We start from the raw sequence: 46,911 nt of genomic DNA, 5'->3' as shown, positions 1-46,911 counted from the left end.
TTCCCACGCAGTCTCTCCCGTCGCACGTGGGAAAGGCTGCGTGGGAGCGGGCTTGCCCCGCGATAGCGTCAGTAGTGACACGGCCTTTATCAGGCCTTGCCGGAAATCCCATACTTGCGCAGCCGCTGGGCAATCGCGGTATGCGAAGTCTGCAAGCGCCCAGCCAACTGCCGGGTCGAGGGGTAGCTGGCATACAGGCGCTGCAACAGCTCGCGCTCAAATTCCCCCACCGCCTGCTCCAGGCTGCCGACCTCAGCCTCTTGCCCGCGCGCCACTGAAGTCCCGGCGATATCCAGATCGCCAATATCCACCAGATCGCTTTCGCAAATCGCCGCCGCGCGAAAAATCACGTTCTGCAACTGGCGCACATTGCCTGGCCAAGGATTGGCCAGCAGGGCGGCATGGGTGCCCGGTGTCAGCCTGCAAGGCGGGCGCTGGATCTGGGTGCAGGCCTGCTGCATGAAGTAGTGCGCCAGCAGCAGGATATCCTGACCGCGTTCCCGCAGCGGCGGCACCTGCAGGTTGAGTACATTGAGGCGGTAGAACAGGTCTTCGCGAAAGCTGCCCTCGGCGACCATCCGTTCCAGATCGCGATGGGTGGCGCTGATGATGCGCACGTCGACCTTGACCTCGCGATCGCCACCTACTCGGCGGAAGCTGCCATCGCTGAGAAAGCGCAATAGCTTGGCTTGCAGATAGGGCGACATCTCGCCAATCTCGTCGAGAAACACCGTGCCTTGGTTGGCCAGTTCCATCAGCCCTGGCTTGCCACCACGCTGGGCGCCGGTAAACGCGCCGGGGGCGTAGCCGAATAGCTCGCTCTCGGCCAGGCTCTCGGGCAGTGCCGCGCAGTTCAGCGCCAGGAAGGGCGCGGCATGGCGGCTGCTCAGGGCATGGCTGGCGCGGGCTACCAGCTCCTTGCCGGTGCCGGTTTCGCCGTGCACCAGCAACGGCGCATCGAGCACTGCTACGCGCAGCGCGCGAGCCTTGAGGGTGCGGATGGCCGGGGAGTCGCCGAGCAGTGCGTCAAAGCCTTCGGCGTGATCGTGGTGCAGCGCTGACAAGCGTTCGCCCATGCGGTTGGGCGGATACAAGGTGAGCAGGCCACCGGCGTTGGTAATTGGCGTGGCATCGAGCAGCAGGCTCTGGCCGTCGAGCTGCATCTCGCGCATCGGCAGGTGGAAGTTGTTGTCCAGCAGCGCCTGGAGCAGGTCGGGGTCTTTGAACAATTCACCGACCGAACGCCCAGCCGACTCCCGCCCGCAGAGGGCGATCAGGGCCGGGTTGGCCAGCAGCACCTTGCCGGCGCTGTCCACCGCCAGCACTGGGTCGCTCATGGCCGCGAGCAGGGCATCGAGCTGCAAATGGCGACGCTGGCCGGGGAGGATGTCGACCACTTCCACCGATTGCACTCCGTGCACTTCGAACAGGGCGTCGTGGAGCTCTTCGAGCACTGCGGGGCTGAGGGTCGGGGCGTCGATGTAGACGTTCGGCGGGACCATCTCCACGGCGTCCAGGTTGAGGTTACGGGCACCGAGCAGGGCCAGGACTTCCTGGGTGATGCCGACGCGGTCGATGAAGCTGACGTGGATGCGCATGGGGGCAACGGAGGTAAGGGAGAGGGCGTCAGTATGCCATTGCGAAGGGGCTCAGGCCCAATCGCGGGGCAAGCCCGTTCCAACAGGGGCCGCGCCGCCGTCGGAATCGGCGCCGTGTCTGTAGAAGCGTGCTTGCCCCGCGATGGCGGTGTCAGGCGTTGCCCAGATGCTCAGGCTTGATCGGATCGCCAGACTTCACATCCAGTTGCTGACGGATGTCTTCGAACATCAGGTCGTAGATCTTGTGCGTCGATCCCAGCGACTCGAATTTCTTCGGCGCTGGCAGGTAGCTCTGGGCCTTGCGCGTGGCCAGGCTGAGAAAACTCGGCAAGACCTGGTCCTTGGCGAGAAAGAACTTCTCGTCCACCGGCTTGCCCTCGATGCTGCCATGCATGTGGAACTGGATACCGCGCCCTTCCCTGGGGTCCTGGGCTACCTCGTAGTTGATGTTCAGATCGTAGCTGTGATCATTGGTGTTGAGCGCGGTACGTTCGATGTGTACATGACCAGGTTGGAACTGAGCCACAGTGCAATCCTCCGGAAGGTTGAAACAGCGGGTGCCGAGCACCCGCCTACTGCATTCAACGGTAGCTGATACCTGGCTGGGCCGTGGAAACACGGGTGCCGGCAGTGCCTTTGACGATGTCCTCGATGTTTTCCAGCGAGCTGATCACCGCGACCTTGCCGGTTTTACGGGCAAAGTCACTGGCGGCCTGCACCTTCGGCCCCATGGAACCGGCGGCGAAGCCTAGGCGCTCGAGTTCGTCGGGGTGCGCCTGGGCAATGGCTTTCTGCGTCGGCTTGCCCCAGTCAATATAGGCCGCATCCACGTCGGTGGCGATGATCAAAAGGTCGGCCTCCAGCTGTTCGGCGAGCAGCGCCGAACACAGGTCTTTGTCGATCACCGCTTCGATGCCCTTGAGCTTGCGATTTTCGTCGTACATGGTCGGAATGCCGCCGCCGCCGGCACAGATGACAATGCTGCTTTTTTCCAGCAGCCACTTGATCGGGCGGATTTCGAAAATGCGCTTGGGCTTGGGGCTGGCGACCACTCGCCGGTACTTGTCGCCGTCGGCCTTGACCACCCAGCCTTTTTCCTTGGCCAGGCGCTCGGCTTCTTCCTTGGAGTAGACCGGGCCAATGAACTTGGTCGGGTCTTTGAAGGCCGGGTCATTGGCGTCGACTTCGACCTGGGTCAGCAGGGTGGCGAACGGCACTTCGAAGGCCAGCAGGTTGCCCAGTTCCTGTTCGATCATGTAGCCGATCATGCCTTCGGTTTCAGCGCCGAGCACATCCAGCGGGTAGGCTTCGTCGGGTTTGTAGGACAGCGCCTGAAGCGACAGCAGGCCGACCTGCGGGCCGTTCCCGTGAGCGATGACCAGTTCATTACCAGGGTGGATCTTGGCGATTTGCTCGGTAGCGGTGCGGATATTGGCGCGCTGGTTGTCAGCGGTCATCGGCTCGCCGCGGCGTAGCAGGGCGTTGCCGCCCAATGCAACAACGATACGCATGATGAAGTGTCCTTCAGAGAGAATGTGGGGCGGGCCCGTGGGAGCGGGCTTGCCCCGCGATGGCGTCGTTGCGGCTGGCGCAATCGCGGGGCAAGCCCGCTCCCACAAAAGCCCCTGCTCGGGGGTTACAGGTCAGCCAGGGTCGAGACCAGAATCGCCTTGATCGTATGCATGCGGTTTTCCGCCTGCTCGAAGGCGATACACGCTGGCGACTCGAACACGTCATCGGTCACTTCGATGCCGTTCTTCAGGTTCGGATACTGCTCGGCGATCTGTTTGCCGACCTTGGTGTCGGAGTTGTGGAACGCCGGCAGGCAGTGCATGAACTTGGCCCGTGGGTTGCCGGTGGCTTTCATCAACTCGGCGTTGACCTGGTAGGGCAGCAGTTGCTGGATACGTTCGCCCCAGGCTTCGACCGGCTCACCCATCGATACCCAAACGTCGGTATGCACGAAGTCCACGCCTTTGACCGCTGCTTTCGGGTCTTCGGTGAGGGTGATGCGCGCACCGCTTTCTTCTGCGTACTTCTTGCAGCGCTCGACCAGGTCATCATGTGGCCACAATGCCTTGGGCGCGGCGATACGCACGTCCATGCCGAGCTTGGCGCCGATCAGCAGCAGCGAGTTGCCCATGTTGTTACGGGCGTCGCCCAGGTAGGCGTAGCTGATGTCGTGGATCGGCTTGTCGCTGTTTTCGCGCATGGTCAGCACGTCGGCGATCATTTGGGTCGGGTGATATTCATCGGTCAGGCCGTTGAAGACGGGTACGCCGGCGAACTTGGCCAGCTCCTCGACGATTTCCTGCTTGAAGCCACGGTACTCGATCGCGTCGTACATGCGCCCGAGCACCCGGGCGGTGTCCTTCATGCTCTCTTTGTGGCCAATCTGCGAGGAATTGGGGTCGATGTAGGTAACGTTGGCGCCCTGGTCGTAAGCGGCGACTTCGAATGCACAGCGGGTGCGGGTCGAGGTCTTTTCGAAGATCAGGGCGATGTTGTTGCCCTTCAGGTGTTGCTGCTCGGTGCCGGTGTACTTGGCGCGTTTCAGATCGCGGGACAGGTCGAGCAGGTAACGCAACTCGCGCGTGGTGTGGTGTTCCAGGCTGAGCAAGTTACGGTTATGAATGTTGAACGCCATGATGATTCTCCTTGAGTTCGGTAATCGGCCCGGCCGGCGCTTTGTAAGCGCGGCCGGGTTGATGGTCGTTTAGTAGTCGATTGGGTCGCGAATGATTGGGCAGGTCATGCAGTGGCCACCGCCACGGCCGCGGCCCAGCTCACCGGCGCTGATGGTGATGACTTCCACCCCGGCCTTGCGCAGCAGGGTGTTGGTGTAGGTGTTGCGGTCGTAGCCGATGACCACGCCAGGCTCCACGGCCACTACGTTGTTACCGTCATCCCACTGTTCGCGTTCGGCGGCGAAGCTGTTGCCGCCGGTTTCGACCACGCGCAGTTGCTTGAGGTTGAGCGATTCGGCCACCACCTCGATGAACGATTTGTTCTCGCGACGCACATCCATGCCATACGGCTTGCTGCTGTCTGGGCGGATGACGAACGGCACGATCTCTTTGACCACTTCTGGGAAGATCGTGACCAGGTCGCGGTCGCAGAAGCTGAACACCGTGTCCAGGTGCATCGCAGCGCGAGATTTCGGCAAGCCGGCGACCACCACTTTTTCCACTGCGCCCTTGGCGAACAGCGATTGGGCCAGTTGGCCGATGGCTTGGCGCGAGGTGCGCTCACCCATGCCGATCAACACCACGCCATTGCCGATCGGCATGACGTCGCCGCCTTCCAGGGTGGCCTTGCCGTGGTCTTTGTCCGGGTCGCCGTACCAGACTTCGAAGTCGGCGCCGGTGAACTCGGGGTGGAACTTGTAGATCGCGCTGGTCAGCAGGGTTTCCTGACGTCGCGCTGGCCAGTACATCGGGTTCAGGGTCACGCCACCGTAGATCCAGCAGGTGGTGTCACGGGTGAACTGGGTGTTGGGCAGCGGGTCGAGGAGGAAGCTGGAGTGGCCCAGGTAGTCGCGGTACATCTTGATCACGCTGGCGCCTTCGCTGTCGGGCAGGTCTTCACCGGCCACGCCGCCGATCAGGAACTCGGCCAGCTTGCGTGGCTCCAGCCCTTCGAGCCAGCTGCGCACTTCGTTGGTCAGGCCAACGCCAACGGTGTCTGGGGTGATCTTGCGATCGAGGATCCATTTCAGCGCTTCAGGATTCTGGATGGTCTCGGTCAGCAGGTTGTGCATTTCCAGCACTTCGATGCCGCGCTCACGCATTTTGGTGACGAAGTCGAAGTGGTCGCGCTTGGCCTGGTTGACCCAGATGACGTCATCGAACAACAGGTCGTCGCAGTTGCTCGGGGTCAGGCGCTGGTGGGCAAGGCCCGGGGAGCAAACCATCACTTTGCGCAGTTTGCCGGCTTCGGAATGGACGCCGTACTTAACTTTATCGGTGGACATGGTTCATTGCCTCCATCATGCAAATTCAGTGATTACAGAGTCAGGAATCCGTCGTACAGGCCATAGGCCGCGACCAGCGCGCCCACGACTACGGCGGCGAAGATCAGCTTCTCCACGTTGGTGAAAATCGGTTGGCCCAGTTCGCGCTTGGCCTTGGCGAACAGGATCGCGCCAGGGGCATACAGCAGGGCCGACAGCAGCAGGTACTTGACCCCGCCGGCATACAGCAGCCAGACCGCATAGAGCAGGGCGATGGCGCCGATGATCAGGTCTTTGTTGCGCTCGCCGGGGGCTTGTTCATAGGTCTCGCCGCGCAAGGCCATGAGGAAGCCATAGGCCGCCGACCACAGGTAAGGCACCAGGATCATCGAGGTGGCGAGGTAGATCAGCGACAGATAGGTACTGGCCGAGAACAGGGTGATGACCAGGAAGATCTGCACCATGGCGTTGGTCAGCCACAGGGCATTGGCCGGCACATGGTTGGCGTTCTCGCGGCGCAGGAACTCCGGCATGGTGTGGTCTTTGGCGGCGGCGAACATGATCTCCGCACACAGCAGTACCCACGACAGCAGGGCACCCAGCAGCGAGATGATCAGGCCGACGCTGATCAGCACCGCACCCCAGTGGCCGACCACGTGCTCAAGCACGGCCGCCATCGACGGGTTCTGCAGCTTGGCCAGCTCAGGTTGAGTCATCACGCCCATCGACAGCACGTTGACCAGCACCAGGAACAGCAGCACGGTGATGAAGCCGATGACCGTGGCTTTACCCACGTCCGAGCGTTTTTCTGCCCGTGAGGAGAAGATGCTCGCGCCCTCGATGCCGATGAACACCCAGACGGTGACCAGCATCATGTTGCGCACCTGGTTCATCACGCTGCCCAGATCTGGCGAGCCCAGGCCCCAGATGTCGGCGGTGAACACGTCGAGCTTGAAGGCGAACAGGCAGATCAGGGCGAACAGCGCCAGCGGCACGACCTTGGCCACGGTGGTGACCAGGTTGATGAACGCCGCTTCCTTGATCCCGCGCAGTACCAGAAAGTGCACTGCCCAGAGCAGGATCGACGCGCCGATCACCGCCGCCGGGGTATTGCCCTCACCGAAGATCGGGAAGAAGTAGCCCAGGGTACTGAACAGCAGGACGAAGTAACCGACGTTGCCCAACCAGGCGCTGATCCAGTAACCCCATGCTGAAGAGAAGCCCATGTAGTCGCCAAAACCGGCCTTGGCGTAGGCATACACCCCGCCATCGAGGTCAGGCTTACGGTTGGCCAGGGTCTGGAACACGAAGGCCAAGGTGAGCATGCCCACCGCGGTGATGGCCCAGCCGATCAGCACGGCACCGACACCAGCGCTGGCGGCCATGTTTTGCGGCAAGGAGAAGATCCCGCCGCCAATCATCGAGCCGACGACAAGTGCAACAAGTGCACCGAGTTTTAGTTTTTCGGGAGAATCAGACATTTAACAACTCCGTACCAGGAGAAAGTTGACGACAGAATAAAACTGACGCCGGGGTCATTCGCTGATGTAGATCAGTTCATGACGACGTAAAGTGAGAAAAATCCTTCACGCGTCTCCTGGAGAGTGCCGACAGCTCTGCCGCAGGCCTTGTGCGCTGGCACCTCCATGTACATCTAGAGCAAACGCTCTGTTTCGCCTGCGAACTTTGAAGCTAGTCGCTTTTGAGTAAGAAGCAAATTTTTCAGGAAAAAGACGGTGGTATCCTGAATGGCATGGATATATCCACATGTCCGGCAGGGTTAGTTGCCAGCTGCATAGACGGGCTAGTTATGAGCCCGGCAGATTTCATCACGTGGTCTAATATAAAAGCGCCGCCGCTATATATGAATGCAAGGGGTGTTACATGGGTATGACACTGCGCCGCCGGGGCCGCTGGGCGGGCCTTTTTCTGGGTACTGATCGGGAGGCGCCATGAGCGAGCCGGGACAAAAACTGCGGCTCGGCGCGTTGATCGCCTTGGTGGTCGGCTCGATGATCGGCGGTGGGATTTTCTCGTTGCCGCAGAACATGGCAGCGCGCGCCGATGTCGGCGCCGTGCTGATCGGCTGGGGCATTACCGCCGTGGGCATGCTGGCCTTGGCCTTCGTGTTCCAGACGCTGGCCAATCGCAAGCCGGAGCTGGATTCGGGGGTGTATGCCTACGCCAAGGCTGGGTTTGGCGAGTACATGGGCTTTTCGTCAGCGTGGGGCTACTGGATCAGCGCCTGGTTGGGCAACGTCGGTTACTTCGTCCTGCTGTTCAGTACCTTGGGTTTTTACTTTCCGGTATTCGGCGAGGGCAACACGCCGATCGCCATCGCTTGCGCCTCGTTGCTGCTGTGGGCGGTGCACTTTTTGGTCCTGCGCGGGATCAAGGAAGCGGCGTTCATCAACCAGGTGACCACCGTGGCCAAGGTGTTGCCACTGCTGATGTTCATCGTGATTGCTGCCTTTGCCTTTCGCGCCGATATCTTCACCCGCGATATCTGGGGCCTGAGCAACCCCCAGTTCGGCAGCGTCATGGAGCAGGTGCGCAACATGATGCTGGTGACGGTGTTCGTGTTCATCGGCATCGAGGGCGCCAGCGTTTATTCGGGGCGAGCGCAGCGCCGCTCGGACGTGGGCAAGGCGACGGTGATCGGTTTTCTTGGGGTGTTGGCCTTGCTGGTGCTGGTCAACGTGCTGTCGCTGGGGGTCATGACCCAGCCTGAGCTGGCCGGGTTGCAGAATCCATCGTTGGCCTCGGTGCTCGAACACATCGTCGGCCCATGGGGGGCCTTGCTGATCAGCATCGGCCTGGCGGTGTCGCTGCTCGGTGCGCTGCTGTCGTGGGCGCTGCTGTGCGCGGAGATCCTCTTCGCCACCGCCCGCGACAAGACCATGCCACGCTTTCTGACTCGGGAGAATGCCAACCAGGTACCGGCCAATGCCTTGTGGCTGACCAACTGCATGATCCAGGGATTCTTGCTGATCACGCTGTTTTCAGCAGGGACTTACACCAGCCTGATTTACCTGGCCTCGTCGATGATCCTGGTGCCGTACCTGTGGTCGGCGGCCTATGCGGTGCTGCTGGCGGTGCGCGGGGAGGGCTATGAAGGCCAGGCCAATCTGCGGCGCAAGGATTTGTTGATTGCAGGGGTGGCGCTGATTTACGCCATCTGGCTGCTGTATGCCGGGGGGCTGAAGTACCTGCTGTTGTCGGCCTTGCTCTATGCGCCGGGGGTGATTCTGTTCGCCCGGGCCAAGCATGAGCAGGGGCAGGCCCTGTTTACTAGCTGGGAGAAGTTGATTTTTGCCGCGGTGCTGGTGGGCGCGGGGTTGGCGGCCTATGCGCTGTATTCAGGGTTGCTGAGTCTTTGAGTCGATAGGGTGCTGCAGCTATCGCATCGCGGGGCAAGCCCGCTCAGGTACAGTGCAAGCCTCAATTGCGGCGCTGACCTTGTAGCGGGCTTACAACGCGATGCGCTGTAGAGGTCACCAGTGTGGTGCCGCAGATCCCAGCTCGCAGGCGCCGAAATCCCAACGCAAAACGGCATCGCCCACCGTCAACGGCCCCTTGAGCCGCTGCGCCAGTCCCCACGGCGTTTGCTCCAGGTGCAGATCCAGGTCATCCACCGTCTGCGCCGCCAATGGCAAGTCATCCCCCACTGTCCCATGCTCGACCAGCAGTTTCGCCGTACGCGCCAGCGACAAACGTGCGCGGCTCCCTGCGCCGGTGCGCAGGCGCTCTTCCAGGGCACGGATCGCCTCGGCCGCCATCAGGTAGCCAGTGGCATGGTCCAGCGCCTGTACCGGCAGCGGCACAGGCTGGTTCGCCTGCTGCCAGCGCATGCCTTCGCGGGCAATCCCCGTGCTCATCTGCACCAGGCTGTCGAAGCCGCGCCGCTCCTTCCAGGGGCCGCTCCAGCCATAGGCGTTGAGGCTGACATCGATCAGCCCGGGGTTGAGCTGGCGCCGTCGTTCATGGCCAAGGCCCAGTCGCTCGAGTGCATCTGCGCGATAGCCGTGAACGAGGATGTCGGCATCGCCCAACAGCCGCTCGAACACCAGGCGATCGGCTCGATCGCGCAAATCCAGGCGTGCGCAGCGCTTGCCCAGGGTGACTTCGGCAACCACTGCCGGCTCTTCCCAGCCCGGGGGATCGATACGCAGTACCTGTGCGCCAAAGCCGGCCAGCAGGCGAGTGGCGATGGGGCCGGCGAGGATGCGCGTAAGGTCGAGTACCTTGATCCCCGCCAATGGCCGTTGGGTAGTGCCGCGCCATTTCAGCGGGGTATCGCTGGCGAAGGTTTCGCGCAGGATCAGCGGCTGCGCATTGACCGCCTGGCCTTGAGGATGCGCGCACCAGTCAAGCCAGCTGCGCATCCGCGCCGCACAACCGCCAGCAGCGACTAGCGCAGACTCCAGCTGGTCGGCGCTCCAGCTCGCTACCTTGCTGGCTACCTCGTTGCGATTGGCGCAGCTGCCCAGTACCCGCTCGACGGCGGCGCGGTGATGTGGGGCATTGGTATGCAGGCGGATCCAGCCGTCGGCGCAGGCGTAGTCCCCGGCGATCGCATCCCACAGCCCTGGCGGCTGCCAGCCTTGTGGGCGCAGGCTGCTGGCGAACCAGAACGAGGCCAGGCGTCGGTCGACGCGCACCAATGGGCAATTGTCGGTTTGTTGTTCAAGCAAGCGCGCCAAGGCCAGGCCGGCGGCGCCGATGCTGGCGGCGGCAAGCTCGCTGACAGCGTAGGTCGAGGGCAAGCTGCCGACGCCCTGCCAGCGCAAAGAGGCGGGGTTAAGGGTCAGTGCTTGGCTGATGGTGTCGAGCAACGGCTGCATGCAGGATCCTCCTTGATCGATCCCATTGCAGTACATCCGGCGCCCAGACGCAAATCTCAGCGGGCGTTGCAGCTCGTTGCAGGTGGCGTTGCTCGCTCAGGCCGCGACCAGATCCACAGGTTGCCCAGGGTCATGCCGGTGATCGCCAGGAACACCGGCCAATGGTGTTCAAGGAAGGTCAGCATCACCCCGGCGCACAGCAGCATGCTGATCGTCGCGCTGATCTTGGCCCGACGCTGGATGACCTTGCCGTTGCGCCAGTTGTACAGGATCGGCCCGAACAGCCGGTGATTCTCCAGCCAAGCACTCAAGCGCGGCGAGCTGCGAGTTGCCGCCCAGGCTGCGAGGAGAATGAACTCGGTGGTCGGCAGGCCAGGAATGACGATAGCGACCAGGCCGATCCCCAGGCTCACGTAGGCCAGGATTCCATACAGCAGGCGGGCAAGTTTCGAGCGGGCAGGTCGGGTCATGGTCTCACTGCAAAAACGGCCGGCCACAAGATCTGTGGCCGGGTAAAGCGTATCAGGCCAGCGCCGCGTCTGCAGCGTAGGCGTGCTTGAGTAGCTGAGTGAAGCGCTCGAAGGCGGCGACTGCGCCACGCTCGGCAGCAGCTTCTTCTTCGGCCGACAGCTCCAGGCCATCGAGAATGCGGGTGAACTGCTTCCAGCCCTCGGCGCGACCGCCGGCGGGCTCGCCCAGGTGCCGCGCGCCAAAGCTGTCCGACAGCTGCAGGGCCACCGCGCGTTTGATCAGGAACGCGGCGCCCAGTTTGGAGCCTTCAGAGACGAAGATCCAGCCCATCGCCTCGCCCAGGCTCGGTTTGCTCAGGGCACCGGCTACCGGCGCTGGGACTTCGGTGTTGAGGTCAGCCAGGTCCAGGCGGGCTTGCTCGGCGCGGCAGCGCTCGGCCAGGTCAGGGACGATGGCGATCAGCTGCGGGTCGGTGTACAGCGCCTGCAATTCGGATTGGAACAGGTACTGGGCGACCACGAAGCGCGCGAAGCTCTCGCGGCTGTCGAACGGCGCGTGGGATTTGACCAGCACGTCCAGCTCGCTGTGGGGCGCGTGGGTAATCTGGTTCAGGCGTTGCGAGCGCAGGCTCGGGCGCTCGGCGGTGGTGGCGGTGGTCATGGTCGATCCTTGGGAAATAGGGTGTCTAATGACAAGACGAACAAGAAGACGCAGAACAGTAAAAAAACCTCACCTGCGTTATGTCGGTAGTGGCCTCAGCGCGGGGCGATCCCGCGCCCACCAGAAGCGCGAAGAAGGTGGGGGCGGGTGTGACGCGCGATGAGCCGCTGCTGGGGTGGGTCAGATATCCCAGACCACGTTGATGGCGAAGTTGCGCCCGGGCATGGTCAGGCGGTCCAGATTGGCTGGCTGGGTCGCGCCGGCTTCACCCTGGCCGTCATAGCCGCGTACCGAATCCCACTGCCAGTATTTCTTGTCGGTCAGGTTGTACAGTCCGGCATTGACGGTGATGTCGTCGGTCACTTTGTAGAAACCGCTCAGGTCCAGCACGCCATAGCCGGGAGTGCGGAACTGCTTGCTGGTGCCGTCGGGTGCGAAGAAGGCACTGTCGTCGACTCGGCTCTTGCGCTTGACCAGCGTCCAGCTCAGCAGGCCGCCATAGTTGGCTTGCTCATAACCCAGGCCGAACACACCGGTCAGCGGGTTGACGCTGTTCAGCGGCTGGCCATTGTCATCGTTGCGACCGTGGGCGTAGGCGATCGAGGTTTGGGTGTAGAGACCCTGCGGTGCGCCAAAGTGATCGAGGTTCAGGCGGCCTTTGAACTCGGCGCCCTTGATGGTCGCGTGCTTGATATTGCCAGCGCTGAAGGTCGGGCCGAGGTCGGCGGCCTGCACCGCATCCTCGTCGATGAAATCGCGGTACTTGTTGTAGAACACCGCCACGTCGAAGTTGCCGGCATCGAAGTTGCCCCGCAGACCAGTCTCGTAGCTTTTGCTTTTTTCGGGCTCAAGGTTGGGGTTGCCTTCTACGCGATAACCCAGGGTCGGGTTGTCGAAGCGGCCGTACATCGACTTGGCGGTCGGTGTGCGGAAGCCTTCGGCGTACTGGCCGTACCAGGTGTAGTGGTCGTTGAAGGCGTAGGTCACCCCCAACTTGGGCGATACGCGGTGCCATTTCTTCGGCGAGTCGTCGATGCTGGCGGGCGCGCCTGAGTTGTCGCTGTCCAGGCCGGCGAGGAATGCCTGGGTGATCTTCGGCTCCATGCGCGTGTAGTCGTAACGGGCGGCGGGCAGGAAGGTCCAGTTGTTCCAACGGATCTCGTCCTGGGCGAACACGCTGTAGGTCTTGACGGTCGGGTCGGGGAAGTCGCTGACGTTCAGTCGATCGTCCGGGCTGTCTGCGCCAACGCCGGCGCAGTTGCGGCCAAAGGCCAGGCAAGTGCCGTAGCCTGTGCGCATGCCGGTGACTTGCTCGCGCTTGAAGGTGGCGCCGTAGGTCAGCAGATGCTCAGTGGCGCCGATGCTGAAGGCTTTGTCCAGCTGGGCATCGACTACCCATTGGCGATCTTTGTAAGTGGTTTCGCGGGTACGCAGCACGCGCCGCACGAAGGGTGCATAGATTTCTTCGGTCTGCTGGTCGGTCTTGGCGATCTGGTAGTTGAGGCTCCACTTCATGTGATCGGCCAGCAGCGAATCCAAGCCGAACTCGTGGTTGATGCCGAAACGTTCACGGGTGACGGTGTCATTGCCCAGGCGGCTTTCGTACATGCCGATGCCAACGCCGTTGCCGAAGGGGCCGCCGACTGCGCTGAGGACATTCTGGTCGCGATCATCCTTGTAACGCTCGTAGGTGAACCCCAACCGGGCATCTTCGGCGTAATTCCAGCCGAGCTTGGCCAGTACGTTGGTGGTACGTACGTCTTCAGGGTTGGCCTCGGTACGCGACAGGCCGCTGCCGCCATGCTCGCCGTAGGATTCGGTCTCGTGGCCATTGCGCTGGCTCAGGTGCAGCAGGCCATCGAAGTCGCCGTGCCGGCCCGCGACGGTGGCGGAGGTCAGCCAGCTCTCGTCGGCCGAGCTGTAGCCGGTCTTGAGGCGAGCGCCGACGTCCTTGCCGGGCTTGATGATGTCTTGTGGGTCGAGGGTGAAGTAGCTGACTGCACCGCCGATGGCATTGCTGCCGTACAGCACCGAGGCCGGACCGCGCAGGATCTCGACGCGTTTGACGATCTCCGGGTCGACGTAGTTGCGTTGGGTCTGGGCGTAGGGGCCGTAGAAGAAGCTGTCGGGGATCGACACGCCGTCGACCTGGGTCAGGACGCGCTCGCCATCGATACCGCGAATGTTGTAGCCGTTCAGGCCACTGCGTTGACCGGTGCCACCGACTGAAACGCCGGGCTCGTAGCGGACCAGTTGCTGGATGTCATTGACGTTCTGCCGGTCCAGTTGCTCACGGGTCTGCACGCTGACGGTGCTTGGCACCTGGCTGACGTCCTGGGCGCTGCGGGTGGCACTGACGGTCAGTTGCTGCAGGGCGATAGCGTTACCGGTCGACTGGCGCTCGAGCACCACATTGCCGTTGCTGATCTTGCGATAGCTCAGACCGGTGCCGTGCAGCAGGCGCTTGAGGGCGGCTTCGGGTGGCAGCGAGCCCTGAACGCCAGGCGAGGATACGCCCTCGGCGACTTCGGCAGTGAAGCCGACCTGCCAGCCGGTGACTTCGCTGAAGGCATTGATCGCGGCAACCAGCGGTTGCTGGGTGATGGCGAAGCGGTAGTCGCCCATGCGTGGGGTGCTGGCCTGGGTGGGTTCTGCGGCCAGGGCTGGCAGGCTGCAGGTGCCGCTGGCGAGCAGGGCCAAGCTGAGCAGGGACAGTTGCCCCATACGGCGGGAAGATGGAGATGGGCGAGTTGGACCTGTGGACATCGGAGGCGCTCCCTGACGCGCGGGCTGTTATAGGTGCTGGCTGGTTCTGGGTAAAAACAAGAATCAGTTGCATTGGCTATAACGAGACGGGCGTTGAGGGGGGATCGCGTAAAAATAATTTTGGGGTTTGTTGTGGTGGGTTTTGAGGTGGGGTGTGTATATCCATTTGCGATGGAGACGCTGAATCACCTTTCCGCCTTTACGGCGGGTCACTTTTTGGCAAACGCCCCAAAAAGTAACCAAAAAAGGCTGCGCTCCACCATCCGGCCCTACGCTGCGCTTCGGGTCCCTTCGCGCCGGCGCCTTCCGGGCCCGCGCGGCCTACGATTTGCTACGCAAATCTACATCTCGCGCCTTCGGCTACGCCGAAGGGTGCTGGCGCACCTGGCCCTACAGGCACCTCTGCTCAGCCTCCTGAAGTCGCGAATCGGCGTCGTCTGAACTTGCGCGCAGGAAGATCAAGAGCAGGCGAATCGCTACGCTCTCGCCAATGCCAAAGCCAAATTTTGATTTTCTGTTTTGTGTTGTTTGTTCTGGCCTCTTCGCGGGCAAGCCCGCTCCCACAGGTACCGCGCAGATTTCAGTCCAGCGTTGAGCCAGCACTGACACCACGCAGATACTGCGAACCCCACGAAGCCTGTGGGAGCGGGCTTGCCCGCGAAGAGGCCAGAGCATTCACTACACCTGCCACTATCGCCAGATAACGCCAGTCCAGTCGCCGCCACTAACTTCGCGACTTCAGGAGGCCGAGCGTAGGTGTCTGTAGGGCCAGGTGCGCAGCACCCTTCGGCGTAGCCGAAGGCGCGAGATGTAGATTTGCGTAGCAAATCGTAGGCCGCGCGGGCCCGAAAGGCACCGAAGCGAGGGGATCCCGCCACGGGCGGGACTGATGGTGGAGCGCACGGCTTTTGGTTACTTTTGGCCACGACCAAAAGTGACCCGCCGTAAGGGCGGAAAGGTGATTCAGCGCCACCCTCGCCAATGGATATGCTCAAACCTCTAAAAGCCCAAGCCCAAGCCCAAGCCCAAACCCAAACCCAAACCCAACCTCAGTTCAAAATCACCACCGCCGGATACTCATGCAACTGCGCCGAAGTCATATGAGCCAACGCCCGCAGCGTCTCCAGCGGCTGATCCAGCCGATAATTCCCGGTCACCGCCACATGATCCAGTTGATCATTGCGATTGATGATCCACCCAGGATAGTACCGCCGGACCTCGGCAAGCACCTGGCTCAACGGACAGTTCTCGAACACCAGCCGCCCATCGACCCAGGCCAGATCCTTGTGCATGTCAGGCCGCAACCGTTCACCGAAGCCCTGCGGACCAACGCTGATGCTGTCACCGGCCGTGAGCCGGATACGCTGGTCACTCGCCGCCTGCAGATCGACATCCCCCCGCTGCACACGAACCTGCGCCTCGCCATCCAGGTAACGCACCGCAAAATCAGTGTCGCGCACCTGCGCCCGCAGCGGTCCGGCTTGCACTTCAAGAGGCAATTGACTGCCACCGCTCACCTGAAAATATGCCTCGCCCTGCAGCAACCGGGCGACCGGTCGGCCATCGCGCAGATCGCTGGCAAACGCCGAGTTAGTGTTGAGCAACACCTTGGCCCCCTCATCCAGCTGCAAGCGCTGGCGTTCGCCAACCACGGTCAAGTGATCGGCCTGCAAACGCACCGGCAGGTTGCCAAAGGTGAACAGCCCGACCAGCAGCACGGCCGCCGTCGCCAGCGGTTTCCAGTGGCGGCGAACACGTGCGCTCAAGGCGTTGCGGCGGCTTTGATGAATCTGCACGGCGGCCTGGCGCAGGGGCGCGCCATTCCACAAGGCCTCAGCCTCGACGTAGGCCTCGGCATTCTCCGGCGCGGCACTGAGCCAGGTCTCGAACTCATGGGTGTCTGCTTCGCTGGCGCATTGCAGGCGCACCAGCCAGTCCAGCGCCTCGTCCATGGCACGGGCGCGGGCATCGGGCCCGGCGGGTGATGGGCGGGGGGCATGGCTGTCAGTCACGGGTGATCCTTGCGATGAGCGTTTTTTGCAAATGATCATGGCTGCGCCGGGGCAAGGCAAGCGCTTTGCCAAACCCAGGCGGCGAGCGGTCGACTCACTTGAGTCGATCGGCTACACCCATGCAGATGGCCATGATCAGTTTCAGTTCCTTCTGAACCGTGCTGGCCGAGACGTTCAACTGCTCGGCGATTTCCATGTAGCTGGCGCCATGCAGGCGGCTGAGGATAAAAATTTGCTGCTGGCGCGAGGTCAGCTGGCTGAGGCTCACACTCAGGTGCTTGAGCAGTTGCTCGGCGTGGGCGGCGTCCTCGCTGCTGCTGGCCGGTGCGGCAACGTTGTGCAGCACTTGCTCGGGCACGTCGTCGACCAATGTCCGCGCCTGCACCCGGCGGGCGCGCAAGTGATCGAGGGCGAGGTTGCGCGCCGTCTGGAAGACGAACGGCTCCAGATGCTCGATTGGCCGCTCGCCCAAGGCCCGAGTGACCCGCAGGTAAGTCTCCTGCAGCAGGTCTTCCGCTGTGCTGGGGTTGCCCACCATGCCCTGTAGCGTACGCAGCAGGCTGAGACGCTGGGAGAGGAAAACGGTGTTGAAGCGAGACTGACTCACGGGGAAACCTGACCGATGCGGATGAATGATAATGCTTATCATCCATGCTGTTGGTCAAGCCTTGGACAGGTAAAGAATTGGTAAGGTGATGTTTGCAGGGGTGGGTTCGGGCAGGTGGGTGAGAAGAGGCTCGCCCGCGATAGCGCTGGATCGGACAGCGCTATCGCGGGGCAAGCCCGCTCCCACGTGGCTCCCACGTACCCTGGCTTGCGCCTAGCGTGCGCTACACAGCGCCAGGCAGTTATCCAGCATGCGGTTGGAGAAGCCCCATTCGTTGTCGTACCAGGCCAATACCTTGAGCATGCGGCCATTGGCGCGGGTGTGGTTGGCGTCGAAAATCGACGACAGCGGGTTGTGGTTGAAGTCGCACGACACCAGTGGCAGGGCGTTGTAGCCCAGTACACGGGAGTGGCGGCTGGCTTCGAGGAACAGCTGGTTGACCTCTTCGGCGCTGGCCTCGCGCTTGAGGTTCACGGTCAGGTCGACCAACGACACGTTGATCACCGGCACCCGCACGGCCATGCCGGTGAGCTTGCCGGCCAACTCCGGCAGGACCAAGCCGACCGCCTCGGCGGCGCCGGTCTTGCTGGGGATCATCGACTGGGTGGCCGAGCGCGCGCGGAACGGGTCGCTGTGGTAGACGTCAGTCAGTACCTGGTCATTGGTGTAGGCATGGATGGTGGTCATCAGGCCTTGCTCGATGCCGAACTCACGGTGCAGCACCTGGGCAATCGGCGCCAAGCAGTTGGTGGTACAGGAGGCGCTGGAGATGATCTGGTGCGAGGCGCGCAGCACGTCATGGTTGACGCCGTACACCACGGTGGCATCGACGCCCTTGCCCGGCGCCGAGATGATCACTTTGCCCGCGCCGGCACTCAGGTGAGCAGCGGCCTTGGCCCGCTCGGTGAACAGCCCGGTACATTCGAACACCACATCGATCGCCTCGGCCTTCCACGGCAGTTCGGCCGGATTGCGGATGGCGCTGACGGCGATGCGGTCGCCATTGACGGTCAGGCTCTCGTGATCGGCCTCGACCTGGGCGTCGAAGATGCCGTGCACGCTGTCGTACTTGAGCAGGTGGGCGTTCATCGCGCTGTCACCCAAGTCGTTGATTGCGACGACCTGCAGGTCCTGGCGGTAGCCTTGGGTATAGAGTGCGCGCAGGACGTTGCGTCCGATGCGGCCGAATCCGTTGATGGCGATGCGAAGGGTCATGGCAATACCTCTGGCAGTCGGGTGAAGGCTGTGGCAAAAGGACTGTAGCCAAAAAAAGCATCTTCACTGAAACGGTTTTGTTATTGGAATTACAAGATTATGCGTTGCGGGATAGAAAACAAGCCCTTTTGATGGCAGTATTTTGTTTAAACATACAACGAGTGGTCGGGCGAGCTGTTTCCGCGTTGCACCAGGCACTTTTACCTTGAGCCTAGGTCGCAATCGTTTGGAGGGGAAATGCCGCTTCAGACCACCCTTACAGTCAGCCTGGAGTCCAGTACATGCACCCGCGCATCCTTGAGGTCACCCAACGGCTGACCGAACGCAGCCGTCCCACCCGTGAGCGCTACCTGCAACTGATTCGTGGCGCGGCCAGTGATGGCCCCATGCGCGCCAGTCTGCAGTGCGCCAACTTCGCCCATGGTGTGGCCGGTTGCGGTGCCGAGGACAAGCACAGCTTGCGCATGATGAACGCGGCCAACGTGGCGATCGTCTCGGCCTATAACGACATGCTCTCGGCGCACCAGCCGTACCTGCATTTCCCCGAACAGATCAAACAGGCGCTGCGCGAGATCGGCTCGGTCGGCCAGTTCGCTGGCGGCGTGCCGGCCATGTGCGATGGCGTGACCCAGGGCGAGCCGGGCATGGAGCTGGCCATCGCCAGCCGCGAAGTGATCGCCATGTCCACCGCGATTGCCTTGTCGCACAACATGTTCGATGCCGCGTTGATGCTCGGCATCTGCGACAAGATCGTCCCGGGCCTGATGATGGGCGCGCTGCGCTTCGGCCATCTGCCGACCATTTTCGTCCCCGGCGGGCCGATGCCTTCGGGCATTTCCAACAAGCAGAAGGCCGACGTGCGCCAGCGCTATGCCGAGGGCAAGGCCAGCCGCGAGGAGCTGCTGGAGTCGGAGATGAAGTCCTATCACAGCCCCGGCACCTGCACCTTCTACGGCACCGCCAACACCAACCAGTTGGTGATGGAAGTGATGGGCCTGCACCTGCCCGGCGCCTCGTTCGTCAACCCCTACACGCCACTGCGCGACGCCCTGACGGCCGAGGCGGCGCAGCAAGTGACGCGGATGACCAAGGCCAGCGGCAGCTTCATGCCGTTGGGCGAGATCGTCGACGAGAAGGCGTTGGTCAACTCGATCGTCGCCCTGCACGCCACTGGCGGCTCGACCAACCACACCCTGCACATCCCGGCTATCGCTCAGGCAGCAGGCATCCAGCTGACCTGGCAGGACATGGCCGACCTCTCCGAGGTGGTGCCGACGCTGTCGCATGTCTATCCGAACGGCAAGGCCGACATCAACCATTTCCAGGCGGCAGGCGGTATGTCGTTCCTGATTCGCGAGCTGCTCGATGCCGGGCTGCTGCATGAAGACGTCAACACCGTGGCAGGCCACGGCCTGCGCCGCTACACCCAGGAGCCGTTCCTCGAGGATGGCCGCTTGGTCTGGCGCGAAGGCCCGTTGCAGAGCCTGGATGAAAACATCCTGCGCCCGGTGTCTCGGCCATTCTCCGCTGAGGGCGGGCTGCGGGTCATGGAGGGCAACCTGGGCCGTGGGGTGATGAAAGTCTCTGCCGTGGCGCCTGAGCACCAGGTAGTCGAGGCGCCCGCGCGGGTGTTCCATGACCAGCAGTCGCTGGCCGATGCCTTCAAGGCTGGCGAGCTGGAGCGCGACTTCGTCGCCGTGGTGCGCTTCCAGGGGCCGCGCTGCAATGGCATGCCTGAGTTGCACAAGCTCACGCCGTTCCTCGGGGTGTTGCAGGATCGCGGTTACAAGGTGGCACTGGTGACCGATGGACGCATGTCCGGCGCATCGGGCAAGATCCCGGCAGCCATTCACGTTTGCCCGGAAGCCTATGATGGTGGCCCGCTGGCGCGCGTGCGTGATGGTGATATCGTGCGGGTCGATGGTGTCGAAGGCACCTTGCAGCTGATGGTCTCGGCCGACGAACTGGCCAGCCGCGAGCTGCCAGCCGCACCGCTGGGCAATGACCTGGGCTGTGGTCGCGAGCTGTTCGGCTTCATGCGTGTGGCGTTCAGCCCGGCCGAGCAGGGCGCCAGCGCCTTTACCTCTGGCTTGGAGAACCTCAAGTGAAAGACCTGCTGGTTGGCGACATTGGCGGTACCAACGCACGTTTTGCCCTGTGGCGCGACAACCAGCTGCACGCCGTGCAGGTGCTGGCCACCGCCGACTACACCAGCCCCGAGCAGGCAATCGAGGCCTATCTGGGTGAGCAAGGCCTAGCCCGTGGCGGCCTGGCCGCGGTGTGCCTGGCGGTGGCTGGACCGGTGGATGGCGATGAGTTTCGCTTCACCAACAACCACTGGCGGCTGAGCCGCAAGGCGTTCTGCCAGACCCTGCACGTCGAGCATCTGCAACTGATCAATGATTTTTCCGCGATGGCCCTGGGCATGACCCGCCTGCGCGATGGCGAGTTTCGCCAGGTGTGCGGCGGCGCTGCCGACCCGAGCCGTCCGGCGCTGGTGATCGGGCCTGGCACCGGCCTTGGCGTGGGCAGTTTGCTGCGCTTGGGTGAGCAGCGCTGGCTGGCGTTGCCAGGGGAGGGCGGCCATGTCGACCTGCCGGTGGGCAACGCGCGCGAGGCGGCCATTCACCAGGAGATTCATCGGCAGATCGGCCATGTCAGTGCCGAGACCGTGCTCAGTGGTGGTGGGTTGGTGCGCTTGTATCAGGCGATCTGTGCCTTGGATGGCGACGTCCAGCGGCACAAGACCCCGGCTGAGATTACCGATGCGGCTTTGTCTGGTGAGCCACGGGCGTTGGCGGTGGTCGAGCAGTTTTGCCGGTTCCTTGGACGGGTAGCGGGGAACAATGTCCTGACCCTGGGCGCGCGAGGTGGGGTTTATATCGTTGGTGGCGTGATTCCGCGCTTTGCCGAGTTGTTTTTGCGCAGTGGTTTTGCCGCGAGTTTTGCCGACAAGGGGTGCATGAGTGGGTATTTCAGCGGTGTGCCGGTATGGTTGGTGACGGCTGAGTTTTCCGGCTTGCTGGGGGCCGGTGTCGCTCTGCAGCAAACGTTGGAACATTGATATCTTGGGTCCGCTTTGCGGCCCTTCGCGGTCACACAACAACAGCGGGCATTCAGACCCGCGCTGAGCAGGGGAAGGGATTTTTGTGAGCACTGCCGCCCGATCGATCCTGATGGTCGATGACGACCAGGAAATCCGCGAACTGTTACAAACCTACCTCAGCCGCTCGGGCTTTCAGGTCCGTGCCGAAGCCGATGGCCAAGGCTTTCGTCAAGCCCTCGACAGCGCACCCTGCGACCTGGTGATCCTCGATGTCATGCTCCCCGACGAAGACGGCTTCAGCCTGTGCCGTTGGGTCCGCCAGCATCCGCGCTTGTCGCGGGTGCCGATCATCATGCTCACCGCCAGCTCCGACGAAGCCGACCGCGTCATCGGCCTGGAACTGGGCGCTGACGATTACCTCGGCAAACCGTTCAGCCCACGCGAGTTGCAGGCCCGCATCAAGGCCCTGCTGCGCCGCGCTGAATTTGGCCAGGCTGCACCGAGCAGTGCGGTGCTGGCTTTTGACGACTGGCGTCTGGATACCGTCAGCCACCGCTTGTTCCACCGCGACGGCGAAGAGGTGATCCTCTCCGGCGCCGACTTTGCCTTGCTCAAGCTGTTTCTCGACAACCCGCAGCAGATCCTCGACCGCGACACCATCGGCAATGCCACCCGTGGGCGCGAGCCGATGCCGCTGGACCGCATCGTCGACATGGCGGTCAGCCGCTTGCGCTCGCGTCTGCGCGATACCGACAAGCCGCCGCGCTTGATCCGTACCGTGCGTGGCAGCGGCTACCTGTTGGCGGCACATGTCTGCCCCGCTAACTGAGCGCCGTTGGCGCCTGCTGCCGCGCTCGTTGCTCGGAAGGATGCTGCTGCTGACGTTGTTGGTGGTGCTGCTCGCCCAGGGTTTGTCGAGCCTGATCTGGGTCGCGCAACTGCGCGCCAGCCAGCTGCAGGGGCTACGGGCCAGTGCCAGTAGCCTGGCCCATTCGATGAGTGCCAGCGTCAGTTACTTTCGTTCGCTGCCCGTGGCCTACCGGCCGATGGTGCTCGACCAATTGCGCAGCATGGGTGGCACGCGGTTTTTCGTTTCGCTCAACGATAAGCCGCTGGACATGGCCGTGCTGCCGATCACCCCACGCAAGCAGGCCGTGATCGAGGTGTTCCAACAGGTGCTGCATGAGCGGCTCGGCCAGCAGATCGAAGTGTCCGTCGAGTTCGTCAGCCCCGATGAGCTGCGCATCTTCAACAGCGGGCTCAAGCTCGATGAACTGCCGCGCTCGTGGGCGCATTATTCGCTGACCCTCGAGCCGCTCAATCCGCCGGTGTTGGTGACGCAGATTCGCCTGGGCCAGGGCGAGTGGCTGTATATCGCCTCGCTGCTGCCCGAGCCCTATACCAGCCTTGAGGCCGAACGGCTGCCCCGTCAGCAGATGGGTTTCATCGCCCTGACCACCGCCCTGCTGTTGCTGTTCATCGGCCTGCTGGTGCATTGGCAAAGCCGGCCCTTGAAGCGCCTGGCGCGGGCGGCGCGAGAGTTGTCGCTGGGCGCCGATGTAGCGCCGGTGGTCGAAGGTGGCGGCAGCGAAGTGGTCGAAGTGGGGCGCGCGTTCAACAGCATGCGTGAACGCATCAGTCGCTACCTGACGGAGCGCAGCCAGCTGTTCAGTGCCATTTCCCATGACCTTCGTACACCGATCACCCGCCTGCGGCTGAGGGTCGAGTTGCTCGAGGACGAGCGCCAGCAAGCCAAGTTCAGCCGTGATCTGGATGAGCTGGAGCTGCTGGTCAAAGGTGCCTTGCAGTGCGTGAAGGACACCGACATTCACGAGAACATCGAGCCGATCGACCTCAATCAAATGCTGGAGATCCTGGCTGAGCCGTATCTGGGTGATGGCCGCATTACCCTGGAGGGCAGTGCCCAGGCGCCTTATCCAGGCAAGGCCCTGGCGCTGCGCCGGTGCATTGGCAACCTGATCGATAACGCCATCAAGTACGGCGAGCGCGCGCATTTGCGCATCATCGATGGCGCCGAAGGGTTTGTCTTGCAGGTGGATGATCAGGGCCCGGGCGTGCCGCAGCAGCAGATGGAGCAGGTGTTCGAGCCGCACTTTCGCCTGGCGGGCAAGCAACAGGGTTATGGCTTGGGGTTAGGGATCGCACGCAACATTGCCCACAGTCATGGGGGCGAAGTGAGCCTGTTGAATTTGCGTGAGGGTGGGCTGCGGGTGACCTTGTGTCTGCCACGTACGCCTGAGTGACCTGACACTACAAAGCCCAGAAATGTCACCACCAGGTGACATTCGCACAAGCCTTCGTGACATGGCAGCCACCGAGCGCTGGCTAGAATCTCGCTTCACGACAGGCATCTGGCCTGTCCTCGACAAGGACGAAGCAGATCGATGAGCACCGATCAATTTCCGCTCACCCGTTCGCTCGATTCACCCGCGCATCTCACCTGGTTGCTGGCTGAAGGGCAACGGTTGGTCTCATTCGCCAAGGCTTCGCGACTTGCCGAAGGCTTCGCCGGCCTCGATGCACAAGGACGTTTGCCCAACGAGGCCATCGCCGAAACCATCATCACTGCGCGTATGACCCACTGCTTCGCCATGGCCCATGTGCAAGGCATTCCAGGCTGTTTGGCCCTGGTCGAACATGGTGTGGCGGCCCTCAGCGGCCCACTCTGCGACGCCCGCTTCGGCGGTTGGTACGCTAAGCCCGCTCGCTATGGCGATACCGGCAAGGCGGCCTACCTGCATGCCTTCGTCGCCCTGGCGGCCAGCTCTGCAGTAATCGCCGGCAGCACCGCTGCGCCGCAGCTGTTACAGGCGGCAAGCGAGATCATCGAAAGGCATTTCTGGAGCGACGAGGAGGGCGCCCTGCGTGAAAGTTTCAGCCGCGACTGGCAGCAGGAGGAAGCCTACCGCGGTGCTAACAGCAACATGCACGCGACCGAGGCGTTCCTCGCCCTGGCCGATGTCACCGGCGACAGCGTCTGGTTGGATCGCGCGCTTAGGATCGTCGAACGCATCATCCATGGCCAGGCGCGGGCCAACGGTTACCAGGTCATCGAGCATTTCGACCCGCGCTGGCAAGCACTGGCGCAGTACAACGCGGCGAACCCTGCCGATGGCTTTCGTCCCTATGGCATCACCCCCGGGCACGGCTTCGAATGGTCACGCTTGCTCTTGCACCTGGAGGCCGCGCGCCAGTTGGCCAGCCTGGCCACGCCTGACTGGCTGCTGCCCGCCGCCCGTGGCCTGTTCGACAGCGCCTGTGAACACGGTTGGCACGCCGACGGTGCCCCAGGCATCGTCTACACCCTGGATTGGGATAAGCGCCCGGTAGTGCGCCAGCGCCTGCACTGGACCCACGCCGAAGCCAGCGCTGCCGCCGCAGCGTTATGGCGGCGCACCGGCGAGGCCCATTACCAGGGCTGGTACCACTGTTTCTGGACGTTCATCGATAGCCACTTGATCGACCGCGCCGCTGGCAGTTGGCACCACGAGTTGGACCCAGATAATCGCCCCAGCGCCAGCATCTGGGGCGGCAAACCCGACCTCTACCATGCCTACCAGGCCGTGCTGCTACCTGCTTTGCCGCTGGCGCCCAGCCTGGCTACTGCACTCGCCCGGGCCAATGTAACCAAGTGATGACATTCGCACAGCGCTTCGTTACCTGGCGCCATCCAAGGCGTTATTACACTGCTCTGCAACGCAAGCGACAGTCTTGCACTGCATAACAACAAGAAAGGTACTCCGATGAATTCGACTCTCCGCCTCGCCGCCGCGATCTCTCTTGCCTCGTTATTCCCCCTCAGCGCCCTGGCCGCCGATTCCAAAGGCAGCGTGGAAGTGGTGCATTGGTGGACTTCGGGCGGCGAGAAAGCCGCGGTCGACGTACTCAAAGCCCAGGTCGAGAAAGATGGGTTCACCTGGAAAGATGGCGCAGTCGCAGGCGGTGGCGGTGCAACGGCCATGACGGTGCTCAAAAGCCGTGCAGTCGCCGGCAACCCGCCAGGCGTCGCCCAGATCAAGGGGCCGGATATCCAGGACTGGGCCTCCACCGGGCTGCTCGACAGCGACGTACTCAAGGATGTAGCCAAGGCCGAGAACTGGGACGCTCTGCTGGAGAAGAAGGTCGCCGACACCGTCAAGTTCGACGGCGACTACGTGGCGGTGCCGGTGAACATTCACCGGGTCAACTGGTTGTGGATCAACCCTGAAGTGTTCAAGAAGGCGGGTATCGACAAGCTGCCGACCACCCTCGAAGAATTTTATGCCGCTGGTGACAAGCTCAAGGCCGCAGGCTTCATCGCGCTCGCCCATGGTGGCCAGCCGTGGCAGGACAGCACCGTATTCGAAGCGGTAGTGCTGTCGGTGATGGGGGCGGACGGCTACAAGAAAGCCTTCGTCGACCTCGATAACGCCACCCTGACCGGTCCGGACATGGTCAAGTCGCTGACCGAGCTCAAGCGAGTCGCAACCTACATGGATGTCGACGGCAAAGGCCAGGACTGGAACCTGGAGGCGGCCAAGGTCATCAATGGCAAGGCCGGCATGCAGGTCATGGGCGACTGGGCCAAGAGCGAATGGACCTTGGCCAAGAAGGTCGCCGGCCAGGATTACCAGTGCGTGCCGTTCCCCGGCACCGACAAGGCCTTCACCTACAACATCGACTCGTTGGTGGTGTTCAAGCAGAAGGATGCCGGTACTTCCGCCGGACAGCAGGACATCGCCAAGGTGGTCATGGGCGAGCACTTCCAGAAACTGTTCAGCACCAACAAAGGCTCGATCCCGGTGCGCAAGGACCTGCTCGCCGACATGGCCAAGCATGGCTTCGATGCCTGCGCGCAAACCTCGGCCAAGGACTTCCTTGCCGACGCCCAGAACGGCGGCCTGCAACCGAGCATGGCGCACAACATGGCGACCAACCTGGCGGTGCAGGGCGCGTTCTTCGATGTGGTGACCAACTACATCAATGACCCCAAGGCCGATCCTGCGGATGCTGCGAAGAAGCTGGGTGCAGCGATCAAGGCGGCGCAATAGCACGCCTCTGAAGCCATCGCCGCTGCAACTTGCCCTTGCTATCCACTGAGGGGGGACGGGCCGGCCTCTTCGCGGGCCGGCCCGCTCCCACAGGGATCGTGCTGCCTAGGCAATAGGCGCGCTTGCTGTGGCATCACTGACTGACAGGTATCGCAATCATGACTACCTTGACCGCCCAACTGCGGGCCTCACCCCTGGACGCCTTGCAGCGTTGGCTACCAAAACTGGTGCTGGCGCCGAGCATGTTCATCATCCTGGTGGGCTTCTACGGCTACATCCTGTGGACGTTCGTTCTCTCGTTCACCACCTCGACCTTCCTACCCACCTACAAGTGGGCCGGTCTTGCCCAATATGCCCGGTTGTTCGATAACGACCGCTGGTGGGTGGCGAGCAAGAACCTGCTGGTGTTCGGCGGCTTGTTCATCGGCATCAGCCTGGCGATCGGCGTGTTGCTGGCGGTGTTGCTCGACCAGCGCATCCGCCGCGAAGGCTTCATCCGCACCATCTACCTGTACCCGATGGCGCTGTCGATGATCGTCACCGGGACCGCCTGGAAATGGCTGCTCAACCCCGGCATGGGCCTGGACAAGCTGCTGCGCGACTGGGGCTGGGAGGGCTTTCGCCTGGACTGGCTGATCGACCCCGACCGGGTGGTGTACTGCCTGGTGATTGCGGCGGTCTGGCAGGCTTCGGGGTTCATCATGGCGATGTTCCTGGCCGGTTTGCGTGGGGTCGATCAGTCGATCATCCGCGCTGCGCAGATCGACGGCGCAAGCCTGCCGCGGATTTACTGGCAAGTGGTGCTGCCGAGCTTGCGGCCGGTGTTCTTCAGTTCGCTGATGATCCTCGCGCACATCGCCATCAAGAGCTTCGACCTGGTCGCGGCAATGACCGCAGGTGGCCCGGGCTACTCCTCCGACCTGCCGGCCATGTTCATGTATTCCTTCACCTTCAGCCGGGGCCAGATGGGCATGGGCTCGGCCAGTGCGATCCTCATGCTCGGCGCGATTCTGGCGATCCTGGTGCCGTACCTGTACTCGGAATTGAGGACCAAGCGCCATGACTAACCGCCTCGACAAACCGGCGCTGAGCCTGAGCCGCATCGCTATTCACGCGGTGTTGCTGAGCGCTGTACTGCTGTACCTGGTGCCGCTGGTGGTGATGCTGCTGACCAGTTTCAAAACCCCGGAAGACATCGGTTCGGGCAACCTGCTGAGCTGGCCGACGGTGGTCACCGGCATTGGCTGGGTCAAGGCCTGGGCCACGGTCAGCGGGTACTTCTGGAACTCGATCATGATCACCGTGCCTGCGGTGCTGATCTCCACCACCATCGGGGCGCTCAACGGCTATGTGCTGTCGATGTGGCGCTTTCGCGGCTCGCAGCTGTTCTTCGGCCTGCTGCTGTTCGGTTGCTTCCTGCCGTTCCAGACCGTGCTGCTGCCGGCCTCGTTCACCTTGGGCAAGCTGGGCCTGGCCAGCACCACTAGCGGCCTGGTGTTGGTGCATGTGGTCTACGGCCTGGCCTTCACCACGCTGTTCTTCCGCAATTACTACGTGAGCATTCCCGATGCTCTGGTCAAGGCGGCGCGCCTCGATGGCGCCGGGTTCTTCACCATCTTTGGGCGGATCATCCTGCCGATGTCGACGCCGATCATCATGGTCTGCCTGATCTGGCAGTTCACCCAGATCTGGAACGATTTCCTGTTCGGGGTGGTGTTCTCCAGCGGCGATTCGCAGCCGATCACCGTGGCCCTGAACAACCTGGTCAACACCAGCACCGGGGCCAAGGAATACAACGTCGACATGGCTGCGGCGATGATCGCCGGGCTGCCAACCCTGCTGGTCTACGTAGTGGCGGGCAAGTATTTCGTGCGCGGGCTGACCGCCGGCGCGGTCAAGGGGTAAGTCATGGCAACGCTCGAACTTCGCAATGTAAACAAGACCTACGGCACCGGCGTTCCGGACACGCTCAAGGACATCCAGCTGTCGATCAAGGATGGCGAGTTCCTGATCCTGGTCGGCCCCTCCGGCTGCGGCAAGTCGACCTTGATGAACTGCATCGCGGGCCTTGAGAGCATCAGTGGCGGGGCGATCCTGATCGACGAGCAGGACGTCAGCGGCATGAGCCCCAAGGATCGCGACATCGCCATGGTGTTCCAGTCCTACGCGCTGTACCCGACCATGAACGTGCGCGACAACATCGCCTTCGGCCTGAAGATTCGCAAGCTGCCCCAGGCGGCGATCGACGAGGAGGTGGCGCGGGTGGCCAAGCTGTTGCAGATCGAGCATCTGCTGACGCGCAAGCCGGGCCAGTTGTCCGGTGGCCAGCAGCAACGGGTGGCGATGGGCCGGGCGCTGGCGCGGCGGCCGAAGATCTACCTGTTCGACGAGCCGCTGTCGAACCTCGACGCCAAGCTGCGGGTCGAGATGCGCACCGAGATCAAGCTGATGCACCAGCGCCTGAAGACCACCACGGTGTACGTCACCCATGACCAGATCGAGGCCATGACCTTGGGCGACAAGGTGGCAGTGATGAAGGACGGCATCATCCAGCAGTTCGGGACACCGCAACAGATCTATAACGATCCGGCCAACCAGTTTGTCGCAAGCTTCATCGGCTCGCCGCCGATGAACTTCATCCCGGTGCGCCTGACCCGCCAAGACGGCCGCCTGCTGGCTTTGCTCGACAGTGGCCAGGCGCGCTGTGAGCTGCCACTGGGCGCGGCCACCGACGCATTCGAGGGGCGTGAGGTGATTCTCGGCGTGCGCCCCGAGCAGATCAGCCTGGGTACCGGCGAGGGCAACGGCCTGCCGGCAGTGCGCGCCGAGGTGCAGGTGACCGAGCCTACCGGGCCTGACCTGCTGGTGTTCGTCACCCTCAACCAGACCAAGGTCTGCTGCCGCCTGGCTCCGGATGTCGCCTGCCAGATTGGCGACAGCCTCAACCTGCAGTTCGATCCGGCGCGGGTGTTGCTGTTCGACGCGCAAAGCGGTGAGCGCCTGGACTTGTCCAGTGCCGCTGCGCCGCACAAGGACAATGTGGCTCGCTTCAAGGGCCGATAGATCGTCTACTTAAAAAACAAGAAAAGAGGACGCAAAGGGATGGAACATCGCAAACGCATCAAGACCTTGGGTTCGCTGGCCTTGCTGGCTGTGGTCGGCAGCAACGGCGCGCAGGCCGCCGAGGCCTTTTCCAGCGAATCGAAATGGATGACCGGCGACTGGGGCGGCACCCGTACCGAGCTGCTGGAAAAGGGCTACGACTTCACCCTCGACTATGTCGGCGAAGTGGCTGGCAACCTCAATGGCGGCTACAACGACGACAAGACCGCGCGCTACAGCGACCAGTTCGCCTTGGGCATGCACCTGGACCTGGAGAAGATCCTCGGCTGGGGCGATACCGAGTTCAAGCTGGCGATCACCGAGCGCAGCGGGCGCAACCTGTCCAATGACCGCATCAGCGACCCCCGTGCCGGGCAGTTCAGCTCGGTGCAAGAAGTGTGGGGGCGTGGCCAGACCTGGCGGCTGACCCAGATGTGGATCAAGCAGAAATACTTCGATGGCGCGCTGGATGTGAAATTCGGCCGCTTCGGTGAGGGCGAAGATTTCAACAGCTTCCCTTGCGACTTCCAGAACCTGGCGTTCTGTGGCTCGCAGGTCGGTAACTGGGTGGGGGGCATCTGGTACAACTGGCCGGTCAGCCAGTGGGCGCTGCGGGTCAAGTACAACATCACCCCGGAGTTCTTCGTTCAGGTCGGCGCATTCGAACAGAACCCCTCAAACCTTGAGACCGGTAATGGCTTCAAGCTCAGCGGCAGCGGCACCAAGGGCGCGATCCTGCCGGTGGAAATGGTCTGGTCGCCCAAGGTCAATGGCCTGCCGGGCGAGTACCGGCTGGGCTACTACTACAGCACGGCCAAGGCTGACGACGTCTATGAGGATGTCAACGGCAACCCGCAGGGCATCACTGGCGAGGGCTTCAAGTCGCACTCCAGTAAGCACGGCTGGTGGGTGGTGGCGCAGCAGCAGGTCACTGCCCACGGCGGCGACGTCAATCGCGGGCTGAGTGTGTTCGCCAACTTCACCGTGCATGACAAGGCCACCAACGTGGTCGACAACTACCAGCAAGTCGGCCTGGTCTATAAAGGCGCCTTCGATGCCCGGCCCAAGGATGACATCGGTTTCGGTATCGCCCGGATTCACGTCAACGACGACGTCAAGAAGCGCGCCGAGCAGCTCAATGCCGGCAGCGGCATCAATGACTACGACAATCCAGGCTTCGTCCCGCTGCAGCGCACCGAGTACAACGCCGAGCTGTACTACGGCTTCCATGTCACCAATTGGCTGACCGTGCGGCCCAACCTGCAATACATCAAAAGCCCCGGCGGGGTCGATGAAGTGGATAACGCGCTGGTCGCAGGCCTGAAGATTCAGTCGTCATTCTGAGGAAAATTGTTGTAAATTTACGCCATCCATTCTTGGCTATCCCGCTACCACTGGTCTTCAGTGGTAGCGCGGCTTGGGTCGAGACAGCGCTATCTCAAACAACAAGAGCTTTGGAACCATGCCTGAACATCCGCTACATCGCTTCTTTTCCACGCAACGGCCCAGGCCGACGTTCGAGTGGGAGCGTTACCAACAGCGCGATGTGCTGATCATAGATCACCCCCGTTGCCAGGCCGTTTTCAGCCGCCAGGGCGCCCAACTGCTGCACTTCCAACCGGCCGGCGAGCGACCCTGGTTGTGGTGTGCCGAGCGGTGGCCGCAGGTCGGGGCGATTCGTGGCGGGGTGCCGGTGTGCTGGCCCTGGTATGGCCGCCATCCCAGCGAAGACCTGTGGCCGGCCCATGGCTGGGCACGCTTGCTCGACTGGAAGCTGGTAGATAGCCGCGAGGATGAGGAGGGCGTGACCCTCACGTGGCGGCTGGACCTGTGCGATTGGCAGGTCGACCTGCACGCCCGGCTTGGCAATCGCATGGAGCTGAGCTTGAGCACCGAGCATCAGGACAGCGAACCTTGCCAGCTGAGCCATGCGCTGCTGGCCTATTGGCGTATCAGCAACGTTGCCGAGATAGCGCTATCTGGGCTGGAAGATATCGACGGCTACGACCGCTTGAATCGCCAGGCCTGCCGTGAGAACGGCGCGTTGAAGGTCAAGGGTGGGTGTCAGAAGGTCTATCCGGGCACGCCGCGGGTCCAGCTGCATGACCCGGCCTGGCAGCGCGAGCTGTGCATCGATACCGGCGACAGCGACGACACGGTGGTTTGGCACCCCGGCAATCGCCCGCTGATGGGCGTCAGCGGGCGCGAGAGCCGGGGATTTGTCTGCGTCGAAGCGGCGAGCGGCAGTGGCGAGGGCCTGAGTTTGGCGCCGGGGCAGCGCGCGCACCTGCGCTTGCAGGCGCACCGGCTCAATTGAGCTCGTCGTCCTCGATCGGATAGCGGCTAGCGTTGAGGCTTTCCTTGATCTTGCGCAGGTGCGGCTGGAAGTCGACGCCGCGGCGCAGGGTCATGCCGGTGGCGAGCACGTCGAGCACGGTCAGCTGGATGATCCGCGAGGTCATCGGCATGTAGATGTCGGTGTCCTCCGGCAGTGGGATGTGCAGGCTCAGGCTGCAGGCGTTGGCCAGCGGCGAGCCGGCAGCCGTCAGGCCGAGCACCGAGGCGCCGTTTTCGCGGGCCAGGCGCGCCACTTCGACCAGCTCGCGGGTACGCCCGGTGTAGGAAATGATCACGAACAGGTCGCCAGTATGGGCAACCGAGGCCAGCATGCGCTGCATCAGCACATCGGCATGGGCCGACACCGCGAGGTTGAAGCGAAAGAACTTGTGCTGGGCGTCGAGGGCCACCGGGGCCGAGGCGCCCAGGCCAAAGAAGTGGATCTGACGGGCCTGGATCATCATGTCCACGGCGCGGCTGATCTGTTGCGGGTCGAGTTGTTGGCAGGCACTGTCGAGCGAGGCAATGGCGCTGCCGAAGATCTTCTGGGTGTAGGCGGCCGGATCATCGTCCGCCTCCACCGCGCGGCTGACATAGGCGGCGCCACTGGCGAGGCTTTGCGCCAGTTGCAGCTTAAGCTCGGGGTAGCCACTGACGCCGAACGAGCGGCAGAAACGGTTGACGGTCGGCTCGCTGACCTTGGCCGCCTGGGCCAAAGCGGCGATGCTGAAACGAGTCGCCTGTTGAGGGTTGAGCAGGATGACTTCGGCGACTTTGCGTTCGGCCTTGTTCAGCTCGTCGAGGCGTCCCTGGATCTGTTCCAGGAGGTTGCGCACGCGGTCCATGGTGTGTCCTTGGGTCGAGAAGACAGCCGGCTGGCGGTGCAGCAGGCTTTTTGCAGTGTTGTCTATCGTACTGTCGGTAGGGGTTGATCTACCACTTGTCTGTAACACTTGTCGGTAATGTTGTGGTTTTTACTACATTACCTCTTGAAAACTGCCGTTGAAAACGATATTCCTAGGCCAACTTTAGGAAAGAACCAACATCATGGCTGCGATCAGTGTTGAACCTTGCACCTTTGCCCTGTTTGGCGCCCTTGGCGACCTGGCACTGCGCAAGCTGTTCCCCGCGCTCTATCAGCTCGACCGTGCCGGCTTGCTGCATGCCGACTCGCGCCTGCTGGCGCTGGCCCGCGAGCCGGGCGATGGCGAGCAGCACCTGGCTAACATCGAAGCCCATCTGCGCCGCTACGTACCGGATGCCGACATCGAGGCGGCGGCGCTGGAGCGCTTCGTTGCGCGGCTGAGCTACCTGCACCTGGACTTCCTCCAGCCCGAGGGTTATCAGGCCCTGGCCGAGCAAGCGGCGGGCAGCCTGCCGCTGATCGCGTATTTCGCCACGCCCGCAGCGGTCTATGGTGCGATCTGCGAGAACCTCGACAAAGCCGGGCTGGTCGAGCGCACCCGTGTGGTGCTGGAAAAGCCCATCGGTCACGATCTTGAGTCGTCGCGCCGGGTCAACGACGCGGTGGCGCGGTTTTTCCCGGAGAGCCGGGTTTATCGCATCGACCATTACCTGGGCAAGGAGACCGTGCAAAACCTGATTGCGCTGCGCTTTGCCAACAGCCTGTTCGAAACCCAGTGGAACCAGAATTCCATCAGCCACGTGGAGATCACCGTGGCCGAGAAGGTCGGCATCGAAGGCCGTTGGGGCTATTTCGACAAAGCCGGCCAGCTGCGCGACATGATCCAGAACCACCTGCTGCAGCTGCTCTGCCTGATTGCCATGGACCCGCCCAGTGACCTCTCCGCCGACAGCATCCGCGACGAGAAGGTCAAGGTGCTCAAGGCCCTGGCGCCGATCACGGGTGAAGGCCTGAGCACCGCCGTGGTGCGTGGCCAGTACATTGCCGGCTACAGCGATGGCAAGCCGGTGCCCGGCTACCTGGAAGAAGACAACGCCAACGCCCAGAGCGACACCGAGACCTTCGTTGCCCTGCGCGCCGACATCCGCAATTGGCGCTGGTCGGGGGTGCCGTTCTATCTGCGCACCGGCAAGCGCATGCCGGGCAAGCTGTCGCAGATCGTCATCCACTTCAAGGAAACCCCGCACTACATCTTCGCCCCGGAACAGCGTTTGCAGATCGGTAACAAGCTGATCATCCGCCTGCAACCGGACGAGGGTATCTCGTTGCGGGTGATGACCAAAGAGCAGGGCCTGGACAAGGGCATGCAACTGCGCAGTGGCCCGCTGCAGCTGAATTTCTCCGATACCTGGCGCAGTGCGCGGATTCCGGATGCCTACGAGCGGCTGCTGCTGGAAGTGATGCGCGGTAACCAGAACCTGTTCGTGCGCAAGGACGAGATCGAATATGCATGGAAATGGTGCGACCAGCTGATCGCCGGCTGGAAGAATGCCGGTGACGCTCCCAAGCCCTATGCGGCAGGTTCCTGGGGGCCAATGAGCTCGATTGCACTGATCACACGGGATGGGAGGGCGTGGTATGGCGATATCTGAATTGAAACTGCCAGTGGGGGTGAAAACCCATGCCCTGGCCGACTCCAAGGCCCTGGCCACGACGCTGGCCGGTGATGTTGCCGAGCGCTTGCGCCAGGCTATTGCTGGCAAAGGGCAGGCTTGTGTCGTGCTCTCTGGCGGGCGCAGCCCGGTGCCATTTCTTGAGCGATTGGCGAGCGAGAAGCTCGACTGGTCCAAGGTCACTGTGAGCCTGGCTGACGAGCGCTGGGTGCCGGTTGAGCATCCTGACAGTAACGCCGGCCTGCTGGCCCGCCACCTGTTCAAGGGCGAGGCGGCCAAGGCCCGCTTCATTGGCTTGTACCAGCAGGCGCCGAGCCTGGACGCTGCTGCCGAGCTTGCCGATCAGGCCCTGGCCGAGCTGCCGCCGATCGATGTGCTGGTGCTGGGCATGGGTGACGATGGCCATACCGCCTCGCTGTTCCCGGCCAGCCCGCTGCTGCGCCAAGGCCTGGGCAAGATCGGCGAGCGGCGGATTCTGCCCATGCTCGCCCCGAGCGTGCCGCACCAGCGCCTGTCGATGACCCGCGCCTTGCTGGCCAGCGCCAGCTTCATCGCGCTGGCGGTGCAAGGCGAAGGCAAACTCGCTACCCTGCGCGCCGCGCTGGCCGCCGATGACACTACCGAAATGCCGATTCGCGCCTTTCTTCACGACCCCCTGGACATCTACTGGTGCCCATGAGCCAAGGATCCACTGTCATGACCACCCTTGAACGCCCACAGCCTTTGCTCTCGATGGCCGAGAAAACCGCACGGATCGACGAGATCTGTGAGCAGGCGCGCATCTTGCCGGTGATCACCATCGCCCGTGAGCAAGACATCCTGCCGCTGGCCGATGCCCTGGCCGCTGGCGGCATTCGTACGCTGGAAGTGACCCTGCGCTCGGCGCATGGCCTGAAGGCCATTCAAGTGCTGCGTGAGCAACGTCCGGAGCTGTGCATCGGGGCGGGCACCGTGCTGGATCGCAGCATGTTCGCTGCGGTCGAGGCGGCCGGTGCCCAGTTCGTCGTCACGCCCGGCATCACCCCGGACATTCTCCAGGCCGGTGTCGAGAGCGATATCCCACTGTTGCCTGGGATCAGCACGCCGTCGGAGATCATGATGGGCTACGCCCTCGGTTACCGGCGCTTCAAGCTGTTTCCGGCGGAGATCAGCGGCGGCGTCGCGGCGATCAAGGCCTTTGGCGGGCCGTTTGGCGATATTCGCTTCTGCCCGACCGGTGGCGTGAATACCGCCAACGTGCGCAATTACATGGCCCTGGCCAATGTGATGTGCGTGGGTGGCACCTGGATGCTCGACAGCAGCTGGATCAAGAACGGCGATTGGGCGCGGATTACCGAGTGCAGCGCTGAGGCGATTGCGTTGCTCGACTGAAACGAATTCGTTGTGTGCTACACGGCTTATGGGGCGCTTGGTCGGCGCCCCTTTTTTTGTCTGCAGGTTTTGTGTTGGCTGTGCCGCCTCATCGCGGGGCAAGCCCGCTCCCACCAACAGCTGGTGAATGGATAGCTTGCGTGGGAGCGGGCTTGCCCCGCGATGAGGCCGGTACTGCTCGCCCCGAGCAGTCAGGCTCACGCCACTCTGAACCGCCCCACCAACTGCTGCTGAAACTCCGCCAGGCGCGCCAGTTCCTGGCTGGTCACCGCCGTCTGCTGCGCCCCTGCGCTGACCTGGATGACCAGGTCGTTGATCTCGTTGACGTTACGGCTGATGTCTTCCGACACCGCACTCTGCTCCTCGGCCGCCGAAGCGATCTGGATGTTGCGGTCGTTGATGCTGGCCACGCCCTCGGCAATTTCCCCAAGCAGTTCGCCGGCTCGACCAATTCGCTCGGCGCCTGATTGGGCTTTGCCCAGGGTTTCCAGCATCGAGGCATTGGCGCGGTCCGAGCCTGCCTGCAGGTTGCTGATCATCTGCTGAATGTTGCCGGTCGATTCCTGGGTGCGTTGCGCCAAGGTGCGCACTTCGGTAGCGACTACGGCAAAGCCACGCCCATGATCGCCGGCACGCGCCGCTTCGATGGCGGCGTTGAGCGCGAGCAGGTTGGTCTGTTCGGCAATCCCGCGAATCACATCCAGCACCGAGGTGATGGCGTCGCTTTCATCCTTGAGCTCATCGATGATCGTCGCTGTCTGCTGCGCCTGATTCGACAGTTCGCGGATCAGCGCGATGGTCGTTTCGATCTCTGCGCGGCCTTGTTCGGTACTGGTGTGGATCTGCTGCGACAGGCTCGCGGCGTCATTGGTGCTGTGGGCGACGTCGCGCACCGTGGCGCTCATTTCGTTGATCGCAGTGGCCACCGACTCGGTGCTCTGGCGCTGCTGCTCGACGCTGCGGCTGGTTTGCAGGGTGACGGCGGACGACTCTTCTGCGGCGGTCGCAACCTGAGCGGTGGCATTACCGATTTCCTGAACGATCTCGGTGATCTGGTTGGCCATGCGGTTGAGGTTACTGGCGATCTGGCCGAACTCGTCCTTGCTGCGGTACTTGGCCCGGGCGGTCAGGTCGCGCTGGGCGAGGCTCTCCAGGGTGGCATTGATATCGCGCACGGCACTGCCGATGCTGCGGATGATCAGCCACGACAACAGGGCCACGGCCACCAGGGCGATGAGGATACCGCCGAGGGTCAGCCACAAGGCGCCGGCGGCAGTGTGGCGTGCTTGTTCGGCCAGTTGACCGACGTTGGCCGCCAGGGCACGTTCGACTTCGCTCAGTTGGTCGATGCGTTGGGTCGACGTCTCGAACCAGGTTTCTGGCTTGACGCCCAGTGGCTGGCCCAAGGGTGTTTCAAAGGCCAGCTTCTGGATTCGAGCCACTTCCAGCGCTGCTGTGGTGCGCTGGCGCTCTTCGAATTGGCTCAGGCCTGTGGCAGTCGCTTTACGCCGGTAGCCATCGGTATAGGCGCTGAGCTCACCCAGGTTACGGCTGAATCGTGAGAACAGGGCTTCATTGAAACGGTCCTGGCTAAACACAATTCCCAGCAATGCCCGTTCGCGCCCGGCGCGCTCTTTGAGTTCGATGAATTGATTGAGTGCGCCCAAGGCATGAACCACAGCGGTATCGCTGACGCGACGTTCCAATAGTTGGGTATAACCGATCAACTGTTGGATCATACCGGTATAGCGGGCGCCGGACTCATTACTGTCGATGGCCAAACTATCGATTTGCCCGCGGGTTTCTTTCAAGCGGGTAATCGCTTCGAGGAAGGTATTGTGATCGTTGCCGGTTGTTGGCAATTCACGCAGGGCGGCGATGGCGCTGTCGCTATCGCCGCGCAAGGGGCCAAGGCGATCGCCCATGCTCTTGCCGTGGCTGCCGATAAATACGCCGCTGGCGCCACGCTCGCGCTGCAAGGTAGTAATCAACTGGCTCAGGCGCTCGACGGTGCTGCTGGCTGCGACGGTGGCTTGCATGTCGCGCAGGCTCTTGTAGTTCTCGGCGATATTCAGGCCGCAAAGAATCAGGAAGCCCAGGAGAGGGAATAGTACGATCAACAACAGCTTCAGACGAAGCGGCGCATTATTCAGCATTGCTTCAGGCCTCATGTGGGTAGGGCAGTTTCAGGTTCACATGTGTGCAAGGCTGTTGTTGTTTGGTGGCACACGGCCATTATTGTATGTTGTTTGCTGGATATTACGAAAGACTTATCGCGACATGTTTTGGCTAATTAAAATGCACTAAAGAGGTTCAATAAACAAAGTGTTGATCCATGTCAGTGCATGGGTTTATTTATTAAAATACGTGTAATAAAAAAGCCCGTATCCAGGGATACGGGCTTTTTCACTAGAGCGCGCTGATTAGGCGGCTTTTGCTTCTTGCTGGCTCAACGAGCGGTTCAGCGCGCTGAACAGTGCCTTGAAGCTGGCGGTGGTGATGTTCTCATCGATCCCCACACCATGCACCGGACGGCCACCGGCCACGCGCAGTTCGATGTAGGCCGCCGCCTTGGCGTTGGTCCCGGCACCGATGGCGTGCTCGTTGTAGTCCATGATCTCCACTGCAATCGGCAGGCCGGCGACCAATGCTTCCAGGGCGCCGTTGCCCTTGCCGCGCCAGTGCAGGGTGGTTTCACCTTCACCGGCGACTTCTACTTCCACCGCGCTATGGCCGTTCTCTTCCTGCAGGCGATGGCTGACCAGCGCGTACGGCGAGTTGGCTTGCAGGTACTCTTTGTGCAGCAAGCCGTGGATTTGCTGGGCAGTCATTTCCAGGCCGAGGCGATCGGTCTCGCCCTGAACCACCTGGCTGAACTCGATCTGCATGCGGCGCGGCAGGCTGATGCCGTACTCCTGCTCGAGCAGGTAGGTGATGCCGCCTTTGCCCGACTGGCTGTTGACGCGGATCACCGCCTCGTAGCTGCGGCCGATGTCGGCCGGGTCGATCGGCAGGTACGGCACTTCCCACAGTTCGCCTTCTTGCTGCTTGGCGAAGCCTTTGCGGATGGCATCCTGGTGCGAACCGGAGAACGCGGTGTGGACCAGGTCGCCGACATACGGATGACGTGGGTGCACCGGCAGCTGGTTGCATTCTTCAACGACCTTGCGCACGCCGTCGATATCGGAGAAGTCCAGTTTGGAGTCGATGCCCTGGGTGTACAGGTTCAGGGCCAAGGTCACCAGGTCGACGTTGCCGGTCCGCTCGCCGTTGCCGAACAGGCAGCCTTCGGCGCGGTCGGCACCGGCCATCAAGCCCAGCTCGGTCGCAGCGATGCCGGTGCCACGGTCGTTGTGGCAGTGCAGGCTGATGATCACGCTGTCGCGGCGATTGACGTTGCGGCAAAACCATTCGATCTGGTCGGCGTAGACGTTCGGCGTGGCCACTTCCACGGTGGCTGGCAGGTTGAGGATGATCTTGTGCTCAGGGGTCGGGTTCCACACCTCGATGACCGCGTCACAGACTTCCTTGGCGAACTCCAGCTCAGTGGCGCTGAAGGTCTCTGGCGAGTACTGGAAGGTCCAGTGGGTTTCCGGCTGCTGCGCGGCGTATTTGACGAACAGCTTGGCCGCGTTCACCGCGATGTCCTTCACGCCTTGCTTGTCTTGGTTGAAGACGATACGGCGGAACGACGGGCTGGTAGCGTTGTACAGGTGAACGATGGCCTTCTTGGCGCCGCGCAGGGACTCGAAGGTCCGCGCGATCAAGTCTTCACGGGCCTGGGTCAGCACCTGGATGGTGGTGTCGTCAGGGATGTGGCCGTCTTCGATCAGGGTGCGCACGAAGTCGAAATCGGTCTGCGAGGCCGAAGGGAACGATGCCTCGATCTCCTTCACGCCCACTTGCACCAGGGTCTTCCAGAACCGCAGCTTCTTCTCCGCGTCCATCGGCTCGATCAGCGACTGGTTGCCATCACGCAGGTCCGAGCTGCACCAGATTGGCGCCTCGGTGATGGCTTTCGACGGCCAGGTGCGGTCGGGCAGGTCGATGGTCGGGAAGGCGCGGTATTTCTTCGAAGGGTCTTTGAGCATGGTCATGGAAGTATTCCTTTAGTGTGCGGCCGAGATCGGGCCTGCCGAACGATAACGAGATGAAAAGGCGAGGCGACGCGATTCACCCTGGTAGTCGTGCACTGACCAGGCAGAGGCTGCGGTGTTGGCGGAGCAGAATGAGGGTGGTAGAGGTTTTCATGCCTTCAACCCTAACCACAGAGGTGAAGGATGGCAAGCCTTCGGAAAAAATTGAGAGGAATGCTTAAAAAAAGCGGATTGGCGAGATTTTGTCGCGATATTTCTGGTTATGAAAGGTGCTGGTTGCGCGGTGTAATTAGATGGCGCAAGCCGCTGCTCGTCCTGCTGCTCGTCCTTCCCAGGCTCGGTCGAGCAGCGGGTTTATCCGCGCAGAGGGCAGCGGCGTCTAGGGCTGGAATGCGCCGATGAAGATCGCAGGATCCACCCGCGCATCATTCAGGCTGACGTTCCAGTGCATGTGCGGCCCGGTGGCCCGGCCAGTGGAGCCCACTCGGCCAACCACTTCACCGCGGCGCAGTTGCTGCCCAGGCTGCACGTCGATCTTCGACATGTGGCAGAACATGCTGATGAAGCCCTGGCCATGGTCGACGAACACGGTCCGGCCATTGAAGAAGTAGTCACCCACCAGAATCACCCTGCCATTGGCCGGGGTCTTGATCGGGGTGCCTGCAGGTACGGCAAAGTCCAGGCCTGCATGCGGATTGCGTTCTTCGCCGTTGAAGAACCGACGCACACCAAACTTGCTCGACAGCGGCCCGCTAACCGGCTTGTCGAGGATCAGGTTGCTCGGCAGGTTAGGGCTGAAGCTGCGGTAGGCCTTGATCTGCTCGGCCAGCTCGCGGTCGATGCGCTTGAGGTCGGCCGGGTTCGGGTTGACCTGTCGCTTGTTCTTGAGGGTGATGTGCTGCTCGGGGTATTTCTTGCTGCCGACCGTGAAGGGCAGGCTGCGTGTGCCTTGGCTCAGGGTGGCCGTGCCGGGCTTTTGCGTCAGCGGGATGCCGACGATCGCCAGCCAGGCATCTTGCTCCTTGACCACCAGCACCGGCTTGCCGTCGAAACGAGCATCCGGCGCACTGGCGCCTGGCCCCAGGTTGACCACGGCGACGCCGCCCGGCACTGGCTTGTTCAGCGTGCGGGTGATGTAGCTGGCCTGGGCAACGCTAGTCAGTAGCGCCAGGGAGAGGGCAAGCAGGGGAGCGAACAGGCGCGGCATGTGTCAGTCCAGTAGCGAGAGGGTGACCGGAGTCTGGTGGTTGTCTTCGACTCGCACCTGCAGTTCGCCCTCGTTGAGGCGGGCAGTCAGGCGTTGGCCGTTGCGGGTCTGGGCGGCGCTGCGGATAGCGTGGCCGCGGTCATCGAGCAGGATGCTGTAGCCGCGCGCCAGGGTCGCCAGGGGGCTGACCACCTGCAGGGTCTGCAATTGGGCCTGGAAGCGCTGGCGGCGGTCCTTGAGCACTTCACGCATGGCCCGTGGCAGGCGCTCGGCGAGGCTGTCCAAACGCTGGCTAAGCAGCTTCAGCGCGCGTCCTGGATGCTGGGCGGACAGACGCATGTCGAGCCGCCCCAGGCGCTCGTGGCGCTGCTTCATGGTGAGCATGAAGGCGCGGCGCAGGCGCATGTCCAGGTCGTCCAGGCGCTGGGCCTGCTGGCGTAGGCGTTCGCCTGGGTGGCGCAGGCGCCGGGCCAGGCCTTCGACGCGCAGGCGGTCGTGGCTCAGGCGGTTCTGCATACGCAGCAGCAGGCGGCGTTGCAGGCCATCCAGACGCAATTGCAGGCCGCTGCTGTCCGGGGCCAGCAGCTCGGCGGCGGCCGAGGGCGTCGGGGCGCGCACGTCAGCGACGAAATCGCTGATCGACACGTCGGTCTCATGCCCTACGGCGCTGACGATGGGCGTGACGCAGGCGGCTATGGCGCGCGCTACGGCTTCTTCGTTGAAGCACCAGAGGTCTTCCAGCGAGCCGCCACCGCGGGCCAGGATCAGCGCATCGAACCCCCGGCTGTCAGCCAGGCGCAGGGCGCGGACGATCTGGTTGATCGCCTCGCGGCCCTGCACTGCGGTGGGGATCAGGTTCAGCTCGACCTGCGGTGCGCGGCGGCGGAATACGCTGATGATGTCGCGGATCACCGCGCCGGTCGGCGAGGTAATGATGCCGATGCGCTGCGGATGGGCGGGCAAGGGCTTCTTGCCTTCGGCGCTGAACAAGCCTTCGCCGCCGAGCTTTTCTTTCAGCGCCTCGAAAGCCAAACGCAGCGCGCCATCACCGGCCGGTTCGACGGTGTCGAGAATCAGTTGGTAGTCGCCACGCCCCTCGAACAGCGACACCTTGCCACGCACCCGCACCGCCAGGCCATCGCGCAGTGCCTGGCGCACACGGGCGGCGTTTTGCCGGAACAAGGCGCAGCGCACCTGTGCGCCGCTGTCCTTGAGGGTGAAATAGATGTGGCCGGATGCCGGGCGGGCCAGGTTGGAAATCTCGCCTTCTACCCAGACGTTGCGGAACACATCTTCGAGCAGCACGCGGGCGCGGCCGTTCAGTTGGCTGACGGTGAGGACCTCGCGGTCCAGGCCGAGTCGTTCGAAAGGGTCTTTGATCATGCCGGGCATCATAAAGGACAAGTCGGCCTGATGCACCGTGCTGGCGGGTGAATGGGCTTGAGCGCAGAAGCCTGGGGCTGCAAGGCAGCCCCAAAACCGAGGCGTGAAAAATTCATCCACCCATCGCTTGTAAAAACTTCCCCACCAGATCACCAGGCTGGCGCCGACACGCCAGCGCTACCGTGCTGCTACACGCCTCCTGCAATGGCACAAAGGCTACCGAGGGCGGAGCAAGATCGCGCATGCACTCAGGCAACAACGCCACGCCAAACCCTGCCTGGATCAACTGCAGTTGGGTGGTCTTGCGCGAAACCACCTGCGCCGCCTGCGGAAAGAATCCCGCCTGCATGCACAGTGAGGCCGACAGATAGCTCAATCCGCCCCGCTGGCGATGCGGGATGGAAATGAACCGCTGATCGCGCAATTGCCCAAGTTGCACGCAGCTTGCGTCAGCCAATGGGTGATTGGCCGCGACCGCAAGCAGCAGCGGCTCGCTGAACAAGGGGTGAATCTCAACCCCCTCGTGCTGGCGCAGCACCGGTAACCGCAGCAGGCCGATTTCCAGGCGCCCCTGGGCAATATCCTCCAGCTGCGCTTCAGAGGACTGCTGGGCAATCTCCAGCGAAACGTTTGGATTGTCTTCCAGGTATCCGCCCAGGCGCTGCAGCAATCGACCCGTCAACGGCACCGTACTGGAATGATTGAGCCGCAGGCTGCCGCGCAGCCCTTGGCCAATTTCCTGGGCCAGGCGTTCGGCCTTGTCCAGGTCGGCCAACAGTTGCCGCGCACGGTCGAGAAACACCTGCCCGGCCGCCGTCAGCCGGGGTAGGCGCGCCGTGCGCTCGAACAACGGCGTAGCAAGCTGCTGCTCCAGCTCCTTGATCTGTCGGCTCAATGCCGACTGGGCGATGAATAGCCGTTCGGCGGCAGCGCTAAAGCTGCCGCACTCGGCGATTTCCACGAAGTAGCGCAGCTGGCGAATGGAAGTCATGCTTTTTCGAGATGAGTGAATGGAGAAAGCCATATTAGTCGGCATGGCTCGTGGCTGGCTAACCTTTGCCTGTCCTTTCTGGAAATCTGCACATGCTTGCCCAACTGCCTTTCTCTACCCTCGACTGGCTGCCGATCCTGCTGGGTGTCGGCGTCGCCTACATCGTCTTTGGCATCGCCGGCTTCGGTACGGCGTTGGTCGCCGGGCCGGTGCTGATTCACTTCATGCCGCTGGCGAAGATCATCCCGTTGTTGGTGCTGCTGGATTTCGTCGCTGCGTTCGGCAACTGGCTGCCGGCACGCAAGGCGGTGGCGCGGGATGAACTGCTGCGGCTGTTGCCGTTCATGGCGCTGGGTTGCACCTTGGGCGTGATCTTCTTGTTGCAGCTCAAGTCGGACTTTCTACTGTTATTGATGGGCCTGTTCATCAGTCTCTATGCCGTCTACAGCCTGGCGGTGAAGGTGCGCCCAGCGCGTCTGCGCGGCCTTTGGGCGGCGCCCATGGGCACTGTCGGCGGGCTGTTCGGGGCGCTGTTTGGCAGTGGCGGCTTCCTCTATGCGATCTACCTCAATGCACGGCTTGAGTCCAAGGAGCAGGCGCGGGCGACGCAGAGTGCGTTGATCAGTTGCAGCACGGTGGTACGCCTGTCGTTGTTCCTGATTGCCGGGGTGTATGCCGATAGCCGCTTGTTGTTGCTCGCCGCCTGTTTGTTGCCGGTGATGTTCATCGGGCTGTGGCTCGGGCGGCGGCTAACCCTGAAATTATCGCGCGATGCTTTCGTACGTCTGGTCACCTGGCTGGTGCTGGCCAGCGGCCTGGCGTTGATTGGTCGCTATCTGAGCGGTTGAGCAGGCGGTAGAATTGCAGCATTACCGAACTCCCCAGGCCCGCCTTGTTCATGAACACCCAGAGCATCATCGTTCCCAAACTGTCCACTGTGCCGGTGCATGAAGCCCGCGCCCGAGCGATCCTGCGCTGGCTGGTACGCGAGAAAATCGTCGAAGAGCAACTGAGCACCTGCGGTCGCACCGGCAACCGCATGGGTTATGCCCTGGCCGCAGGCGCCCGGAAGATCGCCTTGCACCCAGAAAAGCTGCCCTTCGATCAGCCGGTCAATGGCCTGGAAGTGATGCTCAAGCGCTGCATCTATACCCCTGCCGAAGGCTTTCTAGAAGAGGCCGGTTGCCCAGAGTGTCGACGGGAAGTCGGCGAGCCGTTGTTCGAGAGCCTGGAGGAATGGATGCCGGCGGTGAGCGATAACTTCACCTGCCCGCTGTGCGGTTTTGAAGATGACATCAATGGCTTCCTGTTCCTCCAGCCATGTGCCTTTTCCAACCTGGGATTCATCTTCAACAACTGGGGCGAGGCCGGATTTACCCCGGCCTTCCTCGACGCCTTCGCCGACTGGCTCGACCAGAAGGTGGCGGTTGTGCAGGTAAAACTGCCATAACCCTGACCGAAGGCCCTTATTTTGCATTGAGCGGCGCGCCATGCATGAGTATAATGGCGCGCTTCCATTTTTCCCGCCCGGGAGCCCCCGCGATGCTGCGTATCAGCCAAGAAGCCCTGACCTTCGACGATATCCTCCTTGTACCTGGTTATTCTGAGGTACTGCCTAATGAAGTCAGTCTCAAGACCCGTTTGACCCGTGGCATCGAACTGAACATTCCGCTGGTCTCCGCTGCCATGGATACCGTCACCGAAGCGCGCCTGGCCATCGCCATGGCCCAGGAAGGCGGTATCGGCATCATCCACAAGAACATGACCATCGAGCAACAGGCCGGCGAAGTACGCAAGGTCAAGAAGTTCGAGGCTGGCGTGGTCAAGGACCCGATCACCATCGACGCCGACGCCACTGTGCGTGACCTGTTCGACCTGACTCGCCTGAACAACATCTCCGGTGTTCCAGTGCTGGAGAACGGCGACCTGGTCGGTATCGTCACTTCCCGTGACGTGCGCTTCGAGACCCGTCTGGACGCCAAGGTGCGTGATGTGATGACGCCTAAAGAGCGTCTGGTCACCGTCCGCGAAGGCGCCGACAAGAACGAAGTGCGCGAGCTGCTGCACAAGCATCGCCTCGAGAAAGTGCTGATCGTCGACGACAAGTTCAGCCTCAAGGGCATGATGACCGTCAAGGACATCGAGAAGGCCAAGGCCTACCCGCTGGCGAGCAAGGACGACCAGGGTCGCCTGCGCGTCGGCGCTGCCGTCGGTACTGGCAAGGACACCGGCGAGCGCGTAGCCGCCCTGGTGGCTGCTGGCGTCGACGTGGTGGTGGTGGATACCGCTCACGGTCACTCCAAAGGTGTGATCGATCGCGTTCGTTGGGTCAAGGAGACCTACCCGCAAGTCCAGGTCATCGGTGGCAACATCGCGACCGGCGCTGCGGCCAAGGCCCTGGCAGAAGCCGGCGCTGACGCGGTCAAGGTCGGTATCGGCCCAGGCTCGATCTGCACCACCCGTATCGTTGCTGGCGTCGGCGTGCCGCAAATCAGCGCCATCGCCAACGTCGCTGCCGCGCTGGAAGGCACGGGTGTGCCACTGATCGCCGACGGCGGTATCCGCTTCTCCGGTGACCTGTCCAAGGCCATCGTCTCTGGCGCCTCGTGCGTGATGATGGGTTCGATGTTCGCCGGTACCGAAGAAGCGCCGGGCGAAGTCGAGCTGTTCCAGGGCCGCTCGTACAAGGCTTACCGTGGCATGGGTTCGCTGGGTGCCATGGCGCAGGCGCAGGGCTCCTCGGACCGTTACTTCCAGGACTCCTCGGCCGGTGCCGAGAAGCTGGTGCCGGAAGGCATCGAAGGCCGTGTGCCGTACAAGGGCGCGCTGGCTGCGATCATCCACCAGCTGATGGGCGGCCTGCGTTCGTCCATGGGCTACACCGGCAGCGCGACCATCGAAGAGATGCGCACCAAGCCTGAGTTCGTACGCATCACCGGAGCCGGCATGGCCGAGTCTCACGTGCATGACGTGCAGATCACCAAGGAAGCGCCCAACTACCGCGTAGGTTGAGGCTTCCAGCATCACTAGCAAGCGGGGCTGTTACGACAGCCCCGTGTCGTTTCCGATTTCCACTGACGAGATTGAGTCATGGCCCTCGACATTCACGCTCACCGCATCCTGATCCTCGATTTCGGTTCCCAGTACACCCAGCTGATCGCCCGCCGCGTGCGCGAGATCGGTGTCTACTGCGAACTGCACCCGTTCGACATGGACGATGAAGCGATCCGCGCATTCAACCCGCGCGGCATCATCCTCGCTGGCGGCCCAGAGTCGGTCCACGAAGCCAACAGCCCACGTGCCCCGCAAGCGGTCTTCGACCTCAACGTACCAGTGCTGGGCATCTGCTACGGCATGCAAACCATGGCCGAGCAAATGGGCGGCAAGGTCGAAGGTTCCGAGCTGCGCGAATTCGGCTATGCCCGGGTTGACGTAGTCGGCAAGAGCCGCCTGCTCGACGGCATCGAAGACCACATCGACGATGATGGCGTATTCGGCCTGGACGTGTGGATGAGCCACGGTGACAAAGTCACCAAGATGCCAGAGAACTTCCACGTCCTGGCCAGCACGCCAAGCTGCCCCATCGCCGGCATGTTCGACGATGCGCGTGGCTACTACGGCGTGCAGTTCCACCCCGAAGTGACCCACACCAAGCAGGGCGGG

General features: G+C 62.6%; 38 protein-coding genes and 1 pseudogene (1 of these 39 only partly in view). 19 read left to right on the top strand and 20 right to left on the bottom strand.

All coding sequences use genetic code 11. The annotated features are described in order from the left end of the window. Positions 1-89: 89 nt before the first annotated feature. From AAZU54_RS15110 to arcD (AAZU54_RS15085), 6 genes are all read right to left on the bottom strand, one after another. On the bottom strand, positions 90-1,598 hold the full coding sequence (locus AAZU54_RS15110; protein WP_186556443.1) for a sigma-54-dependent transcriptional regulator: 1,509 nt from the start codon (positions 1,596-1,598) through the stop codon (positions 90-92). Positions 1,599-1,749: 151 nt separating this feature from the next. After that, positions 1,750-2,124, bottom strand: a complete 375-nt coding sequence (locus AAZU54_RS15105) for a DUF5064 family protein (RefSeq protein WP_186556442.1) — start codon at positions 2,122-2,124, stop codon at positions 1,750-1,752. A 55-nt stretch (positions 2,125-2,179) separates the two neighbouring features. After that, complete coding sequence (gene arcC / locus AAZU54_RS15100; protein WP_186556441.1) at positions 2,180-3,109, bottom strand: carbamate kinase; 930 nt, start codon at positions 3,107-3,109, stop codon at positions 2,180-2,182. A 125-nt stretch (positions 3,110-3,234) separates the two neighbouring features. Further along, positions 3,235-4,245: an ornithine carbamoyltransferase gene (locus AAZU54_RS15095; protein WP_186556440.1), complete on the bottom strand. Its 1,011-nt coding sequence runs from the start codon at positions 4,243-4,245 to the stop codon at positions 3,235-3,237. 69 nt (positions 4,246-4,314) lie between these two features. Further along, on the bottom strand, positions 4,315-5,571 hold the full coding sequence (arcA, locus tag AAZU54_RS15090) for an arginine deiminase (protein WP_186556439.1): 1,257 nt from the start codon (positions 5,569-5,571) through the stop codon (positions 4,315-4,317). Between the two features lie 32 nt (positions 5,572-5,603). Then, the gene (arcD, locus tag AAZU54_RS15085) at positions 5,604-7,031 is read right to left on the bottom strand and encodes an arginine-ornithine antiporter (RefSeq protein WP_186556438.1); all 1,428 of its coding nucleotides are present in this window, start codon (positions 7,029-7,031) and stop codon (positions 5,604-5,606) included. A gap of 471 nt (positions 7,032-7,502) precedes the next feature. Here arcD (AAZU54_RS15085) and arcD (AAZU54_RS15080) point away from each other — a divergent pair, with 471 nt between their 5' ends. After that, complete coding sequence (gene arcD / locus AAZU54_RS15080; RefSeq protein ID WP_312152673.1) at positions 7,503-8,930, top strand: arginine-ornithine antiporter; 1,428 nt, start codon at positions 7,503-7,505, stop codon at positions 8,928-8,930. Positions 8,931-9,044: 114 nt separating this feature from the next. Here the strand turns inward: arcD (AAZU54_RS15080) and AAZU54_RS15075 are convergent, their stop codons facing one another. From AAZU54_RS15075 to gap, 7 genes are all read right to left on the bottom strand, one after another. Continuing rightward, positions 9,045-10,394, bottom strand: a complete 1,350-nt coding sequence (locus AAZU54_RS15075; RefSeq protein WP_312152675.1) for a CoA transferase — start codon at positions 10,392-10,394, stop codon at positions 9,045-9,047. A 56-nt stretch (positions 10,395-10,450) separates the two neighbouring features. Beyond that, positions 10,451-10,864: a YbaN family protein gene (locus tag AAZU54_RS15070; RefSeq protein WP_434727327.1), complete on the bottom strand. Its 414-nt coding sequence runs from the start codon at positions 10,862-10,864 to the stop codon at positions 10,451-10,453. A gap of 52 nt (positions 10,865-10,916) precedes the next feature. Continuing rightward, on the bottom strand, positions 10,917-11,525 hold the full coding sequence (locus AAZU54_RS15065) for a biliverdin-producing heme oxygenase (RefSeq protein WP_434727326.1): 609 nt from the start codon (positions 11,523-11,525) through the stop codon (positions 10,917-10,919). A 180-nt stretch (positions 11,526-11,705) separates the two neighbouring features. Further along, positions 11,706-14,291, bottom strand: coding sequence for a TonB-dependent receptor (locus tag AAZU54_RS15060; RefSeq protein ID WP_434727325.1), 2,586 nt, complete (start codon positions 14,289-14,291; stop codon positions 11,706-11,708). A 1,049-nt stretch (positions 14,292-15,340) separates the two neighbouring features. Continuing rightward, the gene (locus tag AAZU54_RS15055) at positions 15,341-16,303 is read right to left on the bottom strand and encodes a FecR family protein (protein ID WP_186556432.1); all 963 of its coding nucleotides are present in this window, start codon (positions 16,301-16,303) and stop codon (positions 15,341-15,343) included. 94 nt (positions 16,304-16,397) lie between these two features. After that, positions 16,398-16,910 carry an RNA polymerase sigma factor gene (locus AAZU54_RS15050; RefSeq protein WP_186556431.1) on the bottom strand — a complete coding sequence of 171 codons (513 nt, stop codon included), beginning with the start codon at positions 16,908-16,910 and terminating at the stop codon, positions 16,398-16,400. Between the two features lie 213 nt (positions 16,911-17,123). Then, the gene (gene gap / locus AAZU54_RS15045; protein ID WP_392464108.1) at positions 17,124-18,125 is read right to left on the bottom strand and encodes a type I glyceraldehyde-3-phosphate dehydrogenase; all 1,002 of its coding nucleotides are present in this window, start codon (positions 18,123-18,125) and stop codon (positions 17,124-17,126) included. A gap of 281 nt (positions 18,126-18,406) precedes the next feature. Here gap and edd point away from each other — a divergent pair, with 281 nt between their 5' ends. The 11 genes from edd (at position 18,407) to AAZU54_RS14990 (ending at position 31,641) form a co-directional block, all read left to right on the top strand. Further along, positions 18,407-20,233, top strand: a complete 1,827-nt coding sequence (edd, locus tag AAZU54_RS15040) for a phosphogluconate dehydratase (protein WP_186556429.1) — start codon at positions 18,407-18,409, stop codon at positions 20,231-20,233. Continuing rightward, positions 20,230-21,189 (top strand): glucokinase, encoded by a 960-nt coding sequence (locus tag AAZU54_RS15035; protein ID WP_405130136.1) that lies wholly within the window; start codon positions 20,230-20,232, stop codon positions 21,187-21,189. The genes edd and AAZU54_RS15035 overlap by 4 nt, the downstream gene beginning before the upstream one ends. 85 nt (positions 21,190-21,274) lie before the next feature. Next, the gene (locus AAZU54_RS15030) at positions 21,275-22,000 is read left to right on the top strand and encodes a response regulator (protein ID WP_186556427.1); all 726 of its coding nucleotides are present in this window, start codon (positions 21,275-21,277) and stop codon (positions 21,998-22,000) included. Beyond that, positions 21,981-23,435, top strand: coding sequence for an ATP-binding protein (locus AAZU54_RS15025; protein ID WP_434727324.1), 1,455 nt, complete (start codon positions 21,981-21,983; stop codon positions 23,433-23,435). The genes AAZU54_RS15030 and AAZU54_RS15025 overlap by 20 nt, the downstream gene beginning before the upstream one ends. A 141-nt stretch (positions 23,436-23,576) precedes the next feature. After that, entirely contained in the window at positions 23,577-24,827 is a 1,251-nt protein-coding gene (locus AAZU54_RS15020) for an AGE family epimerase/isomerase (protein WP_434727323.1), read from the top strand. A 108-nt stretch (positions 24,828-24,935) separates the two neighbouring features. Then, a complete protein-coding gene (locus tag AAZU54_RS15015) occupies positions 24,936-26,222 on the top strand; it encodes an ABC transporter substrate-binding protein (RefSeq protein WP_312152974.1) in 1,287 nt (428 codons plus the stop codon). 158 nt (positions 26,223-26,380) lie between these two features. Further along, positions 26,381-27,289, top strand: coding sequence for a carbohydrate ABC transporter permease (locus AAZU54_RS15010; RefSeq protein WP_186556423.1), 909 nt, complete (start codon positions 26,381-26,383; stop codon positions 27,287-27,289). Beyond that, positions 27,282-28,127: a carbohydrate ABC transporter permease gene (locus AAZU54_RS15005; RefSeq protein WP_186556422.1), complete on the top strand. Its 846-nt coding sequence runs from the start codon at positions 27,282-27,284 to the stop codon at positions 28,125-28,127. Before AAZU54_RS15010 ends, AAZU54_RS15005 begins: the two co-directional genes overlap by 8 nt. Positions 28,128-28,130: 3 nt before the next feature. Next, positions 28,131-29,285 carry an ABC transporter ATP-binding protein gene (locus AAZU54_RS15000; protein WP_186556421.1) on the top strand — a complete coding sequence of 385 codons (1,155 nt, stop codon included), beginning with the start codon at positions 28,131-28,133 and terminating at the stop codon, positions 29,283-29,285. Between the two features lie 39 nt (positions 29,286-29,324). Further along, the gene (locus tag AAZU54_RS14995) at positions 29,325-30,668 is read left to right on the top strand and encodes a carbohydrate porin (protein WP_186556420.1); all 1,344 of its coding nucleotides are present in this window, start codon (positions 29,325-29,327) and stop codon (positions 30,666-30,668) included. 118 nt (positions 30,669-30,786) lie between these two features. Then, entirely contained in the window at positions 30,787-31,641 is an 855-nt protein-coding gene (locus AAZU54_RS14990) for a D-hexose-6-phosphate mutarotase (RefSeq protein ID WP_186556419.1), read from the top strand. Here AAZU54_RS14990 and hexR read toward each other — a convergent pair. After that, entirely contained in the window at positions 31,634-32,497 is an 864-nt protein-coding gene (hexR, locus tag AAZU54_RS14985; RefSeq protein ID WP_186556454.1) for a DNA-binding transcriptional regulator HexR, read from the bottom strand. The genes AAZU54_RS14990 and hexR overlap by 8 nt on opposite strands. Before the next feature lie 211 nt (positions 32,498-32,708). Here hexR and zwf point away from each other — a divergent pair, with 211 nt between their 5' ends. From zwf to AAZU54_RS14970, 3 genes are read left to right on the top strand one after another with little or no spacing between them, the layout of a single operon-like run. Continuing rightward, positions 32,709-34,178 (top strand): glucose-6-phosphate dehydrogenase, encoded by a 1,470-nt coding sequence (zwf, locus tag AAZU54_RS14980; protein WP_186556418.1) that lies wholly within the window; start codon positions 32,709-32,711, stop codon positions 34,176-34,178. Continuing rightward, positions 34,165-34,878: a 6-phosphogluconolactonase gene (pgl, locus tag AAZU54_RS14975; protein WP_434727322.1), complete on the top strand. Its 714-nt coding sequence runs from the start codon at positions 34,165-34,167 to the stop codon at positions 34,876-34,878. The genes zwf and pgl overlap by 14 nt, the downstream gene beginning before the upstream one ends. A 17-nt stretch (positions 34,879-34,895) precedes the next feature. Further along, complete coding sequence (locus AAZU54_RS14970) at positions 34,896-35,570, top strand: bifunctional 4-hydroxy-2-oxoglutarate aldolase/2-dehydro-3-deoxy-phosphogluconate aldolase (RefSeq protein ID WP_186556416.1); 675 nt, start codon at positions 34,896-34,898, stop codon at positions 35,568-35,570. A gap of 197 nt (positions 35,571-35,767) precedes the next feature. On the opposite strand, the gene AAZU54_RS14965 is transcribed toward AAZU54_RS14970, so the two are convergent. The 6 genes and pseudogenes from AAZU54_RS14965 to AAZU54_RS14940 form a co-directional block, all read right to left on the bottom strand. Beyond that, a complete protein-coding gene (locus AAZU54_RS14965; RefSeq protein WP_392464176.1) occupies positions 35,768-36,634 on the bottom strand; it encodes a methyl-accepting chemotaxis protein in 867 nt (288 codons plus the stop codon). Beyond that, positions 36,629-37,609, bottom strand: a pseudogene (locus AAZU54_RS14960) (nitrate- and nitrite sensing domain-containing protein); the annotation flags it as partial. The pseudogene AAZU54_RS14960 and the gene AAZU54_RS14965, both read right to left, overlap by 6 nt. Positions 37,610-37,993: 384 nt before the next feature. Further along, positions 37,994-39,667, bottom strand: coding sequence for a 2-isopropylmalate synthase (gene leuA, locus AAZU54_RS14955; protein WP_186556414.1), 1,674 nt, complete (start codon positions 39,665-39,667; stop codon positions 37,994-37,996). Positions 39,668-40,046: 379 nt separating this feature from the next. Further along, a complete protein-coding gene (locus AAZU54_RS14950) occupies positions 40,047-40,874 on the bottom strand; it encodes a peptidoglycan DD-metalloendopeptidase family protein (protein WP_434727321.1) in 828 nt (275 codons plus the stop codon). A 3-nt stretch (positions 40,875-40,877) separates the two neighbouring features. Beyond that, on the bottom strand, positions 40,878-42,257 hold the full coding sequence (xseA, locus tag AAZU54_RS14945; RefSeq protein ID WP_186556412.1) for an exodeoxyribonuclease VII large subunit: 1,380 nt from the start codon (positions 42,255-42,257) through the stop codon (positions 40,878-40,880). 112 nt (positions 42,258-42,369) lie between these two features. Continuing rightward, on the bottom strand, positions 42,370-43,248 hold the full coding sequence (locus tag AAZU54_RS14940) for a LysR family transcriptional regulator (protein WP_312152569.1): 879 nt from the start codon (positions 43,246-43,248) through the stop codon (positions 42,370-42,372). 92 nt (positions 43,249-43,340) lie between these two features. On the opposite strand from AAZU54_RS14940, the gene AAZU54_RS14935 reads away from it, so the two are divergent. The 4 genes from AAZU54_RS14935 to guaA all read left to right on the top strand — a co-directional run. Then, entirely contained in the window at positions 43,341-44,096 is a 756-nt protein-coding gene (locus tag AAZU54_RS14935; protein ID WP_264237018.1) for a sulfite exporter TauE/SafE family protein, read from the top strand. Positions 44,097-44,146: 50 nt separating this feature from the next. After that, entirely contained in the window at positions 44,147-44,698 is a 552-nt protein-coding gene (locus AAZU54_RS14930) for a sugar ABC transporter ATPase (RefSeq protein WP_186556409.1), read from the top strand. A 92-nt stretch (positions 44,699-44,790) separates the two neighbouring features. Further along, a complete protein-coding gene (gene guaB / locus AAZU54_RS14925) occupies positions 44,791-46,260 on the top strand; it encodes an IMP dehydrogenase (RefSeq protein ID WP_434727320.1) in 1,470 nt (489 codons plus the stop codon). Between the two features lie 78 nt (positions 46,261-46,338). Then, on the top strand, positions 46,339-46,911 hold the 5' portion of the coding sequence (guaA, locus tag AAZU54_RS14920) for a glutamine-hydrolyzing GMP synthase (protein WP_186556407.1). Its footprint extends 1,005 nt past the window's final position; 573 of the gene's 1,578 nt are visible here — the first part of the coding sequence; its start codon is at positions 46,339-46,341; its stop codon lies off the right edge, out of view.

The organism is Pseudomonas sp. Je.1.5.c (genome assembly GCF_051129895.1).
GTDB lineage: Bacteria > Pseudomonadota > Gammaproteobacteria > Pseudomonadales > Pseudomonadaceae > Aquipseudomonas > Aquipseudomonas urmiensis.
The sequence above is the reverse complement of the archived record's forward strand: the minus strand, read 5'-3'. Positions and strand labels throughout refer to the sequence as shown.

What these genes read in the sequence shown, in the direction of transcription:
- leuA (WP_186556414.1), bottom strand. Translation starts at nt 39,667, where the DNA reads ATGACCATGCTCAAAGACCCTTCGAAGAAATACCGCGCCTTCCCGACC.
- AAZU54_RS15020 (WP_434727323.1), top strand. Translation starts at nt 23,577, where the DNA reads ATGAGCACCGATCAATTTCCGCTCACCCGTTCGCTCGATTCACCCGCG.
- AAZU54_RS14930 (WP_186556409.1), top strand. Translation starts at nt 44,147, where the DNA reads ATGAACACCCAGAGCATCATCGTTCCCAAACTGTCCACTGTGCCGGTG.
- edd (WP_186556429.1), top strand. Translation starts at nt 18,407, where the DNA reads ATGCACCCGCGCATCCTTGAGGTCACCCAACGGCTGACCGAACGCAGC.
- xseA (WP_186556412.1), bottom strand. Translation starts at nt 42,257, where the DNA reads ATGATCAAAGACCCTTTCGAACGACTCGGCCTGGACCGCGAGGTCCTC.
- AAZU54_RS14965 (WP_392464176.1), bottom strand. Translation starts at nt 36,634, where the DNA reads ATGGCCAACCAGATCACCGAGATCGTTCAGGAAATCGGTAATGCCACC.
- AAZU54_RS15025 (WP_434727324.1), top strand. Translation starts at nt 21,981, where the DNA reads ATGTCTGCCCCGCTAACTGAGCGCCGTTGGCGCCTGCTGCCGCGCTCG.
- arcC (WP_186556441.1), bottom strand. Translation starts at nt 3,109, where the DNA reads ATGCGTATCGTTGTTGCATTGGGCGGCAACGCCCTGCTACGCCGCGGC.
- AAZU54_RS15110 (WP_186556443.1), bottom strand. Translation starts at nt 1,598, where the DNA reads ATGCGCATCCACGTCAGCTTCATCGACCGCGTCGGCATCACCCAGGAA.
- AAZU54_RS14935 (WP_264237018.1), top strand. Translation starts at nt 43,341, where the DNA reads ATGCTTGCCCAACTGCCTTTCTCTACCCTCGACTGGCTGCCGATCCTG.
- AAZU54_RS15070 (WP_434727327.1), bottom strand. Translation starts at nt 10,864, where the DNA reads ATGACCCGACCTGCCCGCTCGAAACTTGCCCGCCTGCTGTATGGAATC.
- arcD (WP_312152673.1), top strand. Translation starts at nt 7,503, where the DNA reads ATGAGCGAGCCGGGACAAAAACTGCGGCTCGGCGCGTTGATCGCCTTG.
- AAZU54_RS15015 (WP_312152974.1), top strand. Translation starts at nt 24,936, where the DNA reads ATGAATTCGACTCTCCGCCTCGCCGCCGCGATCTCTCTTGCCTCGTTA.
- guaB (WP_434727320.1), top strand. Translation starts at nt 44,791, where the DNA reads ATGCTGCGTATCAGCCAAGAAGCCCTGACCTTCGACGATATCCTCCTT.
- arcD (WP_186556438.1), bottom strand. Translation starts at nt 7,031, where the DNA reads ATGTCTGATTCTCCCGAAAAACTAAAACTCGGTGCACTTGTTGCACTT.
- AAZU54_RS14970 (WP_186556416.1), top strand. Translation starts at nt 34,896, where the DNA reads ATGACCACCCTTGAACGCCCACAGCCTTTGCTCTCGATGGCCGAGAAA.
- AAZU54_RS15075 (WP_312152675.1), bottom strand. Translation starts at nt 10,394, where the DNA reads ATGCAGCCGTTGCTCGACACCATCAGCCAAGCACTGACCCTTAACCCC.
- AAZU54_RS15065 (WP_434727326.1), bottom strand. Translation starts at nt 11,525, where the DNA reads ATGACCACCGCCACCACCGCCGAGCGCCCGAGCCTGCGCTCGCAACGC.
- pgl (WP_434727322.1), top strand. Translation starts at nt 34,165, where the DNA reads ATGGCGATATCTGAATTGAAACTGCCAGTGGGGGTGAAAACCCATGCC.
- AAZU54_RS14990 (WP_186556419.1), top strand. Translation starts at nt 30,787, where the DNA reads ATGCCTGAACATCCGCTACATCGCTTCTTTTCCACGCAACGGCCCAGG.
- zwf (WP_186556418.1), top strand. Translation starts at nt 32,709, where the DNA reads ATGGCTGCGATCAGTGTTGAACCTTGCACCTTTGCCCTGTTTGGCGCC.
- AAZU54_RS15000 (WP_186556421.1), top strand. Translation starts at nt 28,131, where the DNA reads ATGGCAACGCTCGAACTTCGCAATGTAAACAAGACCTACGGCACCGGC.
- AAZU54_RS15010 (WP_186556423.1), top strand. Translation starts at nt 26,381, where the DNA reads ATGACTACCTTGACCGCCCAACTGCGGGCCTCACCCCTGGACGCCTTG.
- AAZU54_RS15095 (WP_186556440.1), bottom strand. Translation starts at nt 4,245, where the DNA reads ATGGCGTTCAACATTCATAACCGTAACTTGCTCAGCCTGGAACACCAC.
- AAZU54_RS15060 (WP_434727325.1), bottom strand. Translation starts at nt 14,291, where the DNA reads ATGTCCACAGGTCCAACTCGCCCATCTCCATCTTCCCGCCGTATGGGG.
- gap (WP_392464108.1), bottom strand. Translation starts at nt 18,125, where the DNA reads ATGACCCTTCGCATCGCCATCAACGGATTCGGCCGCATCGGACGCAAC.
- AAZU54_RS14940 (WP_312152569.1), bottom strand. Translation starts at nt 43,248, where the DNA reads ATGACTTCCATTCGCCAGCTGCGCTACTTCGTGGAAATCGCCGAGTGC.
- AAZU54_RS14995 (WP_186556420.1), top strand. Translation starts at nt 29,325, where the DNA reads ATGGAACATCGCAAACGCATCAAGACCTTGGGTTCGCTGGCCTTGCTG.
- AAZU54_RS14950 (WP_434727321.1), bottom strand. Translation starts at nt 40,874, where the DNA reads ATGCCGCGCCTGTTCGCTCCCCTGCTTGCCCTCTCCCTGGCGCTACTG.
- AAZU54_RS15005 (WP_186556422.1), top strand. Translation starts at nt 27,282, where the DNA reads ATGACTAACCGCCTCGACAAACCGGCGCTGAGCCTGAGCCGCATCGCT.
- arcA (WP_186556439.1), bottom strand. Translation starts at nt 5,571, where the DNA reads ATGTCCACCGATAAAGTTAAGTACGGCGTCCATTCCGAAGCCGGCAAA.